At 61.1% G+C, this 57,671-nt stretch carries 46 protein-coding genes (1 of these 46 running past the window's edge); 41 read left to right on the forward strand and 5 right to left on the reverse strand.

What is annotated here, in order from left to right:
* Window positions 1–391: 391 nt before the first annotated feature.
* From DWV20_RS02415 to DWV20_RS02450, 8 genes are all read left to right on the forward strand, one after another.
* Window positions 392–826 (forward strand): hypothetical protein, encoded by a 435-nt coding sequence (locus DWV20_RS02415; protein ID WP_117646626.1) that lies wholly within the window; start codon window positions 392–394, stop codon window positions 824–826.
* 123 nt (window positions 827–949) lie between these two features.
* Window positions 950–2,305 (forward strand): DNA recombination protein RmuC, encoded by a 1,356-nt coding sequence (locus DWV20_RS02420; protein ID WP_118256298.1) that lies wholly within the window; start codon window positions 950–952, stop codon window positions 2,303–2,305.
* 127 nt (window positions 2,306–2,432) lie between these two features.
* The gene (locus tag DWV20_RS02425) at window positions 2,433–4,235 is read left to right on the forward strand and encodes an ABC transporter ATP-binding protein (protein ID WP_118256299.1); all 1,803 of its coding nucleotides are present in this window, start codon (window positions 2,433–2,435) and stop codon (window positions 4,233–4,235) included.
* Window positions 4,236–4,298: 63 nt separating this feature from the next.
* Window positions 4,299–4,964 carry an endonuclease III gene (gene nth / locus DWV20_RS02430; RefSeq protein ID WP_117646623.1) on the forward strand — a complete coding sequence of 222 codons (666 nt, stop codon included), beginning with the start codon at window positions 4,299–4,301 and terminating at the stop codon, window positions 4,962–4,964.
* A gap of 119 nt (window positions 4,965–5,083) precedes the next feature.
* Window positions 5,084–8,716 (forward strand): transcription-repair coupling factor, encoded by a 3,633-nt coding sequence (mfd, locus tag DWV20_RS02435; RefSeq protein ID WP_118256300.1) that lies wholly within the window; start codon window positions 5,084–5,086, stop codon window positions 8,714–8,716.
* 56 nt (window positions 8,717–8,772) lie between these two features.
* Window positions 8,773–9,636: a phosphatase PAP2 family protein gene (locus DWV20_RS02440; RefSeq protein WP_118256301.1), complete on the forward strand. Its 864-nt coding sequence runs from the start codon at window positions 8,773–8,775 to the stop codon at window positions 9,634–9,636.
* 45 nt (window positions 9,637–9,681) lie between these two features.
* The gene (locus DWV20_RS02445; RefSeq protein ID WP_118256302.1) at window positions 9,682–10,707 is read left to right on the forward strand and encodes a low specificity L-threonine aldolase; all 1,026 of its coding nucleotides are present in this window, start codon (window positions 9,682–9,684) and stop codon (window positions 10,705–10,707) included.
* 77 nt (window positions 10,708–10,784) lie between these two features.
* Window positions 10,785–11,387 (forward strand): GNAT family N-acetyltransferase, encoded by a 603-nt coding sequence (locus DWV20_RS02450; protein ID WP_118256303.1) that lies wholly within the window; start codon window positions 10,785–10,787, stop codon window positions 11,385–11,387.
* A 374-nt stretch (window positions 11,388–11,761) separates the two neighbouring features.
* Here DWV20_RS02450 and DWV20_RS02455 read toward each other — a convergent pair whose 3' ends face one another.
* A complete protein-coding gene (locus DWV20_RS02455) occupies window positions 11,762–12,484 on the reverse strand; it encodes a GntR family transcriptional regulator (protein WP_117757527.1) in 723 nt (240 codons plus the stop codon).
* Between the two features lie 205 nt (window positions 12,485–12,689).
* Here DWV20_RS02455 and DWV20_RS02460 point away from each other — a divergent pair, with 205 nt between their 5' ends.
* From DWV20_RS02460 to DWV20_RS02550, 19 genes are all read left to right on the forward strand, one after another.
* Entirely contained in the window at window positions 12,690–13,682 is a 993-nt protein-coding gene (locus DWV20_RS02460; RefSeq protein WP_117757528.1) for an SIS domain-containing protein, read from the forward strand.
* 259 nt (window positions 13,683–13,941) lie between these two features.
* Window positions 13,942–15,024, forward strand: coding sequence for a DMT family transporter (locus DWV20_RS02465; RefSeq protein WP_158566289.1), 1,083 nt, complete (start codon window positions 13,942–13,944; stop codon window positions 15,022–15,024).
* 183 nt (window positions 15,025–15,207) lie between these two features.
* A complete protein-coding gene (locus DWV20_RS02470) occupies window positions 15,208–16,131 on the forward strand; it encodes a PTS mannose/fructose/sorbose transporter subunit IIAB (RefSeq protein ID WP_117746781.1) in 924 nt (307 codons plus the stop codon).
* A 36-nt stretch (window positions 16,132–16,167) separates the two neighbouring features.
* A complete protein-coding gene (locus tag DWV20_RS02475; protein ID WP_022095161.1) occupies window positions 16,168–16,962 on the forward strand; it encodes a PTS sugar transporter subunit IIC in 795 nt (264 codons plus the stop codon).
* Window positions 16,963–16,975: 13 nt separating this feature from the next.
* Entirely contained in the window at window positions 16,976–17,809 is an 834-nt protein-coding gene (locus DWV20_RS02480) for a PTS system mannose/fructose/sorbose family transporter subunit IID (protein ID WP_055252122.1), read from the forward strand.
* 197 nt (window positions 17,810–18,006) lie between these two features.
* Window positions 18,007–18,990, forward strand: a complete 984-nt coding sequence (locus DWV20_RS02485) for an SIS domain-containing protein (RefSeq protein ID WP_233539757.1) — start codon at window positions 18,007–18,009, stop codon at window positions 18,988–18,990.
* Between the two features lie 160 nt (window positions 18,991–19,150).
* Window positions 19,151–19,780, forward strand: coding sequence for an HAD family phosphatase (locus tag DWV20_RS02490; protein WP_158566291.1), 630 nt, complete (start codon window positions 19,151–19,153; stop codon window positions 19,778–19,780).
* Between the two features lie 355 nt (window positions 19,781–20,135).
* The gene (locus tag DWV20_RS02495) at window positions 20,136–21,143 is read left to right on the forward strand and encodes a YitT family protein (protein WP_118256307.1); all 1,008 of its coding nucleotides are present in this window, start codon (window positions 20,136–20,138) and stop codon (window positions 21,141–21,143) included.
* Between the two features lie 220 nt (window positions 21,144–21,363).
* Window positions 21,364–22,083, forward strand: a complete 720-nt coding sequence (locus DWV20_RS02500; RefSeq protein WP_118256308.1) for a GntR family transcriptional regulator — start codon at window positions 21,364–21,366, stop codon at window positions 22,081–22,083.
* Between the two features lie 352 nt (window positions 22,084–22,435).
* Window positions 22,436–24,400 (forward strand): ATP-dependent DNA helicase RecQ, encoded by a 1,965-nt coding sequence (locus tag DWV20_RS02505; protein WP_118256309.1) that lies wholly within the window; start codon window positions 22,436–22,438, stop codon window positions 24,398–24,400.
* 2 nt (window positions 24,401–24,402) lie between these two features.
* Window positions 24,403–25,158, forward strand: a complete 756-nt coding sequence (locus tag DWV20_RS02510; protein WP_118256310.1) for a GntR family transcriptional regulator — start codon at window positions 24,403–24,405, stop codon at window positions 25,156–25,158.
* A 144-nt stretch (window positions 25,159–25,302) separates the two neighbouring features.
* Window positions 25,303–26,271, forward strand: a complete 969-nt coding sequence (locus DWV20_RS02515; protein ID WP_118256311.1) for an SIS domain-containing protein — start codon at window positions 25,303–25,305, stop codon at window positions 26,269–26,271.
* Between the two features lie 206 nt (window positions 26,272–26,477).
* The gene (gene tnpA / locus DWV20_RS02520) at window positions 26,478–26,936 is read left to right on the forward strand and encodes an IS200/IS605 family transposase (RefSeq protein WP_117630087.1); all 459 of its coding nucleotides are present in this window, start codon (window positions 26,478–26,480) and stop codon (window positions 26,934–26,936) included.
* 824 nt (window positions 26,937–27,760) lie between these two features.
* Entirely contained in the window at window positions 27,761–28,156 is a 396-nt protein-coding gene (locus tag DWV20_RS02525; RefSeq protein ID WP_117759800.1) for a helix-turn-helix domain-containing protein, read from the forward strand.
* A gap of 283 nt (window positions 28,157–28,439) precedes the next feature.
* On the forward strand, window positions 28,440–31,322 hold the full coding sequence (locus DWV20_RS02530; protein ID WP_118256312.1) for a proton-conducting transporter membrane subunit: 2,883 nt from the start codon (window positions 28,440–28,442) through the stop codon (window positions 31,320–31,322).
* A 12-nt stretch (window positions 31,323–31,334) separates the two neighbouring features.
* On the forward strand, window positions 31,335–31,916 hold the full coding sequence (locus DWV20_RS02535; protein WP_117655435.1) for an NADH-quinone oxidoreductase subunit B family protein: 582 nt from the start codon (window positions 31,335–31,337) through the stop codon (window positions 31,914–31,916).
* On the forward strand, window positions 31,916–32,617 hold the full coding sequence (locus tag DWV20_RS02540) for an NADH-quinone oxidoreductase subunit C (protein ID WP_118256313.1): 702 nt from the start codon (window positions 31,916–31,918) through the stop codon (window positions 32,615–32,617). The genes DWV20_RS02535 and DWV20_RS02540 overlap by 1 nt, the downstream gene beginning before the upstream one ends.
* 5 nt (window positions 32,618–32,622) lie before the next feature.
* Window positions 32,623–33,711, forward strand: a complete 1,089-nt coding sequence (locus DWV20_RS02545; RefSeq protein WP_117803504.1) for a nickel-dependent hydrogenase large subunit — start codon at window positions 32,623–32,625, stop codon at window positions 33,709–33,711.
* Between the two features lie 7 nt (window positions 33,712–33,718).
* Complete coding sequence (locus tag DWV20_RS02550; RefSeq protein WP_117648239.1) at window positions 33,719–34,060, forward strand: 4Fe-4S dicluster domain-containing protein; 342 nt, start codon at window positions 33,719–33,721, stop codon at window positions 34,058–34,060.
* Between the two features lie 787 nt (window positions 34,061–34,847).
* On the opposite strand, the gene DWV20_RS02555 is transcribed toward DWV20_RS02550, so the two are convergent.
* Window positions 34,848–35,477 (reverse strand): response regulator transcription factor, encoded by a 630-nt coding sequence (locus tag DWV20_RS02555; RefSeq protein WP_118256314.1) that lies wholly within the window; start codon window positions 35,475–35,477, stop codon window positions 34,848–34,850.
* A complete protein-coding gene (locus DWV20_RS02560; protein WP_147336401.1) occupies window positions 35,474–36,664 on the reverse strand; it encodes a sensor histidine kinase in 1,191 nt (396 codons plus the stop codon). The genes DWV20_RS02555 and DWV20_RS02560 overlap by 4 nt, the downstream gene beginning before the upstream one ends.
* Window positions 36,665–36,815: 151 nt before the next feature.
* On the opposite strand from DWV20_RS02560, the gene DWV20_RS02565 reads away from it, so the two are divergent.
* The 6 genes from DWV20_RS02565 to DWV20_RS02590 all read left to right on the forward strand — a co-directional run bounded on the left by DWV20_RS02565 (window position 36,816) and on the right by DWV20_RS02590 (window position 45,315).
* Window positions 36,816–37,754 carry an ABC transporter ATP-binding protein gene (locus DWV20_RS02565; RefSeq protein ID WP_117759802.1) on the forward strand — a complete coding sequence of 313 codons (939 nt, stop codon included), beginning with the start codon at window positions 36,816–36,818 and terminating at the stop codon, window positions 37,752–37,754.
* Between the two features lie 9 nt (window positions 37,755–37,763).
* The gene (locus DWV20_RS02570) at window positions 37,764–38,951 is read left to right on the forward strand and encodes an ABC transporter permease (RefSeq protein WP_117759786.1); all 1,188 of its coding nucleotides are present in this window, start codon (window positions 37,764–37,766) and stop codon (window positions 38,949–38,951) included.
* Window positions 38,938–40,143: an ABC transporter permease gene (locus tag DWV20_RS02575; protein WP_117759784.1), complete on the forward strand. Its 1,206-nt coding sequence runs from the start codon at window positions 38,938–38,940 to the stop codon at window positions 40,141–40,143. Before DWV20_RS02570 ends, DWV20_RS02575 begins: the two co-directional genes overlap by 14 nt.
* A 304-nt stretch (window positions 40,144–40,447) precedes the next feature.
* Window positions 40,448–41,161 carry an ABC transporter ATP-binding protein gene (locus DWV20_RS02580; RefSeq protein ID WP_118256340.1) on the forward strand — a complete coding sequence of 238 codons (714 nt, stop codon included), beginning with the start codon at window positions 40,448–40,450 and terminating at the stop codon, window positions 41,159–41,161.
* An 8-nt stretch (window positions 41,162–41,169) separates the two neighbouring features.
* On the forward strand, window positions 41,170–43,836 hold the full coding sequence (locus DWV20_RS02585; protein ID WP_118256315.1) for an ABC transporter permease: 2,667 nt from the start codon (window positions 41,170–41,172) through the stop codon (window positions 43,834–43,836).
* Between the two features lie 273 nt (window positions 43,837–44,109).
* Window positions 44,110–45,315, forward strand: coding sequence for a DUF362 domain-containing protein (locus tag DWV20_RS02590; protein ID WP_117758583.1), 1,206 nt, complete (start codon window positions 44,110–44,112; stop codon window positions 45,313–45,315).
* 250 nt (window positions 45,316–45,565) lie between these two features.
* On the opposite strand, the gene DWV20_RS02595 is transcribed toward DWV20_RS02590, so the two are convergent.
* Window positions 45,566–46,531, reverse strand: coding sequence for an alpha/beta hydrolase (locus DWV20_RS02595; RefSeq protein WP_118256316.1), 966 nt, complete (start codon window positions 46,529–46,531; stop codon window positions 45,566–45,568).
* A gap of 187 nt (window positions 46,532–46,718) precedes the next feature.
* On the opposite strand from DWV20_RS02595, the gene DWV20_RS02600 reads away from it, so the two are divergent.
* The 8 genes from DWV20_RS02600 (at window position 46,719) to DWV20_RS02635 (ending at window position 55,948) form a co-directional block, all read left to right on the forward strand.
* The gene (locus tag DWV20_RS02600) at window positions 46,719–47,402 is read left to right on the forward strand and encodes a hemolysin III family protein (RefSeq protein WP_199411441.1); all 684 of its coding nucleotides are present in this window, start codon (window positions 46,719–46,721) and stop codon (window positions 47,400–47,402) included.
* A 110-nt stretch (window positions 47,403–47,512) separates the two neighbouring features.
* Window positions 47,513–48,886: a hemolysin family protein gene (locus DWV20_RS02605; RefSeq protein WP_118256317.1), complete on the forward strand. Its 1,374-nt coding sequence runs from the start codon at window positions 47,513–47,515 to the stop codon at window positions 48,884–48,886.
* Between the two features lie 24 nt (window positions 48,887–48,910).
* A complete protein-coding gene (locus DWV20_RS10030) occupies window positions 48,911–49,744 on the forward strand; it encodes a hypothetical protein (protein WP_233539758.1) in 834 nt (277 codons plus the stop codon).
* 136 nt (window positions 49,745–49,880) lie between these two features.
* The gene (locus tag DWV20_RS02615) at window positions 49,881–50,270 is read left to right on the forward strand and encodes a YtxH domain-containing protein (RefSeq protein ID WP_099432470.1); all 390 of its coding nucleotides are present in this window, start codon (window positions 49,881–49,883) and stop codon (window positions 50,268–50,270) included.
* On the forward strand, window positions 50,270–51,025 hold the full coding sequence (locus DWV20_RS02620) for a PRC-barrel domain containing protein (RefSeq protein ID WP_117758586.1): 756 nt from the start codon (window positions 50,270–50,272) through the stop codon (window positions 51,023–51,025). The genes DWV20_RS02615 and DWV20_RS02620 overlap by 1 nt, the downstream gene beginning before the upstream one ends.
* A gap of 72 nt (window positions 51,026–51,097) precedes the next feature.
* Window positions 51,098–52,504, forward strand: coding sequence for a polysaccharide deacetylase family protein (locus DWV20_RS02625; protein ID WP_233539759.1), 1,407 nt, complete (start codon window positions 51,098–51,100; stop codon window positions 52,502–52,504).
* Window positions 52,505–52,832: 328 nt separating this feature from the next.
* Complete coding sequence (locus tag DWV20_RS02630; protein WP_118256318.1) at window positions 52,833–54,677, forward strand: magnesium transporter; 1,845 nt, start codon at window positions 52,833–52,835, stop codon at window positions 54,675–54,677.
* A 74-nt stretch (window positions 54,678–54,751) separates the two neighbouring features.
* Window positions 54,752–55,948, forward strand: a complete 1,197-nt coding sequence (locus DWV20_RS02635) for an Nramp family divalent metal transporter (RefSeq protein ID WP_117637211.1) — start codon at window positions 54,752–54,754, stop codon at window positions 55,946–55,948.
* A gap of 363 nt (window positions 55,949–56,311) precedes the next feature.
* Here DWV20_RS02635 and DWV20_RS02640 read toward each other — a convergent pair whose 3' ends face one another.
* Window positions 56,312–57,671: the 3' portion of an acyltransferase family protein gene (locus DWV20_RS02640; RefSeq protein ID WP_117758588.1), read on the reverse strand. 857 nt of this gene lie beyond the right edge of the window; the window shows 1,360 of its 2,217 coding nt (coding positions 858–2,217); its start codon lies off the right edge, out of view; it ends in the stop codon at window positions 56,312–56,314.

Here is a 57,671-nt window from a genome sequence, read left to right on the forward strand (position 1 = left end):
TCACGGCTCCGCAGGGTCGCGTTGAGGGAAGGCGATCCGGCCTCCCGCCCTGCGCTCCGGCTTCGGGTCGTCGCGTGCTCGTTACTGAAAAGCTGATTAGAAGTTTGTGTGCCGCCCCTTTTGGGGCGGCACGTTTTTGTGTGGGGTCCCTGTCCCCACAATTTTCGTCAAGCTTTTGGTTAGATTTTGGTCAGTTGGCGTAAGGGTGGAAGGCCAAAAGATTGTTGGCGAAAAAAGCTCAGAGAAAGTGCTGGTAGAGGAGTTGTTGAGCTTTTCGACAGCTTTTGAGCAAAAGAAACTTTGTGGCTATTGCCGGCGATTGCGTTGTCGCGGTCATGGCGGTGCGGGATGCTGGTCGTAAGCGTCGAATGCTCCGATTTTGGAGGCCAGCATGGATCTGTTTCTTGAGACTCCGCAGCAACAAGCTGAGCGCATGCTGCGTCAGCAGCAACGGCTCATGGAGATGCAAATGCAAGGGGCGGCAGCCCAGCCCTTTGCGCAAAATGTCGTGCCCGCTGCTGTACCTGCAGCTGTGCCCGGGTGTGAATCGGCGCCAGAGGCCTATTCCGTACAGCAGGATTCATATGCACAGGAGCTCGCGTTCGATAAACGTCGTGCGCGTCACCGTCGCTGGGCCCAGCGCCTGCGTACGCTGGCGATGATCGTGCTGATTCCGCTGGGGCTCGCGACAATCTTCTTGGCCTCATATGCCCTCACGTGCATCCTCAACGGCGCCTCGCCCAATGAGGTACTTCAGCACTTGGCAGCTCTTGGTCAGCGCTTGGGGGATGTCGCAGCAACCATCCGCGCCAGCTGGGAGAGCTAGCGGACCAGCACCCATAGCGCAAAGGTAACTTGTCTGCGCTCGATTGGACATGAGCTGCGTTTGACAGGGTAAGATTGATCGCGGTTTTGATTGGTGCTCGATTGGGTTTGTTGGGCGGAGTTTATGTCTGCTATTGATATTGTGCTTGTTGTGATCGCCTTGGTGGCGGTGGGGGTTGCTGTGGCTTGCGCCCTCCAGCTCAAGAGCCTGCGTGCCGAGTTGCGGGAGCGTGGCGACAGTAGCGCGGAAACGCTGGCAGCGCTCGAGCAGGCCAACAGCACGCTCGACACCCTGAACGTCGCGTTGGCCGAAACCCGCCGCACGGCCAATGCCATCGCGCAGCAGCAGACGACCGACGCCGCCGTAGAGCAGCAGCGCTACCTGACCATTGCGCGCGAGTTCTCGCAGGCGGGTGACCGTATGGATGACCTGCGCCGCGAGACGGCCCAACAGCTTGGCGCCAACCGCGAAGGCATCGAGCACCGCCTGGACAAGGTGCGCGAGACGGTCGATGCCCAGTTGGGCGCCATCCGCAAAGACAACAACGTGCAGCTCGATCAGATGCGTGCGACGGTGGACGAGAAGCTCTCCCGTACGCTCAACGATCGCCTGTCGGCATCGTTTAAGCAGGTGAGCGACCAGCTCGAGGCCGTGTATAAGGGCCTGGGCGATATGCAATCTATCGCCACCGGCGTGGGCGACCTTAAACGCGTGCTGGGCAATGTCAAGGCGCGTGGCATTTTGGGCGAGGTGCAGCTGGGCGCGATCCTGGCGGACATCCTTACGCCCGACCAGTATCTGGAAAACGTCGCCACCAAGCCCGGCGCCTCGGAGCGCGTTGAGTTTGCCGTCAAGCTGCCGGTAGACGAGGGAGACCCCGTGCTGCTGCCAATCGACTCCAAATTCCCGGGCGATGCGTATGAGCATCTGCTCGACGCTCAGGAGTCGGGCGACGCGGAGGCCGTCGCCGCCGCGCGCAAGACGCTCGACACCATGGTGAAGCGCGAGGCAAAGGACATCTGCGAAAAGTACCTGAGCGTGCCCGCGACCACCAACTTTGGCATTCTGTTCGTTCCGTTTGAGGGCCTGTACGCCGAGGTCGTCACGCGCCCTGGGCTTATCGAGACCCTGGGCCGCGACTATCACGTCAACGTTGCCGGCCCCAGCACCATGGCGGCCATCCTCAACAGCCTGCAGATGAGCTACCAGACGTTTAGGCTGCAAAAGCGCACCGACGACGTGCTACGCGTGCTTTCCGCCGTCAAGGCCGAACTACCGCGCTATCAGGCGGCGCTGCGCCGCGCCCAGCAGCAGATCGAGACCGCGGGCAAAACGGTCGAGGGCATCATCACCACGCGCACCAACGTCATGGAGCGCAAACTCAAGGACATCGACGCGCTGGAAGATGCCGACCAAGCCGATGAGATCTTGGGACTCACGCCCGCGGGCCTTCCCACAGATCAAGAAGACGAGGGCTAATTGCAACAAGACGGTGGGGCGCCGGCGTAAACGCGGGTGCCCCACCGCTTTTCGCATCGCGCTTGCCTGAAGTGCGCTTCAATGTGCAACAATGGCGTTTCGCCCTATCAGATGCGAAAGGAAGCCCATGTCTCAGAGAAGCACCAGTCCGCTCAGCCGCTCCACCGTGCGCCGCACGCTGCAGCGGTTTTGGGGTGTCACGCGCACACAGCCGCTGATTGTCTTTCTCTCGGTGCTCTCGTCGGCGGGCTACATCTTTTTGCTGACGTTTGCCAATACCTATGTGATGGCCCTCATTGTCGACCGCATTCAAGCCGGTCCCGTGGCGGGTGACCAGGTGTTTGAGGTCTTCGCCCCCTATATCCTGGCGCTCGTGCTCGTTAACCTGGTGGGTCAAATCCTCTCCAAGCTGCAGGACTACACCGTCTACAAGCTCGAGATTGCGGGCAACTATCACCTGGCGCGTCTGTGCTTCGACACGCTCTCCAACCAATCCATGACATTCCACACCAGCCGCTTTGGCGGATCGCTCGTGAGCCAGACGAGCCGTTTTATGAGCGGCTACACGGGTCTGGTCGACGTGACGGTGTATTCGCTCATTCCCACCATCACCTCGGTTGTCTGCACGGTGACGGCGCTCGCTCCGGTGGTGCCCACATTTACCGTGATCCTGGTGGGCATCATGGTCGTCTACATCGCGTTTGTCTGGCTTATGTACAAGCACATCATGCCGCTTTCGGCCGCGACGTCCGCCGCGCAAAACAAGCTCTCGGGCGTGCTGTCCGACGCGGTCACGAACATCCTGGCTGTCAAGACCTGCGGGCGCGAGGACTTTGAGCGCGACCTGTTCGATGCCGCCGACCGTGCCGCGCGCGATGCCGAAACGGTATCGATGCACGCCATGATGCAGCGCAACTTTACGACCTCGGGCCTTATCGTCATCACCATGGCCGTGGTGAGTGTGTTCGTGGCGGGCGGCAACGCGTGGTTTGGCATCTCGGCCGGCTCGCTCGTCATGATCTTTACCTACACGTATAACCTCACCATGCGTCTGAACTACGTGAGTTCCATGATGCAGCGCATTAACCGCGCGCTGGGTGACGCCGCCGAGATGACGCGCGTGCTGGACGAGCCGCGCCTGGTGGCGGACGACGAGCATGCTCCCGAGCTCAAAGTGACCGAGGGCGCGATCGATTTTGAGCACTTGAGCTTTGCATACCGTGACGCCGCGGCGGGCGATAGCGTGTTCGACGACCTGACGCTCCATGTGCCGGCGGGCCAGCGCGTGGGCCTGGTGGGTAAATCGGGCTCGGGCAAGACGACGCTCACCAAGCTGCTGCTGCGCCTGGACGATGTTCAGGGCGGCCGCGTACTCGTGGACGGTCAGGATGTCTCGCGCTGCACGCAGCAGAGCCTGCGCCGCCAGGTTGCCTACGTGCCGCAGGAGGCGCTGCTGTTCCACCGCTCCATTCGCGAGAATATCGCCTACGGCCGCCCCGACGCCACCGACGAGCAAATTCGCGAGGCGGCGCGCCTGGCCAATGCCCTGGAGTTTATCGACCGCCTACCCCATGGCTTTGACACCATGGTGGGCGAGCGCGGCGTCAAGCTTTCGGGCGGCCAGCGCCAGCGCGTGGCCATTGCCCGTGCCATCCTCACCGACGCGCCGATTCTGGTACTCGACGAGGCGACGTCTGCCCTCGATAGCGAGTCCGAGGCGTTGGTGCAGGAAGCTCTCGAGAACCTGATGCGCGGCCGCACCTCCATTGTGGTGGCGCATCGCCTGTCCACCGTGGCGGCGCTCGACCGCATCGTGGTACTGGCGGATGGCGAGATCGTCGAGGACGGCACGCATGTGCAGCTCGTCGAGGCGGGCGGCGAGTACGCGAGCCTGTGGAGCCGTCAGACCGGCGCATTCTTGGAGGCGTAAACGTCTCGGACGTGGGACAATTGTGCCCATAAGTTTATTGTGCCGTTGAGCCGAGGAGTCGTTATGCCACGCGAGACCAATGCCGCCAAGCGCGAGCGCGCCATCGAGGTGTGTGAGCGCCTCAACCGTCGCTATGGCCCGGTCGAGTGCTTTTTGGACCACGAGAATCCCTTCCGCCTGCTGATCGCGGTGCTGCTTTCGGCGCAAACGACCGATGCGCAGGTCAACAAGGTGACGCCGCGGCTGTTTGCCCAGTGGCCCACGCCCGAGGCCATGGCCGGGGCGAGCGTAGCTGACGTGGCAGACACCATCAAGTCGCTCGGCTTCTACAAGAGCAAAGCCAAGCATGCCGTCGAGGCCGCGCAGATGATCGTCGCCGACTATGACGGCGAGGTGCCGGCCGACATGAAGGAACTCGTGAAGCTGCCGGGCGTGGGACGCAAGACGGCGAACATCGTGCTCAACGTGGGGTATGGCATCGTGGAGGGTATTGCGGTGGACACGCACGTCAACCGCATTGCGCACCGCCTGATGCTGAGTCCCAAGACGCATGCCAAGGAACCGCTCAAGACCGAGCAGGATCTGCTCAAGATTTTGCCGCACGAGTATTGGGAGTCGGTCAACCATCAGTGGATCACCTTTGGCCGCGAGATCTGCGACGCCCGCAAACCCAAGTGTGACGAGTGTCCGCTGGCAGATTTGTGCCCCAGCGTGCGCGTTTTGGGGTAGCTGCCCGGTGCGCGCCGGCGCGTCCGCCCCATGCGTTACCATGACAAACAATAGTTTTGATGTACGACCCGCCGAGCCTGCCCCGGCGGGCTTTTGGCGTTGCGATGCCGGAGGACCACATGCTCATTCACCGTATAGCCGCGCAGCTCTACACTGCCGAGGCACTGCAGACCGTCGAGGCCGGACTCGATGCCGGCGAGGACGTGACGCTGGCCGTGTCGCAGTCGGGCCGCACGCTCATGGCGGCAGCTCAGTTTGCGCGCCGTCCGCGTCCCACGGTCTACATCGTGAGCGGCGAGGACGCGGCCGATCGCGCCGCGCGCAGCCTGGCCGCCTATGTGGGTCTGGCGCATGTGTGCCGCTTTCCCGAGCGCAAAGACTATCCATGGCGTGAGCAGGCGCCCGACGACGCCGTGGTGGCCCAACGCTGCGAGGCTTTAGGGCGCATCGTGCGCGGCGATAACTGCATCATGGTCGCCTCGGCCCGCGCGCTACTGCGTTGCGTGCCGCCGGTCGAGAGCCGCTATTGGGAGTCCACCACCTTTGCGGTGGGCGAGGAGATTCCCTTCGACGAGGTGCCGCAGCGCCTGGTGGGCATGGGCTACACCAATGCAGGTGCCGCCGACGCGCCCGGCCTGTTCCGTGTACACGGCGATACCGTCGAGGTGTTCCCCGCGCAGGAAAAAGCACCCGTGCGCATTGAGTTCTTTGGCGACGAGATCGACCGCATCCGCCGCATGGTGAGCTCTACGGGTCAAACCATCGGCAACGAGGACAGCATCGAGATCTTCCCGTGCCGCGAGCTGGCGCTCACCGACGAGGCCGTCCACAACATGCATGTGGCGCTCTATCGCGCCAGCCAGAGCGATAGCAAGCTGGCGGCGCTGCTCGAGATGGTGGACGCGCGCATCGTCACGCCCGAGCTCGACCGCTTTTTGCCGGTGATGTACGGCCAGACCGTGAGCCCGTTGGCGCACGTGAGCGGCAAGGCGCTTGTGGTCCTGTCCGAGCCGCGCTCGCTGTTCGATGACTGCCTGCGCGCCTACGAGGATATCGAGGCCCGTGCCGGCGAGGCGGGGATTGACCGTCTGGACGGCCTGTACGTGCGTGCCCAACAGCTCGACTTTGGTGCTCAGCAGCGCCTGAACTACGTGAGCCTGATTCGTGCCGGCGGTGCGGTTACAGCCGAGCTCAAGATTGAGCAGCCGGCCATTGCGGGCTCGGACAATCGCTTTATGACGCGCATTCAGGAGGTCGTGGGCAAGCGCTATGCCTGCGTGTTTGCCATTCCCGACCGCGGTGCGCGCGAGTCGATGGAGCTCACCTTTGGCGACGAGGGCATCACCTTTGAGGAGTCGCTGACGGCCGCCCCCGAAAACGCCGGCGTTATCGGCGACCGCGTACGCGTGGCGGCGGCAGATTCTGCCGATCGTGCTGCCCGCCAGGATGCTCATGCCTCGATTCGCGAGCGCAAGGCCGACGCGCTTAACGCCCGCTCGCTCGAGGCGGGTGCCGCCCAGGCTGCCGCCGGCGCCGCCGTGCCCACCATCTCGCGCGGACGCGTGACCTTTGTCGATGCCGCCCTGCCGCAGGGCGTGGTGGTGCCCGATGCCAACCTGGCCGTGTTCTCGATCGCCGACCTCAACGCCCGCATGGACGCCAACCGCGCGCGCAGCCGTCGCAAGGTGGACATTACGCAGATCACGTTCCCGTTTAAGCCGGGCGACTACGTGGTGCACGCTACCCACGGCATCGCACTCTTTAGCGAGATCGCGCGCCAGGAAGTGGGCGGCAAGGAGCGCGACTACTTTTTGCTGGAATATGCCGACGGCGACAAGCTCTACGTGCCGCTTGAGCAGGTCGACCGCATCACACGCTATGTTGGCCCCGACGGCGACAAGCCGCGCCTGACCAGGCTCAATACCGCCGACTGGACGCGTGCCACCAACAAGGCACGCAAGAACGCCAAAAAGCTGGCGTTTGACCTGGTCGACCTGTATACGCGCCGCTCGTCGATTACCGGTATCGCCTGTCCGCCCGATACGCCCGAGCAGATCGAGATGGAGGAGAGCTTCCCCTACGACGAGACGCGCGACCAGCTGGAAGCCATCGCCGATATTAAGGCCGACATGGAGGCGCCCAAGCCCATGGACCGCCTGCTGTGCGGCGACGTGGGTTTCGGCAAGACCGAGGTCGCCCTGCGCGCGGCGTTTAAGTGCGTGGACTCCGGCCGCCAAGTCATGGTGCTCTGCCCCACGACCATTCTGGCCCAGCAGCACTACGAGACGTTCTTTGAGCGCTTTGCCCCGTTTGGCCTCGAGGTCGAGGTGCTCAGCCGCTTCCGCACCCCGGCGCAGCAGAAGCGCGCGCTCAAGGCGTTTGCCGAGGGCACGATCGACGTGCTCATCGGCACGCATCGTCTGCTTTCGGCCGATGTGAACCCCAAGAACCTGGGCCTGGTGATCATCGACGAGGAACAGCGCTTTGGCGTGCAGCACAAGGAGCAGCTCAAGAACCTGCGCGAGCAAATCGACGTGCTCACGCTCTCGGCAACGCCTATTCCGCGAACCATGCAGATGGCCACGAGCGGCGTGCGCGACATGAGCCTGATCACCACACCGCCGACCGGGCGTCGTCCCGTGATCGTGCACGTGGGGGAGTACGACCCCGACGTGGTGAGCGCGGCGATTCGCCTGGAGGTGGGCCGCGGCGGTCAGGTGTATTACGTGTCCAACCGCGTCAAGACCATCGACGATGCCGTGGCGCGCGTGCACGAGGCCGCGCCCGAGGCGCGCGTGGGCGTGGCGCACGGCAAGATGAGCCCGCGCGAGGTCGAGGACGTGATGATTGAGTTCGCGACCAAAAAGATCGACGTGCTCATCGCCACGACCATCGTGGAGAGCGGCATCGACAACGCGACTGCCAACACGCTGATCATCGAGGATTCGCAGCGCCTTGGCCTGGCGCAGCTCTACCAGCTCAAGGGCCGCGTGGGTCGCTCTGCCACGCAGGCCTACGCGTACTTTATGTTCCCGGGCGAGCTGCCGCTCACCGAGGAGGCGACGGCGCGCCTGACCGCACTTGCCGAGTTCCAGGACCTGGGCAGCGGCATGCGCATCGCCATGCGCGACCTGGAGATTCGCGGCGCCGGCTCGCTTATGGGCGCCGAGCAGCACGGCAACCTGTCGAGCGTGGGCTTTGACCTGTTTACGCAGATGCTGGGCCAGGCCGTGGCCGAGGCGCGCGGCGATGACGATGCCGGCGTGGAGGCGGCGAGCGTGGGCATTAACCTGCCGGCCGACTACTTCTTGTCCGAGGAGTACCTGCCGGCGGTGGATCAGCGCGTGCTCGTGTACCGTAAGCTCGCAGCGGCCGAGGACCTGGAGAGCATCGATGAGGTGCAGGAAGAGACCGAGGCCGCGCATGGCGAGCTGCCGTTGGCGGGACTCAACCTGTTCAATCGCGCACGAATCCGCATTCGCGGCGAGCGCCTGGGGCTCGAGAGCGTCACGCTCAGCGGCGGTCGCATCACGTTTTTGGGCGTCGACGTGCCCAAGAAGGTGGCCTTTGAGCTTAAGACCCGCTATGGCGCGGTGAACTTCCCCAAGAGCCGCAAGCTGTCGGTGCCCTACAAGGCGGGCGCCGGCGCGGGCAGCGGCCTGGGTCGTGGCCTCGACGCCAACGACGGCACCGGCCCCGTGGCCGCGGCGCTCATGCTGCTGCAGCAGTTGGGTGCGAGCGACGACGACTAACGGGTCGACGCTGCAAACAGCCCATTTAGGCACTCTGGTTCCATCGAAAGGAAAGCATGTTCGGATACATCTATAAGAAAGATGTCGCCATGATCGCGGTTGTCCTGTGCCTTTGTCTGGGCGTAGGCAGTTTCTTCGATTATCAGATCTCGAGCGCGCTGTTCAACATCGGCAGCATGTACGGCCGCTTTATCGAGGCCGCCGGCGAGCTTCCGTTCGAGCTGACGGCAAGCGTCGCGGGCGTTATGCTCGTGCGCGCGGCGCGTCCTGACTCCAGGGGGAGCAAATGGCTCGCCGTGCTCGGCATCCTCGTCAACGTTGGCCTGGCCGGCTACGAGATCGTCTCGTCCCTGAAGGTTGGCGGCAAACTCATCGCTGTTCAGTTGGTGCTGACGTTTGTGCTGGTTATCGCCGCCAACCTTATCGTCTATCGCCTTACGCGCACGACCGAGTCCGACGAGCTCACGCGCTGGGCGTTGATGGTACTTGCCGTGTGGGTTGCTCAGGCCATTATCCTCAACGTGATCGTCAAGCCGCTGTGGTCGCGCCCGCGCATGCGCGTGATCGAGGTCACGCCGGGGCTCAATTTTCAGCCGTGGTGGGTGATCGGCAACCCCGACAAGTGGACTTATATCGCCGCCGGCGTGATCAAGGACGGCTTCAAGTCGTTTGCGAGCGGACATACGGCGCACGCGGCGACCGGCCTTATGCTCGCCGGGCTTCCCGCGGCGGCCTTTAAAGAAAAGCCCTCGCGCCGTCGCGTGGTCTTTTGGGCGGCGGCTGTGGTTGCGGCGCTCGTCGCCTTTGGTCGTATCGTGATCGGAGCGCACTTTTTGAGCGACGTGAGCTGCGGCTTTGCCCTGGTGCTGGCGCTTGAGTGCCTTGCCGCGCGCATTGTCTATCCCAACGGCGTACAATAGCCCCGTTTGAATCATCGGGCCCGTGCCCGGCTAGAGAGGATTGCCATGCTCGCGTTTAACAACGACTATTCCCACGGCGCACATCCGGCAGTGCTGCAGGCACTCGTCGACACCAACATGGAGCCGCAGCCCGGCTACGGTACCGATGCGCACACCGAGCGTGCCAAGCAGCTTATCCGCGAGGCCTGTCAGGCCCCCGATGCCGACGTGTTTTTTCTGGTGGGCGGCACGCAGGCCAACGCGACGGTGATTGACATGCTGCTTGCGCCCTACGAGGGCGTCGTTGCTGCCGAGACTGGCCACGTCGCCTGTCACGAGGCAGGCGCTATCGAGTTTGGCGGCCACAAGGTGCTCACCATCCCCGGCTACGAGGGCAAGATGCACGCCGAGGACCTCGAGAACTATATCCAGGTGTTCTACGAAAACGAGAGCTACGAGCACACGGTGTTCCCGGGCGCTGTGTACGTGAGCCTATCGACCGAGTACGGCACGCTGTACTCAAAGGCCGAGCTCGCGGCGATTCATGCGGTGTGCCAGAAGCGCGAGATTCCGCTGTTTGTGGATGGCGCCCGCCTGGCCTATGCGCTGGCGGCCGATGAGTGCGACATTACCCTGCCCGAGCTGGCGCAGCTGTGCGACGTGTTTTACATCGGTGGCACCAAGTGCGGCGCTCTGTGCGGCGAGGCCGTGGTGTTTTGCGGCATGCATGCTCCGGCGCATCCCATTCCGCGCATTAAGCAGCACGGCGCGCTGTTGGCCAAGGGCCGCCTGACGGGCGTCCAGTTTGAGGCGCTCTTTACCGATGGCCTATATTTTGAGATCGGCCGTCAGGCGATCGAGACCGCTCAGGCGCTGCGTCGCGTGCTGCACGAGCGCGGCTACCAGTTCTTCTTGGAGACGCCGACCAACCAGCAGTTCGTGATTCTGCCCAACGAGGACATGGCTCGCATTCGCGAGCATGCCTCGATCGAGTATTGGGAAAAGTGCGATGAGACCCACACAGTGGTGCGCTTTTGCACCAGCTGGGCCACGACGCAGGAGGACATCGACGCATTGGCGGCTGTCCTGTAGCTTGATGCAATGACGAGGGCCGCCTTGCGCTTGGGTTTGGCGCAGGGTGGCCTTTGCTTTTGTGGGAGAAGGGTTGTATGACCGAGATGTCCGAGCCGACGATTCGCCTGGCGACGCCCGATGATGCTCCGGCGTTGCTTGCCATCTATGAGCCATATGTGCGCCAGACGGCGATTACCTGCGAATACGAGGTGCCGAGCGTTGAGGAGTTCGCCGGGCGCATCGAGCGTACGCTCAAGCGCTATCCGTATTTGGTGATGGAGTTGGACGGGCGTCCGGTGGGCTATGCCTATGTGAGTCCGCTCAACAGCCGCGAGGCATACGACTGGTCGGTCGAGACATCGATCTACCTGGCGCGCGACGTGCGCCACGGCGGGCTGGGCCGCAAGTTGCACGATACGCTCAAGCAATGCCTGATCGCGATGGGCATCACCAACATGTGCGCGCTCATCGCCGTGCCGCACGACAAGGACGACGAGTATCTGACGCACAACAGTCAGGACTTCCATGCCCATATGGGCTACCGCCTAGTGGGCGCCTTTGACCGCTGTGCCCAAAAGTTCGGCCGCTGGTACGACATGTGCTGGATGGAGCTGGTCCTGGCCGAGCGCACACCCAACCAACCCAAACCAACCTGGTTCCCCGCACTTGTCGTCCAAGGTTTCAAACCTACCATATAGGGACAGGTTTTTGGCTGTCTTGCGGTATCAAATCGCCGCAAGAAGTGCAGCGTTCGTACGCTATTTTGACCTGAATCGTCCCTTCGGGACGCCTTGCGAGCTAAGTGAGTAGACTTTTTGGCGCAAAGCGAGCACAAAGCGTATCTGTTTTAGTAAAACCGCAGGTCACGGAGGCGGCTGTTTTGGGTGTGCTCGGCAGGTCGCGAAAAGTCTACTCACTTAGGTTTACGGTGCTGGATATTCTGAGCAGGAACAGTTGAGCTTGGACGGCGCGTATTGCCAGGCGATGCCGGCACTTGCGCCATGCTGGCTTGAGATTTAATAAAAACCGCAGGTAAAACGTTTATTAGGTACATTTTGCCTCGTTTGGTGCGCTAGCCGATGGGCTCGGTGTATTTGGCGCGGTCGGTGCGTTGGATACGCTTGGAGACATGGAGCGGGCGGCCGTCGGTGTCGTAGACGTAGTCGGTGATCAAGATCAACGCCTGCCCACGCTCAACGTTGAGCAAAAACGCCTCGTTTTGTGAGGCATAGCACACCTCAAAGGTCTTATGTCCCTGTGCCGGCGCGCGATGGAATTCTTGGCGCAGCGTGGCGTAGAGCGAACCGTTGATATCGCGATCGATGAGTGCCTCAAAGCTCGGCGGTAGATAGGTGGTTTCCAGGCACAGTGGCGCATCGTCCAGATAACGCAGGCGGACAAGTTTGACGAGCTTGCTGCCCACGGCGGCATCGAAGAACTTGGCCACGTTGCCCGTTGCCTTGGCAAAGCCCGAGTCCACCGTGCGCGTGGTGGGCTTCATGCCCTGGCCCTGGACCTGTGCCGTGTAGCTCGAAAACACCAGGTTGTTCTCGTGGAGCGCTGGCGTTTCGGCCACAAAGGCGCCGCGCCCGCGCTCGGTACGAATCAGGCCCTCGTCAACTAACACCTTAAGCGCGTGGCGCACGGTGCTGCGCGAAAGCCCCGATTCGTCCATGAGTTCCATCTCGGACGGCAGCTTGTCTCCGCGTGCGTAGATGCCGGCGGCGATGCGGTCACGCAGCGTACCCGCCAGACGCTCGTATTGGGCCAAGTTCTTTTTCGACGAAGTGCTCATGCGAACAATCTGTATCTAACCTGTATGCTTACTGAACCAAGCATGTATCCAACATGACAACAAAACCGCTGATAATGGATTGCCGAAAACTTTACCAGCAAAATATCTAAGACAAATATAGCATACAACTAGTCGACATAACCAAAACATGTATGTAACTTGTATGCCATCAAGAGCATCAAACGAGAAGAAAGGCTGATGCACGATGACTACTCAGGAACAGGTTAAGGACGTCGTCTCTCAGGTTTTGGCTGACAAGGCAGACAAGGGCGGCATCAAGCGCGTCGTGTGGATTGGCGCCGGCGGATCCAACGGCGGCAACTATCCTGCCCAGTACTTTATGGAGCACGAGGCCACGCAGGTCGTGAGCTCCAGCTACACCAGCAACGAGTTCGTGCACGCCACCCCGGCCTACGTCAACGAGAACACCCTGGCCGTCGTCGTGTCCATGCGCGGCACCAAGGAGACCATCGTCGCCGCCCAGGTCGCCAAGGACCACGGCGCCAGCACCATCGCCATCTATGTTGACGAGTCTGGCCTCACCGAAGTCTGCGACTACAAGATCCAGTACGACAGCCTTGCCATCGACGAGTCCTGCATGGGCCGCACCAACTCCGCCGTCGTGACCATGATCGCCATGGAGCTCACGCAGCAGATCGAGGGCTATGCCGAGTACGAGACCGCTATGGCCGCCTTCGACCTGGTCGATCCCATCTATCGCAAGGCCGTCGAGTACACCCGTCCGCTCGCAGCCAAGTGGGCCGAGCAGAACGCCGACAAGCCCTGCATCAACGTTATGGCTCAGGGCCCGCTCTTTGGTGCCGCCTACGTCTTTAGCATCTGCAACGTGCAGGAGATGCTGCAGATCGACTCCTGCACCATCAACACCTGCGACTTCTTCCACGGCCCCTTCGAGATCCTGGACAAGCGCACCTCGCTGTTCCAGCTCATCAGCGTCGGCCGCAGCCGCTGCAACGACGAGCGCGGCATCCGTTTCGTCAACCAGTACGGTGGCGATCGCGTCTATCAGCTCGACGCCAAGGAGCTTGGCCTCAACGACATCAAGGACAGCGTGAGCGAATACTTCAACCACCTGATCTTTGCCCCGATCCTCAACAACGTCTACATGCGTGCGCTCTCCGCCGTCACCCACAAGGATTACATGACGCGCCGTTACATGTGGAAGCTGGATTACTAAGGGATAGAGCGGCCTAACAGCCCAATACCCCTCATGAGTTGCGGTGGAATAGTTCCTGTTTGGGAGCGTGAAGCCTCTGTTTGAGAACTATTTCACCGCAACTGCTAGAGCGGCACTTGGGGACGTTCCCTTTCTGCCGGCACCTGCGACACTCCTTGTTTCAAGAGATTTCCCGTTCGCCGATTTGTGTCTTGAAAAATGTATATAACGACTATAACGTAGTATGAAACATATTGGAAACAATACCGAGGAGGCTGCGTTGAAGAGGAGCAATCTGGGCTATGTGCTGGTGCTGATCGCCGCGCTTATGTGGGGCAGCATCGGAATCTTTGTAAACGGCATCTCGGCCATGGGCGTTACGTCTCAGAGCATGGCGGCCTTTCGCCTGTTGTCGGGTGCCGTCTTAATGGCTCCGGTCTTGGCATTCATGGGTTGCCAGGGAGGTGCTCGTGAGGGAAAGGCATCGGGTCCCCTGGCACTGTTCAAGGCAAGTCCTAAAGAGCTTGTTCCTTGTGCGCTTCTTGGCATTATCGGCCTCGCCACCGCTAACACGCTTTATTACGAGTGCATGGGCGAGGTGGGCATGTCCACGGCCTCGGTGCTGCTCTACACCTCGCCGGTGTTTGGCGTCATGCTCGGCCGCGTACTTTATCGCGAGGATGTGACTCCCAACAAGCTCGTTGCCATCGCTTTTAACATCGGTGGCTGTGTACTTGCAGTGACCGATGGCGACCTTTCCGGTTTTCATTTTTCGGTTTGGGGCGTCACGTCGGGCGTGATTGCGGGCCTTTGTGGTGCGTCGCTCGCGGTGTTTAGCCGAATAGCAACCAAGACGGTCCACCCGTTGGCCGTCACGTTTTGGGGCTTTGTTTTTGGCGGTGCGGTTATGGCAGCTATCGCGGCTCCGTGGCCGGATGTCGCCGCGGCAATGTCGCCACAGCTGCTACTGCTGTTCCTTGGCTTTGGACTCATCCCCACAGCCGTGGCTTACATCTTATATATGCAGGGCCTGTCCATGGGGCTCGAGACGTCGAAAGTTCCCGTCGTAATGTCATTCGAGACAGTCGTCACCGTACTGCTGGGCATTGGTGTCTACGCCGAGCCCGCCGGTGCGATCAAAGTCCTGGGCATCGTGCTGGTGCTCGCGTCTATCCTGATTATGAACACCGACTTCTCCAAGCTGCGCAACAGTGTGTTTGTCGGTCATGTCGTTGAGAGCATGACCTTTAAGCCCAACGCGTGGTGGACGGAGAAATCGCAGGACATGGATCTGTTTAAGGAGCGCACGGGCATTGCGCTGGAGCCCACCGTGCAGGAAAGCTCCTGGTACTTCGTGCGATAAGGGATTGCGCGCGGCGTCCGACCTGGGGTTATACAGCCAGCGCCGGCCTACCCAGCCCCAACGTTTCAAGTACGTTAAACCCGTCAACGGTCGATTTTCACCCGCGAACGGTCTTTATACTAATTTGCAATATAAGCAACGTATAAGACGTTATAATGACCATAACGAAAAGGAGGAGGCAAGATGAATCAGATCATTCTCGCATCTCATGGCGGCCTGGCCGCAGGCGCCAAAGACACGCTCGAGATGGTTCTCGGCGACGTGTCGAACGTCCACGTCGTGTCGCTTGCTCGTGACGACAAGGAGCCCATCACCAATAAGGTTGAGGCTATGATCGCCACGTTCAACGCGGACGACACCGTCTATGTGCTGACCGATATGCTCGGCAGCTCGGTCAACAACAACATGGTCGAGCTTTCCAAGAACGGCACGAAGTTCACGGTTGTCAGCGGTTTCAACATCCCGCTGGCGCTCACGCTCGCTATGAGCCCCGTCCCCGTCAAGGGCGCCGAGCTCGCGGCCCTCATCAACGAGGCCCGCACCGGTCTGACCAACCCCAACGCACCGGTCGAGGCCGCCGCGGCTCCCGCCAAGAAGGCCAAGGCGTCCCGTCACAGCTCCGGTCCCGCCAAGATCGTCCTCGCACGTCTTGACTACCGTCTGCTGCACGGCCAGGTCGTCTTTACCTGGACCACCAAGGTTCAGGCCGAGCGCATCATCGTCGTCGACAACGCTGCCGCCAACGATGACATCAAGAAGGGCGCTCTTAAGCTGGCCAAGCCCCAGGGCGTGCGCCTGAACGTCTTCACCGTCGAGCGTGCCCTCGCCAAGATGGATAAACTCAACACCCTCGGCGAGCGCGTCATGTTCGTCTTTGGCAACACTGCCGAGATGCTGCAGTTCTGTCAGGGCTACAAGCTCGACGCCATCAACCTGGGCGCCACCGCCAACCACGACGGTGCCGATCAGGTCGGCGGCAAGGACAGCTCCGTCTTCCTCGACGCCACCCAGAAGGCCGACGTCAACCAGCTGCTCGACATGGGCATCAAGCTCTATGTCCAGCAGACCCCTACGTATCAGAGCGTCGACATCGACGCCAAGCTGTAATCAACCAGGCTTTTGCCTGACTGAAAGGAGAAGGGTATGAATACGTTCATCAGTGCGGTGCTCGTCGGCCTCGTCGGCGTGTTCTGCATGTGGGACTCCCGCCTGCTCGGTCGTCTTAACTTCGAGCAGCCCCTCGTTGGCGCTACGCTCGTCGGTCTGCTGCTGGGCGATGTGCCCACCGGCCTTGCCGTCGGTGCCGCCGTCGAGCTCGTGTCCATGGGCCTGGTGCAGGTCGGCGCCGCCGTTCCGCCCGATATGGTCCTGGGCGGCATCGTGGCCGCTGCCTTTGCGTGCCTGACCGATGCTTCCGCCGAGACCGCCATGACGATCGCCATCCCGGTCGCCGTCCTGGGTCAGCTCCTCGGCATCGTGTTCCGTTCCATCATCGCCGCCCTCACCCATGTGGCAGATAGCGCGATCGATAACGGAAAGTTCAAGACCGCCTACCGTATGCACATCTGCGCCGGCTCCGGTCTGTACGCCATCATGTACTTCCTGCCGATCTTCCTCGCCGTCTTTGTTGGCACCGACCTGGTTCAGGCCATCGTCAACATGGTTCCTGAGTGGCTGTCCACTGGTCTTAACGTTTCGACCAAGATCATGACCGCCTACGGCTTGGCCCTGCTGCTCACCATGATGATCAAGAAGGGTATGACTCCGTTCCTGTTCATCGGTTTCCTGCTCGCCGCTTACCTCAACCTGTCCGTCATCGCGGTCGCTCTGATCGGTGTGTGCCTGGCTGTCGTCTTCATGGGCTTCAAGTTCAACGGTTCCCATGCAGCCGCCGGTGTCGATTCCGACTACGATCCGCTCGAAGACGACGAAGACTAAGGAGGAACACACTATGGCAACCGCAACCAAGGACGTGTCCCTGAACAAGAAGGTCAGCCAGTTCTTCTGGCGCTCCTGGGCCATCCAGGCCTCTTGGAACTACGAGCGTCAGATGAACATGGGCTTCCTCTACGGCATGGTCCCCACGCTCGATCGCCTCTATCCGGACGAGTCCGACCCCAAGCAGCTCGCTGCTAAGAAAGAGGCTTACCACCGTCACATGGCGTTCTACAACTGCACCCCGCAGACGAGCGCTTTTGTCCTAGGCCTCGCCGCCTCCATGGAGGAGGAGTACGCCAAGGATCCCGAGAACTTCGATCCCGATTCGATTAACGCGGTCAAGACCTCCCTCATGGGCCCGCTTTCCGGCATCGGTGACTCTTTCTTCCAGGGCACCATCCGCGTTATCGCCTTTGGCCTGGGCGTTCAGCTGGCTCAGCAGGGCTCCATCATGGGTCCGATCCTGGCCATGCTCATCTCCATTGTGCCCTCCGTGCTGATCACGTGGTTCGCTGCCAAGATCGGCTACCAGGGTGGCCACGAGTACCTGAGCAAGCTCCAGGGCGGCGACCTCATGGAGAAGCTCATGTATGTCTGCGGCATCGTGGGTCTTATGTCCGTGGGCGGCATGATCGCTACGCTGATCGGCGCCACCACCCCGCTGCAGTTCGCTGAGGGCACCGTCGTTATCCAGGACATCCTGGACGGCATGATGCCTCAGATGATCTCCCTTGGCCTCACCGGCCTTATGTACTGGCTCATCAAGAAGAACGTCAACACCGGTTGGCTTCTCGTGATCGCCATCGTGGGCGGCATCGCCCTCTCCGCGGCCGGCATCCTGGCCTAGTCGCGACCAAGCGTCTAACCGCTTTCCCCCGGGGGCCTGCCTGGCATCCCATACCCCAGGCAGGCTTCCATCCCTATACGTGACAAAGGGCAGTCTCTTTGTCACATCCTCAACGGGCCGGCGACTCGGCCCAAACCACGGTAACCCTGCGAGCGCCCGGCAATGTGGCGCCGCAAAAATCGAAAGGAATGTGTCAGATGTACGAGATCGACCTTAACCTCCCTAAGCAGATCGTCGCTGACGTCCTGTCCAACCACGAGATCCACAGCGTCGCCTTCGTCGGCTGCGGTGCTTCCATGTCCGACCTGTACCCCGCCAAGTACTTCCTGGCCAACAACACGGACAAGCTGAACGTTCAGATCTTCACCGCTAACGAGTTCAACTATGACACGCCCTCCTGGGTCAACGAGCACACCTTCGTGATCACCTGCTCCCTCGGTGGCTCCACGCCCGAGACCGTCGAGGCCAACAAGACCGCCAAGAAGCACAACTGCCCGGTCGTCTCCCTCACCAACAAGGCTGGCTCCGCTCTGACCGTCGACGCCGACCACGTCATCGTCCACGGCTTCCACGCCAACTACGCTGCCAAGTGCGAGAAGCCTGGCTACGCCATCGCTCTTGCTCTCGAGATCCTTCAGCAGACCGAGGGCTATGACCACTACGAGGACATGATCACCGGCCTCACCAACGTCTTCGATCTCTGCGAGAACGCCGCTCAGCACTGCAAGAAGCTCGCCAAGAAGTTCGCCGAGGACTTCAAGGACGACGAGATGATCTACTTCATGGCCTCCGGTGCCTCCGAGAAGATGGCTTATTCTCACGCCGCCTTCCTGTTCACCGAGATGCAGTGGATCGACGCCGCCGCGTACAACACCGGCGAGTACTTCCACGGCCCGTTCGAGGTTTCCACCGAGGGTAAGCCCTACGTCTTCTTCATGTCCGACGGTGCCACCCGTCCGATGGACGCTCGCGCCCTCACCTTCCTTAAGCGCATGGGCGCCAAGGTCGCTCTGATCGACTCCAAGGACTACGGCCTGGCCGACGCCGTGCCGGCAAGCGTCGTCACCTACTTCAACCCGCTGCTGCACCTCGCCGTTATGCGCGAGTACGGCAACCAGATCGCCGAGGCCCGTCAGCACCCGCTGACCATGCGTCGCTACATGTGGAAGCTTTCCTACTAATCACAAGTAAGTAGACCTTACAGGTTGATTTAGAGGGGATGGGGTTTGCGCCCCGTCCCCTTTTTTGCTCTGGGGAGGGCGCGCCCGTCGCGCCGCAAAACCCCAGATAAAACCTACCAAAATAAACCTGTCCCTTTTTGGCAGGTGGGAGGAGATGCGTATGATCAAGGCAGTGCTGTTTGATATGGACGGCGTGCTGGTCGATACCGAGTGGTTCTATAACCGTCGCCGCGTGGCGTTTATGGAGGAGAAGGGGTTCCACTTTGACGAGATCCCCGATCTTTCGGGGTCTAACGAGCCTGCCATTTGGGAGGCGCTGGTGCCCGACGATATTGAGCTGCGCGAGCGTCTGCGCGTGGAGTACAAGCAGGTCTACAGCCCGGACCACCCCGTTCCGTATGCCGAGCTGCTCAACGAGCAGACGGAGCCGGTGATGCGCGAGCTGCACGAGCGCGGCGTGAAGTGTGCCATCGCGAGCTCGTCGTATCGTGAGTTGATTGACGAGCTGGTGGAGATTGCGGGTATCGCCGACGTACTGGACTACACCATCAGCGGTCACGAGTGCAGTGCGTTTAAGCCCGACCCCGAGATCTACCTGCGTGCCATGGAGGCGCTGGGTATGGAGCCTGCCGAGTGCCTGGTTATCGAGGACTCGCCTTTGGGTATCGAGGCCGGCAAGCGCTCCGGCGCCCGCGTCCTGGCACTGCGTCCGCACGAGGGCGTCAACCTGGACCAAACGGGAGCCGACGCCGTCATCGACAACCTCGCCGACATTCTGACCGCTTTGTAGCGTCAATTCGCCGCAAGAAGTGCGGATTCACACGTCTCTTGCGGTGGATTGGCTCATTTTGGCTTCAATTTAGATCCGTTTGGCTTCGACTCGGACTAAGTGAGTAGACTTTTTGGCACATGCCGAGCACAAAGCGTATCTGCCTTAGTAAAGCCGCAGGTCACAGAGGTGGCAGTTTTGGGTGTGCTCGGCAGATCGTAAAAAGTCTACTCACTTAGAATTTGGGCCTTTGGTCGTAGGGGTTGCTGGTCCCATTTTGGTTGTCGAGAGGGGGTGAATTGAAGCGCCCCCGCACGCTCCATGCTACAATCGCGGGCATGCCCCACAACTATATCTGCCTTCGAAGGGAGCCTACGTGGCGAACGCCATCGATCAGCTCACGGACCGCGTGCTCGTGCTCGGCCGCCTTGCCATCGTCCGCCGCGCCATTACTGCCGTGGCGGTCACGATTTCCGCCGTTCTCCAGACATTTCTGATCCAGGCGTTCATTCAGCCTGCCGATCTGCTTCCGAGCGGCCTCACCGGCGTCGCGGTCCTGCTCGATCGTGTTACCTCGCTGGGCGGCGTTCACATCGACATCTCGCTCGGCATGCTCGCGCTCAACATTCCCGTGGCGCTCCTATGCTGGAGCGGCATTAGCAAGCGCTTCGTCATCTTCTCGATGATGCAGGTCGTGCTCTCGTCGCTGTTCCTCAACGTCTTTCACTTCGCCCCGTTTTTGGGCGACAAGATCATGCTCATTATTTTTGGCGGCGTGGTCTCGGGCCTGGGCGCCGCCATCGCGCTTAAGTCCGGCGCATCCACCGGCGGCACCGACTTTATCGCGCTGTGGGTTTCCAACCACACCGGCAAGACCATCTGGGGCGTCATCTTTGGTTTCAACTGCTTTATCCTGGCGATCTTTGGTTCTATGTTTGGCTGGGACAACGCGGCGTACTCCATCGTGTTCCAATTTATTTCGACCAAGACCATCGACAGCTTCTATCATCGCTACGACCGCGTGACGCTGCAGATCACGACGCGCAAGGCAGACGAGGTCATGACCGCCTATGTTGACCATTTTCAGCACGGCATTAGTTGCGCCGAGGTCATCGGCGGATATAGCCGCGAAAAGATGTACCTGCTGCACGCCGTTGTCTCGACCTACGAGAGCCAGGACATTATCAAGCTGGTGTGCGACATTGATCCCGGTGCCGTGATCAACGTGTTCCACACGCTCAGCTTTGTGGGCGGCTGGTGGGGTGGTCATGTCGACGAGCCCATGCCCACGGCCGTTCCCGATCCCGACAAGCCCGCACGCATGGCCAGCAGGCAGGCGCGCCTCAGCGAGCAGGACAGTCTGCAACAGGACGACGGCAGGTAGAGTGTTGGTATTTTGCCGGCACGGCGCAATCCTGTCCGCTTGAGCCTCCCGAAAGCCTCGCTGCTTTCGGGAGGCCTTCGTTTGCCCAGATAAAACCTACCAAAATGAAGCTGTCGCTTTTTGGTAGGGAGGGTGTATCGTTTTATCATTATGAGGTAACATGAAACTAGACGTTATATACGTATTAGTTATTTCGATATTTCGATAAGAGTGATCAGATATGCCCGCACCCAAAAATGCACCGCTTTACCAGCAGATTTATGACGAGATCAAGGATGCAATCGAGAAAGGGGTTTATGCACCCAAGGAGCGCATTCCGTCCGAGCTTGAGCTTGCCGAACAGTACGAGGTGAGCCGTATTACGGTGCGCCGTGCCGTCGAGGAGTTGTGCTCCGATGGCTACCTGGTTAAGCAGCAGGGCCGCGGCACCTTTGTCTCCACGCCGCACATCAACCGCCAGTTCCACGCCTCGACGCTGCAGACGTTTACCGCGCTGTGTGCCGACAATGGCATGAAGGCGGGCGCACATGTGGTCGATCGCCAGATTGTGCCGGCACGTCAAAACGAGATGGAATTCTTTGGCCTGCAGAAGGACGCGCTGCTGCTGCATATCAAGCGCGTGCGTACAGCCGACGGTGAGCCCATCTTTGAGGAAAACGTCTTTGTGCCGTTTGACGCCTACCGTGAGCTGTTGACGGCCGATCTTGAGGACAAGTCGATTTTTGCCGAGGTCGAGCGTGTTGGCGGAACGCCGATTGTCTCGGTTGGCTACCGCACGGTCGAGGCCGTTCGCGCCAATGCCGAGCAGGCGGCTGAGCTGGGCATTGCTCCGCACGATCCGCTGCTCAACCTGCGTGCCGGCTTTATCGGCCCCAATGGCGAGCCGGTCCTGATGGGTAAGCAGTACTACGTGGGTAGCCGTTACGTCATGGTGATGTAAGTTACGCGGTTTTACCAAACCGCGTAACGGGCCGACGCTGCGCGCCGCCCAGGGCGACAATTTGTCATTCAAAAGGCGAGGCATGACCAGAAGGTCTATGCCTTGCCTTTTTCATGCCAACTTGTTCGCCCTGGACGTCGCTCGCTGTCCGTCCTCTACCTGCGGCGGAGTAGTCATTGCACTCATTGGGGACAGACTTAAATGAGTAGTCGTTAGGGATATTCTTGTTTGACTAGTCATTCAAGAACGCCCCCAATGACTACCCGCAGAATGAGCGTGGCCGGCAGCCGTGCGGCACTGGTCCGCGTGGCGGCGTATAATCGGCGGCAGATGACTTGGACGTTAGGAAACCATGACCGATAGCATGCAGCAGATGGCGCTCGACACGCTCGGCGCCTATTTTGGCTACACCTCGTTTCGCCCGGGGCAGGACCGCATGGTCGATGCGATCCTTGCCGGTCGCGATGCGCTGGGTGTTATGCCCACAGGCGCCGGCAAGTCCATTTGCTACCAGGTGCCCGCGCTCATGCTGCCCGGCATTACCTTTGTGGTGAGTCCGCTGCTGTCGCTTATGGAGGACCAGACCCGCGCGCTGCTCGCGGCGGGTGCGCGCCCCAGTTATCTCAACTCCAGCCTTACTCCGGCCCAGCAAAACACCGTGCTCAAGCGGGCGCGCGAGGGCCGCTACCAACTTATGTACGTGGCGCCCGAGCGCCTGCTCGAGCCGCGCTTTTTAGCCTTTGCGCAGGAGGCCGCGGCGGACGGCGGCATTGGCGTGCCGCTCGTGGCCATTGACGAGGCCCACTGCGTGAGCCAATGGGGCCAGGATTTCCGCCCCGCCTACCTGCAGATTCGTGAGTTCATCGATTCCCTGCCGCAGCGCCCCATCGTGGCGGCCTTTACCGCTACGGCGACTGAGCGTGTGCGCGCGGACATTCAGCAGATGCTCGGCCTGCAAAATCCCGCGACGGTGGTGACGGGCTTCGATCGCAAGAACCTCTACTTTGGCTGCGAGGAGATGGGCGACAAGGCCAAGGCAGCCTGGGTGCGCGACTATGTGATTGCGCATTCGGGCGAGAGCGGCATCGTGTATTGCTCGACCCGCAAGACGGTCGATGCGCTGGCAGGCGAGCTTGCCGAGGCGCTGGGCCCCAGCGGCATTCGCGTTGGCCGCTACCATGCCGGCATGGGCAACGACGCCCGCCGTCAAAGCCAGCGTGCCTTTATTGACGACGATCTTCAGGTGATGGTTGCCACCAACGCCTTTGGCATGGGCATCGACAAGCCTAACGTGCGCTACGTGATCCACAACAATGTGCCCGAGAGCATCGAGGCCTACTACCAGGAGGCGGGCCGCGCCGGCCGCGATGGCGACCCGGCCAGCTGCCATCTGCTGTGGAACGGTAACGATTTTCGCATGCGTCGCTTTTTGATCGACCGCGGCGATGCTGCCGACGAGGCGCTCGACGACGAGCAGCGCGCGTGGGCGCTCCAGAATCGATATCGTCTGCTCAGTCAAATGGAGGGCTACTGCAATACCACCGGCTGCTTGCGCGAATACATGCTGCGCTACTTTGGCGACGAGGCCGCGGCCGGTGCGGGCGCCACCGCCACGGACGACGCCGAGGGCTGCGGCAACTGCAGCAACTGCCTCACGCAGTTCGAGGTCGAGGACGTCACCGATATGGCCCGCGCCGCCGTGCGCTATGTGGCCACGCGTCCCATGCGCTTTGGCAAGTCGCTCATCGCCGACGTGCTTCATGGCGGCAACACCGAGCGCATTCGCCAGATGCATCTGGACGAGGACCGCGGCTACGGTGAGCTGTCGAGCGAATCGGTCGGGCGCATCAAGGACATCATCGGCCAGCTGTGCGGCCGCGGTTACCTGGCCACCTCGCAGGGGCAGTACCCGGTCGTGGGGCTGGGCCCGCGCGCCGGCGAGGTCGAGGACGAGGCGTTTGCCTTTACCGTTAAGCGTCGCGCGTCCAAGCGCAAGGCCTCGGCCCGCGCCCGCCGTGCGGTGGATCTGCTGCGCGAGGAGGCCGAGCTGGATCAGCGCCCGCGCGTGGGTGACGATGCCGAGCTGTTCGAACGCCTGCGCGCCCTACGCAAGGAGATCTCGACCGAGCTGGAGATGGCACCGTACATGGTCTTCTCCGACAAGGCCCTGCGTGGCCTGTGCCGTCTGCGCCCTCAGACGCGCGATGAGCTTATCCAGGTCAACGGCATCGGCGAGAAAAAGGCCGACGCCTTTGGCGAGCAGTTTATGGCGGCGATTGAAGAGTTTGAGTCCGAGCATGCGCGGGATGGAGCATAACGATGGCATCCGACGATAAAACCGAGCGCACTGAGGTGTCCGCTGTGCCGCTGTACCAGCAGGTTATGGATGACCTAAAAGGCGAGATCGCGCGTGCCGTGTACGCATCCGGCTCGCGCATTCCTTCCGAGATGGAGCTCGCGAAGTCCTACGGCGTGGGACGCATCACCGTGCGTCGCGCCATCGAGGAGCTGTCGCGCGCGGGGTATCTCAACCGCCAGCAGGGGAGGGGCACGTTTGTGTGTGCGCCCAAGCTCAAGCGCAAGATTGTCCAGAAGGGTGACGTTCAGAGCTTTTCCGAGGGTTGCGCCGCCAACGACATGGTGGCCGGAGCACGCCTGGTGTCGCGCACGGTGGTCGCGGCGACACGCGAGGACGCGGCGTTTTTTGGGGTGGAACCCGGCTGCGAGCTCATCGTTGTCGAGCGCGTGCGCACGGCAGACGGCGTGCCCGTCATGCTCGAGAACAATGCCTTTGTGCTGGCCGACCATCCCTATCTGCAGACGCTTGCCGACAAGGACCTCACGGACAATTCCATCTTTGCGCTCGTTGCCGAGCATTCGGGCCGCGCGCCGCTCAAGTCCGATCCTTGTACCGTGGAGATTGCGCTTGCCGATGCTCAGGTGGCCTCGCTGCTGGAGGTGCCGGTCGGCGAACCGCTCTTCTATATGGAGGCGTACTTTACCGATGAGGACGAGCGGCCCTTGCTGCTCGGACGCCAAAAGATCGTGGGCTCGCGCTACGTGTTCGACATCTAACGTCCACAGATAGAACAACATAGAACAAGTTTGGTGAAATGACTTCACGTGCGTCGTTGTGCGTGCTATAAATAGGACAACATAGAACGACCGCAGGTAAGAGCTGTCGTCGTTCAAAACCGCCACACAAGGAGGAGTATCACCATGAACGCACATGATCTGGTTCAGGAAATTATCGAGCGCAAGGGCAAGATTGAGAACGTCTTTTGGATCGCCTGCGGCGGTTCGATGATCGACCTGATGCCGGCCAACGAGCTGCTCAAGCGCGAGGCAACCACGTTTGCCTCGACGGTCTACACGGCACGCGAGTTTTGCCTGATGGCTCCCAAGAGCCTGGGGCCGAAGTCGCTCGTCGTCGCCTGCAGCCACAGCGGTAACACGCAGGAGGTCGTCGACGGTTGCGAGATGGCGCTGGCTGCCGGTGCCGAGGTCGTGACTATGACCGACTATGCGGGTTCCAAGATCGACAACGGCAAGTGGGCTACCTGGGTCTATCCGTGGGGCGAGGGCGTGTCGCAGGCCGAGGTGCCGCAGGGCATCGGCGCTCTGATCGCCGCCGAGTTGCTCGACCAGCAGGAGGGCTACGAGGCGCTCGCCGACATGTACGAAGGCCTTAGGCAGATGGACGCGCTGCTGCCCGCCGCGCGCGAGAAGGTCAACGCCGAGCTGGGTGCCCGTTTTGCCGAGCTCTGCCAGCAGCACGAGTTCTTCTACATCCTGGGTTCCGGCCCCAACTTTAGCCAGACCTACGCCATGGCGATCTGCTCGCTCATGGAGATGCAATGGCAGCACTGCTGCTACATCCACTCCGGCGAGTACTTCCACGGCCCCTTCGAGGCCACCGAGCCCGGCGTGTTCTACTTTGTGCAGCTCGGATCGGGCGAGTGCCGTCCCATGGAGGAGCGCGCGCTCGCATTCCTCAACACGCATACCGATACGGTCATGGTGCTCGATGCGCTCGAGTACGGCGTGGGCGAGGTGCCGGCCAGCGTGCGTTCGTTCCTGGAGCCGATCTTCTTCTACGCGATGAGCTGCGAGTTGCGCGCCGCCCGCGGCAAGGTGTTCGACCACAGCCCCGAGGTTCGTCGCTATATGGGTGTCGAGCAGTACTAAGTACCGGGAATTATCTTTTTTGACGGGGCCTGCGCCACGCGCGGGCCCCGTTTTGCGTTCAAGACTTTAGTCTGCTGGCCGCGCAGCGGCCAGCTTTAAACCACCCGCTACGCGGGTGGAGACAAACTGCTTTACAAAGCCACCCCTCCGACCGATATTGACGATTGTTCAGGCCGTCAAGAATTCGAGTCGAAGGGGTGGTCGCCATGGCCCAGAAGGCCTACAGCCTTTCCCACACGAAGTGGATGTGCAAGTACCACATCGTGTTCACGCCGAAGTATAGGCGCAAAGTGATCTACAACCAAATCAGGAGCGACATAGGGGAGATCCTCAGGAAGCTGTGCGAGTACAAGGGGATCGAGATAATCGAGGGGCACCTGATGCCCGACCACGTGCACGTGCTGCTGGCGATCCCGCCGAAGTACAGCGTCGCGAGCGTCATGGGCTACCTGAAGGGGAAGAGCTCGCTGATGATATTCGACAGGCACGCCAGCCTCAAGTACAAGTTCGGCAACAGGAAGTTCTGGGCGGAGGGCTACTACGTGTCCACCGTCGGCCTGAACGAGGCGACGATCGCCAAGTACATCAGGGAGCAGGAGTCCCACGACATCGCACTGGACAAGCTGAGCGTGAAGGAGTACGAGGACCCCTTCAAGAGGGGGTGATGCCGCCGGTTCGACCGGCGCGCCACGGGTCAAGATGCACTAGGCCTGGACGAAGTCCGGGCCCGCGCCTTTAGACGCGAGCCCGGGGCCCGTGGGTTATACCCTAAGAGCAAACCACCCTTTTTAAGGGTGGTTCTGATCTGCGCGATCCCAGTCTTGGACTCCGCTGGACAGTTAGTTCAGATACGTATAATTCCAGACCGCAGTAGGCGCATCCGGCGCTCGTTTTGGGGAAGAAAGGGGCTCAAAACTAGGGTTCGGTAGCCATCTGGGCTCGATTTGCGTGCAATGAGTCGCCAAAGAACCCTCTCCGGGGACCATAGCGCAGCTTTATCAGCATAGAAAAATACGTATCTGAACTAACTGTCCAGCCGTCGCTGGAGAAAGGCGTTTTAGCTTTTCCGACTTCCCATCATCTTTCCAACTTTCCACTTAACTTAACACCTAAGGTGGAAAGCTGGAAAGAAAGCTGGAAAGTTAGGTGGAAAGCTGGAAAGCTGGGTAGAAAGCTGGAAAGTTAAGTAGAAAGCTGGAAAGTAAGCGGAAGACTGACATGCTAGCTCAGAGGCTGAGGGGTTAATAATTATGAAAACCATACCAAGCGAAACAAAAAGATATCAATCTGGCTGGTAAAACACCATCAATGAGCTGCGGGCTAACTAGCTGCGTAAATTAAACGTAAAGAAATGTCGCAAATTAATAGCAAATGCCCAGATGACGCCGTTGCTATTTTCAATTAACTGCTACGCGCGAACAGCAAAATGCTACTATCTAACATGCACGTAAGAAGGCAGATTAACGGTTAAGGCTAAGAAGTGGCAGGTATGTCGGAAGCAACTAGGACTCGCACGCATGCGCCCGAGGTTAGGCAGCGCGCCGTCGAGATCCTCCAAGAGGGGGTCGGTCATCGCGCCCTCGCCGCGGAGCTTGGCATTCCCCAGGCCACGGCTCGTCAGTGGGCCCGCGCGTACGCCGTGGGCGGTGCCGACGCCGTTCTCAATGCCGGTTCGCATCATCACACCTATTCGTACGACGTAAAGCTCGCTGTGGTTAAGGACCGTCTGGAAAACGGCTTGACGGTTCGCGAGGCCATGATCAAGCACAAGATTCCCAGCGAGTCTTCGGTCAAGGCTTGGTGCCGTCAGTACCGCGAGAGCGGTGAGTCCGCACTGGTCGATAAGCCGCGCGGTCGCAAGCCGCGCGTTAAAAAGATGGAATAGCAAACGGGATGGTGCGCCCACGAGGCGCATTTTTCTTGCCGCGCCAACTTTTCGGACCGCCGCGAGCCTATTGGGACATCCTCCAAAGTGGCCAGTAAGCCGCACGCGGTGGCCCGCGCGCCCGTCGCTGTGGTAAGGAAACGTCGCCCTCTGCTCCAAAGCGGACGTGCCCTTACCCCGTACGCCTAAAACTCCCCAGTTGACCGAAAACCCGCCGCCGCTACTCCTCAATTGAGCTATAACGTTAAACAATTGCAGCGTTTTAGCATGGGGGAGTGATGGTATGACGCTACTGTATTTCCTTACCCTGTTTCCGCTGGTACCGGCGCTGGGCATGCTGCTCGCGCGCGGTGACCGCGCCCGCGATGCGGCGGGGCTCATAGGCTCCGGCATTATTATGGCGGTGACAGTTGTAGTCGCCGTCATGTTTTTTGGCACGGGTCCGCAGAGCTTTGAGGTTGCCCCCGGCACCTCGCATGTGCTCTCGATCATCAGTTCCGTTATCGACGTCATCCTGTGCGCTGTCATCCTGTACAACGCGTACAAATATAGGAACGCGCTCACCACGGTGCTCGGCATAGTCCAGCTGGTGGGCTCGCTCGCCTTTGCAGCCATGACGCTGCCCGCGGCCGAAGCCGTCACGGCAACGCCACTCTACCTGGACTACATGAGCGTGATCATGGTCCTCGCCGTCGGCATCGTTGGCAGTCTAATCTGCTTGTATGCCCTGGGCTACATGAAGGACTTCCAGGCCCATGACGAGCACGAGGCCGCGCTGCGCGGGCAGACCGCGCCCGACCGTCGCCCGCAGTTCCTGGCGCTCATGTTCCTGTTCCTCTCGGCCATGTTCGTCATCGTGACGAGCGACAACCTTGAGTGGCTGTTCTGCGGCTGGGAAATCACCACCGTGTGTTCGTTCCTTATGATTGGCTACACGCGTACGCCCGAGGCCATCAAGAACGCCTTTACCCAAATCATCCTCAACATGCTGGGCGGCATCGCGTTTTTGGCCGGACTTATGTATCTGCACGTTAACGGCATGCCGCTGACCATCTCGGGCATGATCGAGCTTTCCGGCACCGGAACCGCGCAGTCCGCGCTGCTGGTGATGCCGGTCATCCTGTTGTCGCTCGCCGCGCTCACCAAGGCCGCACAGATGCCGTTCCACACTTGGCTGTTGGGTGCCATGGTTGCACCCACTCCCACGAGCGCCCTGCTGCACTCGTCAACCATGGTCAAAGCCGGCGTGTTCCTGATGGTCAAGCTGAGCCCACTCTATGCCATCTACCCCGTGACCGGCTTTATGGTCACGAGTGTGGGTGCCATCACGTTTTTGCTCGCTGCACTCATGGCCATCTCGCAAAGCAACGCCAAACGCGTGCTCGCGTACTCCACCATTTCCAACTTGGGCCTCATCAGTGCCTGCTTGGGTGTCGGCGCGCCCGAGGCCGTATGGGCGGCCATCTTCCTGATCTTGTTCCACACGGTGGCCAAGTCGCTGCTGTTCCTGTGCGTGGGCACGGCCGAGCATCATATCGGCAGCCGCAATATCGAGGACATGGACGGCATGTTCAGCCGCATGCCGCACCTGACGCGTCTGATGATGCTGGGCATTATGGGCATGTTTGTGGCGCCGTTTGGCATGCTCGTGTCCAAGTGGGGCGCCCTGGTGGCGTTTGCGCAGACCGGCAACGTGCTCATGATCATGGTGCTTGCCTTTGGCTCGGCCGCGACGTTTTACTTCTGGGGCAAGTGGCTTGCCAAGCTTTCGGGCGTCGACCCCACGGCTCAAAACGTTGAGGTCAATGTCCATAAGACCGAATGGATGGCCCTCAACACCATCGCCGCGCTGCTGATTCTGTGCTGCGTGGCGTTTCCGGTTATCTCGAGCGGTCTGGTGTCGCCTTACTTGGCCATGGTGTTTGGCCGCGTGCCGTACGTTATTGGCAAGGACGCCATGTATCTGATGGTGGTTATCGTGGCTTTTATCGCCGTGGTGCTGCTGACGTCATTCCGCGTGAGCAACAAACCGCACGTCAACGTGTACCTTTCGGGCGTGGGAACCGACAAATATCGCCATTTCCGCGGCTCGATGGGACACGAGGTGAAGGCCGAAAAGCGCAATTGGTACTCGGAGGACGCCCTTGGCGAGAAGCGTATTGGCCCCGCGGGTAGCGTCGTATGCTGCAGCATTATCTTGTTTGCGCTGCTGTGTTGCGCATGGATTGGGCCCGAGCGGCTTGCCATGAGCGCGCCCTCGGTGCTGCGCGGCAAGTATTTCGAAGGTTCGGGCGTCGTGGGCATCTTTATTGGCACCGTGGCGTTTGCCTTGCTGGCGCCGCTTGCGGGCGGCTTGATCGACGGCATCGACCGCAAACTTTCGGCTCGCATGCAGGGCCGCGTGGGCCCGCGCCTGCTGCAGCCCTTCTACGACGTTGCCAAGCTGCTGCGCAAGGCCCCTGCCAGCGTAAACACCATGGACGATACCTATATGGCGTGCGCGCTCATCTTTACCGTCGTGGGCGGCGGCATCTTTGTGTCGGGCTCCAACACGCTGCTGTGCGCTTTTATGGTTACGCTCGCCGCGATCTTTGTGGTGCTGGCGTCCGCCTCGACGCAAAGCCCGTTTGCCCAGGTCGGTGCCGACCGCGAGTTGCTGCAGGTCATGAGCTACGAGCCCGCCGTTTTGCTGATGAGCGTGGGCCTGTACCTTGCCACCGATAGCTTTGATTCCATCGCCGTGACCGGACAGTCGGCGCCCATCATCGTGTACAGCGCGCCCATTTTCTTGGCGCTGCTTGCGGTGCTCACCATCAAGCTACGCAAGTCGCCGTTCGACCTTTCGTACTCGCATCACGCGCATCAGGAGATTGTCCAGGGCGTCGCCACCGAGATGAGCGGCGGCACGCTGGCCAAGATGACCCTTATGCACTGGTGTGAGACCGTGCTGTTTTTGATGTGGGTGGGCATGTTCTTTGTTTGGGACAACCCGGTGAGCTGGGTCGTAGCCCTGGTCGTGATGGCCGCGACGTATTTTGTCGAGGTGCTGATCGACAACACCTTCGCACGCAGCACCTGGCGCAGCTGCTTTAAGCTCGGCTGGGGCGTGGCGCTGGTGTTTGGCCTGCTCAACCTTATGCCCATCCTCGTCGACGTGTTTATTTAGGAGGCGGCATCCATGGATCATAAAATGTCGCGCTCGCCGTGGGTTATTCATTACGACGGCTCGAGCTGCAACGGATGCGATATCGAGGTGCTGGCCTCGCTCACGCCGCTGTTCGATGCGGAGCGCTTTGGCGTGGTCAACACCGGCAACCCCAAGCATGCGGATATCTTTTTGGTGACGGGGTCGGTCAATGCACAGAACCTGCCCGTCGTGCGTCAGATTTACAACCAGATGCTCGAGCCCAAGTGCGTGGTGGCCTGCGGTATCTGCGCATGCTCGGGCGGCGTATTCCGCGATGCCTATAACGTGATCGGTGGCGTGGACCGCGCGATTCCCGTGGACGTGTACGCGCCCGGATGCGCCATTCGCCCCGAGACCGTGATCGATGCCATCGTGGAGGCGTGCGGCATCCTGGACCAGAAGGAGGCCGTGATGCGTGCCGGCGGCGACCCGCTTACCGTAGGCGGCGCTGCTACCTGGGATGGTGGCGTTGAGCTGGGCGAGGACGGGTTTGTGGCTGCTGCGGGTGCCGGGGCCGGTGTCGACGCAGGCACGGCTGACGGTGCGCCCGCCGCTGCAAAGGAGGCCGAGTAATGCAAAAGGCTATCTATACCACCGTTGGGATCGACGAGCTCCTGTCGCATGTCCAGGCGCTCAAGGGCGTCGGCGCGCGCTTTGTGCAGATGCACGCCGAGCGCAACGTCGACGACGGCACGTATCGTCTGGTCTATACGTTTATCAACGTTCATGCTGCTCAGGAGCATATTGCGCAGGACGGCAGCTATGCGATTGAGAACCTGGTAGTCGAGGGAATCGACCGGTACCAGGAGATTCCGTCCATCAGCTCGTATTATCCGGCGGTATTCCCGTTTGAAAATGAGGTCCACGACCTATTCGGTCTTGCCATCACCGATATGCAGATCGACTTTAAGGGCTTTTTCTACCAGGTCTCGACCGCTGAACCCATGAGCGTTATCACGCCCGAGGTGAAGGCCGCGCGCGAGAAGGCCATGAAGGTCCGCGCGGCCGCCGAGGCCAAGGCGCGCAAGGCCGCGGCCGAAAAGGCCGCCGCTGCTGCGGCTGCTGCAGGGGAGGGTGCTGCGAGCGCTGCTGCCGCCCAGCCCGCAGCGGCTGCCGGCTCCGATGCTCAGCATGACGAGGCTGCCGCCAAGGCCGCGCTCAAGGCTGCCGAGATGGAGGCAAAGCTCGCCGCCATGGATCCCGAGAAAGCGGCCAAGGTCCGCGCGGCGCTTGCCGCCAAGGCCGTCCGCGACAAGCAGAAAAAGGAGGCGTAAGGTCCATGGCTCATCGCTCCGTAATTCCGTTTGGCCCGCAGCACCCGGTGCTGCCCGAGCCGCTTCATCTGGACCTGGTAATCGAGGACGACCGCGTCATCGAGGCAATTCCGCAGATCGGCTTTGTGCACCGCGGACTCGAGAAGCTCACCGAAAAGCGCGACATGCATCAGTTTGGCTACATCGCCGAGCGCATCTGCGGCATTTGCGCCGTGGGCCACAGCTGCGGCTATGCCAGCGCCTGCGAACGCATGCTTGACATCGAGGTGCCCGGCCGCGTGCAGTATATCCGCACCATTCTGCACGAGCTCTCGCGTATTCACTCGCATTTGCTGTGGCTGGGCCTGCTCGCCGATGCCTTTGGCTTTGAGGCGCTGTTCTATCGTTCGTGGACGCTGCGCGAGCAGATTCTCAAGATCTTTGAGAGCACGTGCGGCGGTCGCGTGATCCTGTCGATTAACGAGATCGGCGGCCTTAAGCACGATATCGAGGATTCCGAGCTGGCGGGCATTGTCCAGACGCTCGATGCCATGCGTCCTGACTACGATGCCCTGGTGCATACGTTTTTGGACGACGACAGCTGCGGCGAGCGCCTGCATGGCGTGGGCGTGATCAGCAAGAAGGACGCACTGGAGCTTTCGATGGTCGGCCCGTTCGGTCGCGCCTCGGGCGTGAACTACGACGTGCGCATGTTTGGCGACGGTGCCTATGCGGATTTGGCCGCGTTTGAGCCCATCGTGGCAACCGACGGCGACTGCTATGCCCGCTGCCAGGTGCGTTGCGCCGAGGTCACGCAGGCCATGGATATCATCAAGGAGCTTGTCGGTAAGATTCCACACGACGGCATCGGCGGGCGCACCAAGCTTACGCCGGCCGACGGCGCGCGCGGCGAAGTTGTGATTGAGCAGCCGCGCGGCGAGGCGTACTACTATGTACGCGGCAACGGCACCAAGAACCTGGACCGTTTTCGCGTGCGAACGCCGACGTCGCAAAACCTGGCGGGTCTGACACATGCGCTGCAGGGCGTGCTCCTTGCCAACGTGCCCATGATTATCCTGACCATCGACCCCTGCATTAGCTGCACGGAAAGGTAGGCGCGGCATGAGTTTGCTGACATTTGCCAAGACGGCCTTGGGTTCTATGGTCAAGCAGCCGGTCACGGTGTGCTATCCGCAGGAGAAACTGACGGCGCCCGAGCGCCTGCGCGGGCATATTGTCAATGACATGGACGTGTGCATCTGCTGCGGCATGTGCGCTCGGCGTTGTCCGGCGGGCGCACTCGCGGTCGATCGCAAAGGCGGCACCTGGTCGATTGACCCGTACGCCTGCGTGGTGTGCGGCGAGTGCATCGAAAGCTGCCCCAAACACTGCCTGACTATGGATACCGCCCGTACCCCAGTCGCAGCGGATAAGACTCCCACGGTAGAAACCAAGCCGGAATAGCGCGAAGACGGGGCCGGTGGGGCATAAATGCCCCACCGGCCCCGAGCTTAAACGCGCGAGCGAGCCGCCGCGAACAAAACTATGCCGGATTACGGGGTTGGATGGCGAACCTCCGACCATATAGAAAATCGCAAAAACAAAACCGCAGGTAGATAGCCTGCCGTTTTTCAAAAAATGAAGGTATGGATGAGGGCCCCGACTTTAGCTCCGTAATCCGGCATAGTTTTGAAATGGCACCATATCCGTAACAGCTCTTGATCTCCCATGGACGGAGGAAAGCGGATCATTTTTGCCTTGCGAAGGCTGCTGCGTGATCCGGCCGCCACGAAATCGGCCCATTTACTACGTTTAGGCGGCAGCCCTCGACCACGGCAAGCAATGCGAAATGAAAACCGCAGGTAGAACGCCTGCGGTTTTTCATGAAACGCGGCTATGGTCAGGGGTATCGGGTCAAACGTAGTAGATGGGCCGATTTCGTGGTGGGCGCTGTCAGCCGATCTCCGTGGGCGGAAGAAAACGGATCATTTTGGTCTCGCGAGGTTTGCGGAGGCACTCGTGCAGGGCCGTCGCGAATAAAACTATGTCGGTTTACTACGATGAATTCGGCATTCCCGACCATGACTGCATTTTTCTAAATATTGCAAGCGTTCTACCTGCGGTTTTGGAAGCGCGCAATTTGCCGTGGTCGAAGGTGGTCGATTCATCGTAGTAAACCGGCATAGTTTTGAAATGGCATTAAATCGGTAGCAGCCATTTTGCTATGCCGGGGCGATCGGTCTTCGGGTAATTACCCTCGCAGGTAGGCGATGGCGATCTGCGTGCGGTTGCGTAGGCCCATTTTGGCTAGGATTGAGCTGATGTGGTTGCGTACGGTGCCTTCGCCCATATAAGCTGTGGCGGCAATCTCCTTGTTGTCGAGACCGCGGGCGATGAGCTCGGCGACTTCGAATTCGCGGTCGGTCAGGCCGGCAAAGGCCGCGGGCCGGCGGAGCGTGCCCGACTCGACGCCCGTTCCGTCAAAATCGATGTCCTCGATTGCCTTGCCCTCGAGTACGCGCTTACCGTCCATAACCTGCGCCAACGCCGGTGGAATGGCAGCGACATCGGTTTTAATCAGGTAGCCGCGGGCGCCCAGTTTGAGTGCCGACACAATGTACTCGTCATCCGAAAACGTTGTCAGAAACACCACGCGTGCTGCAGGATCGCGCTCGAGGATCTCGCGCGCCGCCGATAGGCCGTCGCGCCCCGGCATCTGAATGTCGAGCAGCGCGATATCGGGTGCGAGTTCGGCGTAGAGTGCCACCGCGTCGTTGCCGTCGGCTCCGGTGCCCACCACCTCGATCTGCGGCTGGGCGCCCAGGATAATCTTGAGCGAATCGACCACTAGGCGGTCGTCGTCGACAACGATGAGCCTCATCGGCCATCATCTCCTTGCTGTTTGGGAACGGTGGCAAACACGCGCCAGCCGCCGGCGCCGGCACGCGGGCCGGCGGTGAAGGTGCCGCCAAGCGCCTCGATGCGCTCGCGCATAGAGGCAAGCCCCATGCCCTCCGCGGCGCCGTGGCCGCTTGCTTGAACCCCGCCCGCGCCATCGTCGGTAACGATGAGCTGGTAAAACGACGGATGCTCCATGCAACGTACAGTGACAGCATGGGCGCAAGCGTGGCGCATGGTGTTGGAGAGCGCCTCGCGCAGGACCGCCGCAAAGCAGTTCGCGACGTTTGCGGGCGCATGTTCGGTCATAACTTCAAGCTCAATCCGCGGACCGCCGTCCGAGCGCGCGCCTTCAACGATGCGTTCGAGCTGCACGGAAAGGTCGACGGCGTTGTCGTTGAGCGCGTGGACGCTGGCGCGCACGAGCTGGAGCGCCTCGTCAACGGTGTATTTGACGTCGGCGAAATCGGCGGCAACGCCGGGCTCGTTGGCATGGACCACGCGCAGGGCTTCGGTTTGAAGCGAAGCGCGCGTGAGCTGGTGGCCCACGTTATCGTGGATCTCGCGCGCGATGCGGGCGCGTTCGGCGAGCGTCGCGAGCTCGACTTCGTAGTCCTGGCGGTCGGCGAGGTCGCGGTTGCGTGCCTCGAGTGCCAGGGCGCGTTCTTGCAGCTTGTCGCGGGTGCGACGCATGCGTTCCTGTTCGCGCTCCAGCTGCGCGGTGCGCAGCGACAGCAACGTGGCGGCGACCGAAAGGATGGCGGTTAGCAACAGCGTTCGGGTGGTGAGCGCGCCGCAGCGAAGGTCCGTGGCAAGTGCGCAGGCAAACACGGAGCCAATTGCCAGCGCGGGCCAGATGCGTTCACGGCGCACGCGTCGCGCGATGTCATAGAGGGCGAGAGGTGCGAACGGCACAAACGGCGGCACGAAGACAGCCGCGATGACGTAGGCGTAGCTGCCGGCCTCGCTGGCGCGACGGGCGCGTTCTCCCTGCGCGACCTCGGCCAGCGCGGCGATGACAACGCCAAGGCAAAACGCCGCGACCAGGCGAGCATCCACAGCAAGGCCCGTGGCGGCTGCGATGCAGCACGCCAGCACGATCGATTTGTCGAATAGCCTGTTCATACGGGTATTGTACGCGATGCCGCGCACGGGGGAGGCGCCACTCAAAGCAACCGTGACATTCCTCCCACGCGGCGGGGCGGTCGCGTCAGCAGGCTACGCGACCGCCCCGCACTCGTGACAAAGCTCACTGGTGCGCGCCGTCAGCTCCTGCGATGATGCAATCGTACCGGGCCGCAAGCAACAGAAGGGCCGCCTCATGACAGACATCGTCCACGTCGAAAACCTCGTTAAGCGCTACGACGACCTTATTGCGCTCGACCACTTTAACCTGAGTATCGCCCCCGGCGAGATCTTTGGCCTGCTGGGCCCCAACGGCTCGGGCAAGACCACGTCCATCAACTGCATCCTGCAGCTGCTCGCCTACGACAAAGGCACCATCGAGCTGTTCGGCGAGCGCATGACGCCCGCCCGCTACGACCTCAAGCGCCGCATCGGTGTGGTGCCGCAGCAGGTGGCGGTGTTCGACGAGCTCACCGTGCGCGAGAACATCGACTATTTCTGCAGTCTCTACGTCAACGACCGCAAGCGCCGCCGCGCGCTGGTGGACGAGGCGATCGACTTTGTCGGCCTGGGCGACTTTACCAAGTTCCGCCCCGGTAAGCTCTCGGGCGGCCTGGCGCGCCGGCTCAACATTGCCTGCGGCATCGCGCACAAGCCCGAGCTCATCTTCTTCGACGAGCCCACGGTGGCGGTCGACCCCCAGAGCCGCAACGCCATCCTGGAGGGCATTTGCCGCCTGCGCGACGAGGGTGCCACGGTGGTGTATACCAGCCATTACATGGAGGAAATCGAGCAAATCTGCAGCCGCATCATGATCATGGACGGTGGGCGCGTGCTGGCGCAGGGCACTAACGACGAGCTCAAGCGCATGATTCAGATGGGCGAGAAGATTGTAATCGAGGTCGGCGAGGTTCCGAGTGCGGCGCTCGGTGCCGTCGCAAGCCTGCCGCACGTTCTGGACCTTTCGGCAACGGCGGGACAGCTCACGTTTTCGTGCGAAGCGAGCCCGCACAACCTGACGGACATTCTCGATGCGCTGCGCTCGCATGACGTGCCGCTCGGCCGCATCTATTCCGAACCGCCGACCCTCAACGACGTGTTCCTCGAGATCACCGGCCGCGAGCTGCGCGACTAGGGGGCGGCCATGTTCAACACCATCATCACCACGGTCAAGACGCTGCTGCGCCGGCCGAGCACGTGGGTCTGGGGCGCTCTCTTTCCTATCGCGCTTTCCACGATGTTCATGTTTATGTTTGCGAACCTCAGCTCCGACGGCACGGTCGACCCGGTGCCGGTTGCCGTCGTGGCGGACGAGGCCTGGGATGCCTCGACCTTTAAGGATGTGGCGGCTTCGCTTGCCAAGGCAGGCGACGACCAGCTGCTCGATGTGAGCGAGTACGAAGACTTGGCTGCCGCGAACCGTGCGCTCAAGGCCGGCGAAGTCGCGGGCGTCTACACGGTCGATGCCGCGGGCGCGCCCAAGCTTACGTTGCTTTCGAGCTACGATAGCTCGCGCGCCAGTACGGCGCTCACCGACCGCAGCATCCTGGAGACGGTGGCGAGCTCGTATACGCAAAATGCCGAGCTCATGCGCCAGATTGCCCAAGACAACCCGGCGGCGCTCGCCGACCCGGAGGCGGTTGCGCGCGCCCTGTCGCTCGAGGGCGGAACCCGCCGCGTGAGCCTGACGCGCACCACGCCCGACGGCACGACCATTTACTACTACGCGCTCTTTGGTCTGGTCGCGATGATGTCTGCCGAGTTTGCCGCTTTGAGCGTCGTCGATTTGCAGCCCAATCTGTCGGGCCTTGGTGCGCGCCGCTGCGTGGGCGGCCTTTCCAAGACAGCGTCGCTGGCCGGCATCTTTGTCGGCTCGTGGCTGGTCTCATTTGCCTCGATGGCGGTCGCGATTGGCTACGTGCGCCTAGTCGTTGGCGTCGACTTTGGCGGGCGCGAGGGGCTGTGTCTGGTGGGCGGTGCTGCATCCGCGCTTGCCGCCACGGGCCTGGGGCTCTTTGTGGGCACGCTTCCCGTTAAGGGCGGCAAGGCGTCCAAGTCCGGTATCCTCACGGGCTTCGCTACCACGTGCGCCCTGTTCGCCGGACTCTACGGCGAGCCGGCGATGGCGCTTGCCGACGATGTCGCCCGCGCCTGCCCGGCCGAGTGCTGGCTCAACCCCGTCAAGCTCATCTGCGACATGTTCAACCGCCTGTATTTCTTTGAGGATCTGGGGCCCTTCGCCGTCCGCGCCGGCGCGCTCGTCCTGATGACCCTGGTGTTTGTCGTCGCCGCTACGCTGATCTTTGGAAGGAGCCGCTATGAGCACCTTTAAGACCGCGCTTCGCATGGCGCTCGCGCACCCGTTATACCTGCTCATCTATACGGTGTTCATCTCGCTCATGGGCGTATTCATCGCGGCCTCGGTGAGCTGGAACTCGTCGCAGCTTACCGAGTACAAGCCCTACGACACCAATGTGATCGTGGTCGACCGCGACAATAGCGACCTTTCGCGGGCGCTTACCAAGCACCTAGGCTCACGCTTTGACCTGGTCACGGGCGTTGGTGACGACATGTACGACCTTGCGGATGCGCTCGCCAAGAGTAACAGCGCCAAGGGCAGCGCCGATTGCGTGTTCTTTATCCCGGAGGGGTTTGAGGACGATCTTGTTGCAGCCGCGCGTGCGGGGGAAGACCTGCCCAAGCTCGATGTGACGTACGGCTCCGGCACCATGGCGGCAGCGCTTTCGTCTGCCGAGGCCTCGCGGTGGGTCTCGCTCGCGGGTACTGCGGCGGCACTTGAGCCAGCTGCTTCCGACGGCGATGTCGCCAAGGCCGCCGAGCATGCTGCCGCAAAGCGTGCGGAGGTCCAGATCGAGCAGGTCAAGGTTGACTCGACTGCCGCCGCTACACTCGAGTCGTACTTCAACTTTGGCGCGTATGCGATCATCTCGTCGGTCATCGTGTCGGTGGGGCTGGTGTTCTCGGGCATGAACGAGCCCGAGCGCGTGCGCCGCATGGAGGCCGGTCCGCTCTCCGAGCGCCAGCGTTCGCTTGCCGTGTTCGCGGCCGCCGCCGTGCTCACTGTCTGTATCTGGTTTGTGTCGAGCATGATGGGCGTCGTGGGCTTTGCCGGCGCGGTCGCCGAGGTCGGCGTGGGCCGTGTGTGCCTGGCGCTGGCGGCAACGTTTGCCCTGGCGTGCACGCCGCTGGCCGTTGGCTTTGCCCTTTCGAGCCTGGGCGCGCGCGAAGAGCTGCTCAACGGTGTGGGCAACCTGCTTGGCTTGCTCATGACGTTTTTGGGCGGCGCCTGGATGCCGCTTTCGATGATGGGCTCGGCCGTGCAGACGGTGGCGCACTTTGTGCCGACGTTTTGGGTGAACGACGCGATCGGCAAGGCGCTTGCCTCTGATTTGACGTCTACCGTGCTGGGCGACATCGCCTGCGACCTGGGCGTCACCGTGCTCTTCGCCGCCGCCATCGCCGCCGTAGGCCTAGCCCTCGCGCACAACAAATCCCACGCCTAGCCACCTAGTCATTGGGGACGTTCTTAAACGACTGGTCGCTGGGGACAGTCTTTGCCGATTCGCCGGCTCGCCGGCCGGGCTGGCAAGGACTGTCCCAATATGTCGGCACTTGGGGACGTTCCTTTCCTGCCGGCACTCATTGGGGACAGACTTAAATGAGCGATTTCACTCATTTAAGTCTGTCCCCAATGAGTAAGTACCCAATGACTGGTTTGGAAAAAATTGCGCCTGCCGCTTAAAAATAGTTCGCCGAGGTTTACTATTACCCTAGAAAAGTAGTAGAAGGCTAACAATGGGGGATGACATGGCAGCGCAGAAAGCCTACGTCCAGGTCAACGGACTCAAGAAACACTACGGCGACGGCGATGCGCGCCTGATGGTGCTCGACGGTATCGATACGTCCATCAACCGCGGCGAAATCTGCGTCATGCTGGGGCCCTCGGGCTCGGGCAAATCGACGTTCCTCAATCTCATCGGCGGCCTAGAGGATGCCGACGGCGGCTCCATCATGGTGGACGGCTGCGACCTCACGGTGCTCAAACCTACCGATCTGGGCGAATACCGACGCCGCGAGCTGGGCTTTGTCTTTCAGTTCTACAACCTGGTGCCCGATCTCACCATCAAGGAGAACATCGAGGTCACGGCGCACCTGTCCAAAAACCCGCTCAACATCGACGACCTGCTGCGTTCGCTGGGCCTCTACGAGCACCGCAACAAGTTCCCGCGCCAGGTCTCGGGCGGCCAACAGCAGCGTTGCGCCATCGGCCGCGCGCTCGTCAAAAACCCGGGCCTGCTGCTGTGCGACGAGCCCACGGGCGCGCTTGACTACAAGACGTCCAAGGAAATCTTGCAGCTCATGGAGGATGTCAACCGCACCTACGGCTGCACCATCATCATTGTCACCCACAATGCCGCCATCGCGCGCATGGCAAATCGCGTGATGCGCCTGCGCGACGGCCGTATCGTCGAGGACGAGCTCAACGAATCGCCCATCGCGGCCGCCGATCTCGATTGGTAGGCGACGCCATGACACCTCTCGCAAAGCGACTCCCGCGCGAGCTGCGCCGCAATGTCGGTAAGTACCTGGGCATCTTTTTGCTTATGTGCGGAAGCATCGCCCTCACGTCGGGCTTTTTGCTCGCGGCGCATTCCATCGGCTGCCTCATTGACGACATGCGCGATGAGTACACGATCGAGGACGGCCGCGTGACTACCTCCTTCGAGGCCACCGACGAGCAGCTCAAGGCTGCCGAAGACGCGGCTGAGGACGTCGGCGGCGTCACGCTCTACAAGAATTTCTCCATCGACGCCATCATCAAAAAGACCGCCGGCGACGACGGCACCAAGCGCACCCTGCGCACCTACGCGCATCGCACCAAGGTTGACATTGCGTCCTACTGCGAAGGCAGGCAGCCCAAGACGGACGATGAGGTGGCAATCGACCGTGTCTTCGCCACCAACAACGACCTTGTCGTGGGCGATAAGGTTGAGCTTGAGGGCCGCACCTACACCATCTGCGGCATCATGACCCAGCCCGATAGCCAGGCACTGTTCCTCAACAATTCGGACTTTACGGTGAACACCATCACCTATGGTGTGGCCGAGGTCACCGACGCCGGCTTTGCCGCGCTCGAGGATGCCGGTGGTGCACCTGCCTACACCTACTCCTTCACCTTTGCCGATCGCGACCTCCCCACCGCGGACCGCATCGATGCCGAGCAGGATATGGTCGAGGCGCTGACCGATGCCAATGCGCGCGTGGACGATCTGATCGATGCCGATTCCAACCAGGGCATTGGCTATGCGCGCGACGACGTGGACGGCGACTCCATGATGTGGATGACGTTGCTCGACATCATCATCGTGATCATGGCGTTCGTCTTTGTGGTGCTCACCGACGCCACCATCGAGGAGGAGGGCGCCATCATCGGCACGCTGCTCGCCAGCGGCTATCGCCGCCGCGAGATCGTGCTGCACTACCTGGCACTTCCCGCCATCGTGGGCGTGCTCGCGGCGCTTTTGGGCACCGCGTTCGGCGTTGCGTTCTTTACCGAGCCCATGCGCGGTCTCTACTACGGCTCGTACAGCCTGCCGCCCTTCCAGGTGTACTGGAGCTGGGAGATCTTCGTGAAGTGTGCCGTGGTTCCCGCCGCCGCGCTCATCCTCATCACGCTGGTGGGTCTGCTTCGCAAGATGGGCAAGACGCCGTTGCAGTTCCTTCGTCACGAGGCGAGCGGCAAATCGGGCACCAAGCGCGGCCTGCAGCTGCCGGAGCGCATGGGTTTTGTTTCCCGCTTCCGCCTGCGTATCTTCCTGCGCAATCTGGGCAACTTCGCCACGCTCTTCGTGGGCATCGCGTTTGCCTCGCTGCTACTGCTCTTTGGCCTGGCGATTCTGCCCACGATGACGCACTATGCGGACAATCTCGAGACGAGCCTGGTCGCCGAGCACCAGTACACGCTCAAGGCTCCGCTGGAGCTCGAGGGCACTGTCGAGGAACGCGAGCAGTGGTCGGCGCTCGAGCGCTTGCAGTCGATTGACGGCGCGCTGCTTTCTGCCGCCCAGGATGCCGATGACGAGCTTGACGACGCGGCCGATGCGGCGCAGACGGCAGCCGATGCCGTAGCCAGCTCTCCGTCTGCCGAGAGCCTGGCCGCGGCGCAGGACGCGCTCGCAAGCGTTCAGGACAAGAAGGATGCGCTCTATGCGCGCCTCGACGACCTGGCCGATGCCCTCGGCTGCGACCGCGATGAGGCTATCGACCTGATCGACAAGGCCTCTAAGATCGACACTGACAACGACGATATCCATCCGGTCAATACGACCGACAACGGCGCGGGCGCAATCGCGCAGGCCGAGAAATACGCCGTTTACCAGCTGCAATACGACCGTGGCGATGGTAATGGTGAGGAGACGATTTCCGTCTACGGCATTTCATCCGATTCGCGTTATTGGAAAGACCTCGACGTCGGCGACGGCCGCGTTGTCTTTGGCGGCGGCCTGCTCGACAAGTTTGGCTGGAGCGAGGGCCAGAAGGTCACACTCAGCGATAAGTACGAGGGCGAGCATTATTCCCTTGAGTACGCGGGCAAGGACTATGCCTGGGGCTCCAAGTCGGACATGAATATCTATATGAGTATCGATGACTTTAACGAGCTGTTCGACAACGATGCCGCCTACTTTAACGGCTATGTGAGCGACGAGAAGCTCGACCTCGACGCGCGCTACTTTGCCGGCGACACCACGCCCGACGACATGCGCGCCGTGGGTGACCAGTTCATCGGCATGATGAGCGACATGATCGGCATGATGGTCGGGCTCGCGGTGTTTATCTTCCTGCTGTTTATGTACCTGCTAACCAAGGCCGTTATCGACCATAGCGCCCGCTCGATCAGCTATATGAAGGTCTTTGGCTATCGCGATGGCGAGATCTCGCATCTGTACATCCGCTCGATCACGCTGTGCGTGGCGGCATCGCTCGTGCTGAGCCTGCCGTTGATTATCTGCTCGCTTACGGCTATTTTCCGCTCCATGTTGCTCGCCTATAACGGCAATATCGAGATTTATGTGCCAAGCTGGTCCATGGCGGCGTGCGCAGGGATCGGCTTTGCAACGTACCTGGTCGTGGCGCTGCTGCACATGCGCTCGATCAAGCGCGTCAGCCTGGCCGAAGCCCTCAAAGTTCAAGAGTAGTCATTGGGGACGTTCCTAAACGACTAGTCATCGGGGACAGTCTTTGCCGATCTGCCCGCTCGCCGGCCGGGCCGGCAAGGACTGTCCCTAGCTGCCGGCAGGAAAGGAACGTCCCCAACTGCCGGGTGCCGGATGGCGAAAGGATGTCCCTGGCGGCCGGTCATTTAAGTCTGTCCCCAATGAGTGGCCAGGCGCTGCGCTTGACTTTGACCCTGCTTCAACGGGTACCATCTCCTATGTCTGTAACGCCATATAGACCGAGGGGATATATCTATGACCGCAACTGCACCCGCAGCACCCGCCAAGGTGTACTTCACCAACCTGCGCACGCATGCTCGCGAGAGCCAGCTCGACAAGCTCAAGCGCCTCATTCGCCGCGCCGGTATCGAGCAGATCGACTTTGAGAACAAGTTTGTCGCCATCAAGATTCACTTTGGCGAGCTGGGCAACCTGAGCTTTTTGCGCCCCAACTACGCCCGCGCCGTCGCGGACGTGGTGAAGGAGCTGGGCGGCAAGCCCTTCCTCACTGACTGCAATACGCTCTATGTCGGTAGCCGCAAAAACGCGCTCGAGCACATCGACACCGCCTACCAGAACGGCTTTACCCCGTATGCCACAGGCTGCCAGATCATCATCGCCGACGGCCTCAAGGGTACCGACGAGGCGCTCGTCCCGGTCGAGGGCGGTGAGTACGTGCGCGAGGCAAAGATCGGTCAGGCGCTCATGGATGCCGATATCGTGATCAGCCTCACCCACTTTAAGGGCCATGAGCAGGCCGGTTTTGGCGGCGCCATGAAGAACCTGGGCATGGGAGGCGGCAGCCGTGCCGGCAAGATGGAGCAGCATGCCGCCGGCAAGCCGAACGTCGCGACTGAGCACTGCGTTGGCTGCCGTGCCTGCGAAAAGATCTGTGCGCACAACGCCATCTCGTTTGACGATACCCGCGAGCGCGAGCTTGCCAACGGCAACGCCCGCACGGTGCACGTGGCCGCCATCGACCACGATCGCTGCGTGGGCTGCGGACGCTGCATTGCGGCGTGCAACCAGGACTGCATCAAGCCCGACTATGATGCCGCGGCCGACGTACTCAACTACAAGATCGCTGAGTACACGAAGGCCATTGTTCAGGACCGTCCGAGCTTCCACATCTCGCTCGCCATGGACATCAGTCCCAACTGCGACTGCCACCCCGAAAACGACACGCCTATCGTTAACGATATCGGCATGTTCGCGAGCTTCGACCCGGTCGCTATCGATCAGGCCTGCGCCGATGCCGTCATGGCATCCGAGCCGCTGCCCAACACCGAACTCACCGATAGCGCGGCCAAGATGGAGCATAACCACGAGCATCTGGAGGGCGAGCAGGCCAAGGACCCCTTCTGCATCACGCATCCCGACACCGACTGGCGCGCGTGCATCGCGCATGCCGAAAAGATCGGCCTGGGCACGAGCAAGTATGAGCTCATCGAGGTCAAGTAGCACCTGTCTATTGGACATATCAAGCGCTTTTGTAGCGCAACGTTAGCAAAAGCCGCCCGTGAGCACAGCGCTTGCGGGCGGCTTTCCGGAAGTATGCGGCAAATTTCGAGACCGCCGAGCACACGACATTTTTTGGCAACAAAACCCCTGATAAATTGTTGGTAAAACTGCGGTCTGGTCGGCAGTTCCAGATTTTGCAGTATACTTCCAAAATAGGGGGTTAGATAAATCCCCAGACGCCGCTTTTTCCCTAAAAATTCCTATCGAGGAAGTCGTCGACCGTATTCCAGTAGAGCTCGGGGTCAACTTGCGCGCTCTTGGCGTGGGTGGCGCCGTGGATAGTGAGCTTCTGTTTAACCTTGCTGACGCACGCCTCGTAGTTTTGGTCGAGCATACTGTACGGCACAAAGGTGTCCTGGTCGCCGTGGATAAACAGCATGGGAACCGTCGCGTGTTTGAGTTGCTCCACACTGCTCGCCTTATGAAAGTCGTAGCCCGCGCGCACGTTGCACACCAAGTTTGCTACATCGAGCAAAGGAAAGCTGGGCAGGCCGAACACGTCCTTGAGCTGCAGAGAAAACTCGTCCCAAACACTCGTATAACCGCAGTCCTCGATAATGCATTTCACGTTTGCGGGCAGAGATTCCCCCGCGACGTTCATGGCGGTTGCTGCACCCATCGACTCGCCAAAGACCAGGATGCGCGCCTCGGGGTCAGCCTGAACGATCCGCCCAATCCATGCAACGACATCGAGCCGCTCGGGCCAGCCCATGCCGATATAGTCGCCGCCGGAGCGTTCGTGGGCGCGGGCGGCGGGTGCGAGTACGTTCATGCCGCGGTCGTGGAATCGCTTGACGTATCGGGCCATACCGATGGGCTCGTCGGTATATCCGTGCAGGCAGACGGCGTAGTCGTGTGTGCTCTCCGGGGCGGCAAAATACCAGGCGGCGAGCTCGGTTCCGTCATCTGCGGTGAGGCTGCTGCTCTTGCGGTTCTCTTTAAACCATGCCCGCGCCTCGGTATCCTCGGCATCCGGATGCTCACCTTCTTTGTCGTTCTTGCTATCCTGCATCATCTTCATGGTGTACGGCGCTTGGGGGTTCAGGGCAAAGTCAAACAAAAAGTTGCCGGCAAATCCGAGCAACGTGACAACGAGCGCCAGCGCAACAACGCCGGCTATCTTGAGCCTTCGATGGGGGTGTGCGCTTTGAGTCATAATGTCTTCTCCTCTGGGATGTTAATACGTCAACAATCAAACGAAGCGCATTATGGATGTTCGCCGTTGATGCGTCAACAGACAAAGAATGGGTAAACAAAGGGTCACGTATGGTGCAAATTTCGCACGTACCCAGACGCTTTGATATAGTGTTGAGAACTCTTTTATGTTGGAGGATGTAACCGGCATGTCCGATTCGAGCGACAGTTCCAAGCCGCGGCCCAAGACCGCGGCCATTCCGCACTACACGGTGGGCGAGGAGATCATGAACTCCGTCACCCATGGTGTCGGCTGCCTGCTGGGCATTGCGGGTCTGGTGCTCCTGATCGTATTCGCTGCCCTGCGCGGCGGCGGCCCGGCCCACATGGCCGCGGCAATTGTCTATGGCGTCAGCATTATCCTCGAATACCTAGCCTCTACGCTCTACCACGCGATTCAGCCCGCGCGCGCCAAGCGCGTGTTTCGCATCATCGACCACAGCTGCATCTACCTGCTCATAGCCGGCAGCTATACGCCGTTTTGCCTCATCACGCTCGCAAACGACGGCGGCCCCGCGCTGTTCTTTGCCGTGTGGGCCATCGCCATTATCGGCATCGCCCTCGAGTGCTTTCTGCGCGAGCGTCAACCGCATTGGGTATGCGGCCTGGTCTATCTGCTGATGGGCTGGCTCGTCGTCTTTAAGCTGCCCGAACTTGTGGCGCTGCTCAACCCCGTGGCACTTGCCCTGCTCGCCGTCGGCGGCGTGTGCTACACCGCGGGCGTGCCGTTCTATATCGCCAAAAACGTGCGCTACCTGCACAGTGTGTTTCACTTGTGGGTGCTCGCCGGCAGTATCTTCCAGTTCATGGCGGTGATCCTCTTCGTAATCTAGCGACCACGCCTGCGCGCCCGCATCCTTGTTTGGGCGCCGGTGCAATTGCCGTATCCGCCACCAACGTTTTACCCTAACGTCCCGAATCTTGGAGGTTCGAGAAACTCCCGATGGACATAACCATCTCCCTTATCACTACCCTCGTTTTGACCCTCATCAACGGTTACTTCTCTATGTCCGAGATGGCGCTCACCACGGCAAAGCGCGCTGTGCTGGAGCACGAGGCCGAGGAAGGCGACAAACGCGCCGAGCGCGCCATTAAGCTGGCCGCCGATTCCGACCAGCTGCTCGCTACCATCCAGGTCGCCATCACGCTCGTGGGCTTTGCCTCGTCCGCTGTTGCCTCGACGAGTCTGTCCGACCCGCTCGCCACGTGGCTCATGAGCTTTGGCATCGCGCCGCTCTCCGCCATCGCGCGCGGCCTGGCGCCGGTTATCATTACCGTCGCGGTCGCCTTCGTATCCATCGTGATCGGCGAGCTCGTCCCCAAGCGCATCGGCCTGGCCAATGCCGAGGGCGTGTCCAAGCAGGTCGTGGGCCCGCTTTCCGTGTTCCAGAAGATCGCCCGTCCGCTCGTGTGGCTGACCGGCGCTTGCTCCGATGGCCTGGCCCGCATCCTGCGCATCAAGAGCGCCGACGACCGCCAGAACGTCTCGGAGGAAGAGATCAAGTACATGGTCTCGGAGCAGGACGACCTGCTCGACGAGGAAAAGCGCATGATCCACGAGATCTTTGACCTGGGCGACACCGTTGCCCGCGAGGTCATGGTGCCGCGCGTGGACACCACCATGTGCGAGGACGATGAGACGGTCGCCGACGTGCTGTCCACCATGCGCCAGACCGGCTTTAGCCGCATCCCCGTCTATCACGAGGATCCCGACAACGTCGCCGGCATTGCGCACATCAAGGACCTGATTCAGCCTGCGCTTGACGGCAAGGGCGACCAGCCCATCGCCGGTTTTTTGCGCGACGCCACCTTTGTGCCCGACACCAAGGACATCCTGCCGCTGCTGTCCGAGATGCAGACCTCTCACGACCAGATCGTGGTGGTCGTGGACGAGTACGGCGGTACGGCCGGCATCATCACCATCGAGGACATCGTCGAGGAGATCGTCGGCGAGATCGAGGACGAGTTCGACCCCGACAACAAGTATCTCACGCGCCTTTCGCGCCGCGAGTGGCTCGTTGATGGGCGTTTTTCGTGCGATGACGCGATTGAGCTTGGTTGGCCGCTCGAGGAAAGCGATGATTATGAGACCATCGCCGGCTGGATCTTGGAGCTTTGTGACTCGGTGCCCGACATCGGAGAGGTGTTTGAGGTCGCGGGGTACAAGTTCAAGGTGCAGTCGATGCGTGGCCAGCGCATCTCGCTCATTCGCGTGATTGCTCCGGCCGAAACCGATAAGAAGGATTCCGAGTCCTCGGCAGAGAAGCCGGCGGCGTCGGGTGCGGGCTCTGCGGATCCGCACGATGGCGACGAGTAGGGCAAGGACGAGTAGGGGAGAGTTATGGCAGGCCTGTTCAACATCCTTAAGGTCACCGTCAGCGAGGACAAGATCTGCGCGCATGTGCTGGTGAACCCCGGCATGCCGCTCATGACCTCGGAGGACATCGAGGCCACGGCGCGCGTGTACTACCTGGTGCCTGCGATTGCCAAGCACCTGTGCCTGGGCGATTCCGGTCGCGAATTTCAGGACTGCATGGGCCAGACTGAGCTTTGCCACCTGCTAGAGCACGTGACGGTCGAGCTCATGAACGAGACCGGTCTTGCCGGCAGCATCTCGTGCGGTCGCACGCGCGTGAGCGAGCACGACGAGCGCGTCTTTGAGGTTGAGCTTTCGTGTCCCGATGACGCGTTGGCCATTGGTGCGCTGTCGTCGGCGACCTTTATGATGGATTGGGCGTACCTGCACGCCGACCAGCCGGCTCCCGATGTGGACGGTACGGTCGCGGGCCTGCGCAACCTGGTGCTGGGCATGCGCGCCGAGGCCGAGGGCAAGGATCCTCACGAGGCCGTCGCCGCTGCGAACGGCGAAGATGCTGCCGAGGACGAGGGCGCTGACGAGGGCGATGTGCCGGTCGACGCCGAGCCCGTTGCCGATGCGACCGCCGAGCCCGTTCCCACCGAGCCCCAGGGCGTCCCCAACTTTGACGACGAGCCCCAGGTGGCGATTGATACCGAGGGCGCGGTTGCCGAGAGCCACGAGGCCTCCGCTGCCGTCTTTGGCGGTGCGGCGACGGTTCCGGCAGGACCTGCGCATGAGGGCGGCCTGCCGCTCGTGGACGGCGCCGGCGAGGACCCGGGTGCCACGGTGGCCATGCCGGCTATGCCTCAGGAGTAGGCCTACGCGTTTATCACCATCACGTACCTGCACCTTTGCCGTACGCAGATGAGCGGAGCGGCAAGTGATGCGCTGCGGGTATAATGGACAGCATTCAAACGGTGGGCGCCGACGTGCCCGCAGGAGAGGAATGATCATGGGTAAGACTTTCAGCTTTGTCTCCGGCGCACTTTTTGGTGCTGCTGCCGGCGCTATTATCGGTGTTGCTCTGGCTCCGCGCTCGGGCGCCGAGACCCGCGCCATGGCTGCCGATATCGCCAACGACGCCTGGGACAATATGCGCGACACCTACGAGCACAGCGCCGAGGAGGCCCGTGCTGCGGTGAATGACTTTGGCCCGATGGTCGACGCCAAGACCGACGACCTGCGCGCCAAGGTCGACCTGGCCCGCGAGCGCATGGACCAGCTGCGTGAGCAGCTCAACGACGCCATTTCGGGTGGCAACGTGACGCCTGCCGCCGACGTCGTGGTCGAGAACGCCGTCGAGGCTGATACCGAGGCTGCGGAGCCCTCGACCGAGGCATAATGCGCGCCGGGGATTTTGTCGGCGCCAAGATTTATCGCAAGCCTACCGAGGACAAGCGCACCAAAAAGGACGGCACGCCGCGCAGCCCTAAAAAGCTCGGAAAGATTCACTTTCCGGTCTTTACCCCGGGCGGTACGCGCGTGGTCGGCTTTATGGTCCGCCAGTCCGATATCGCGGGCATGATCGAGCGCCCCGACCGATTCGTAGCGCTCGACGCCATTGGTGTCTACGAGGGTGCCATTGCGGTCGATGACGTCAAGGACACGTACGATGCTGCCGCCGCCAAGCGCCTCGACATCAACCTGGACGATTGCATCATCTGGGTTGGCATGGACGTGCGCACGGAATCGGGCGATGTCGTGGGCTACTGCTCGGACGTTGAGTTCAAGCCACGCTCGGGTGTCGTGCAGGCATTCTATGTGACCGCCGGTGCCGCTTCGAGCGTGCTGGTGGGCGACACGCAGGTGCCACCGACGATGCTGCGCGGCTACGAGAACGGCGCGATGGTCGTCTCGGACGAGGTCAAGTCGCTCGGGTATTCGGGCGGTGCGGCTGCCAAGGCCGCCGAGGCCAGCGTCGTGGTGGGCGATAAGGTCAAAAAGGGCGCCAAGGTACTCGACGATAAGGGATCGGTTGCCGTGGACAAGGGCAGCCGCGCACTGGGCAAGCAGCTCGGCAAGACGCGCGGCATGTTCAAGGCCTTTAAGGACGAATACCAAAAGGCGAGCGGAGGCTCGTCAAAAGCTACAAAATAGCGACGTACCAAATGATGGGAGGCAAGCCGGAGACCTGTTGCTCCGGCTTGCTGTGTTTATGGGGGAGGGCATATGCGCCAAAACGGATCCAACTTAAACGGGCGTTCGGGTACGCGTCCGACGGCGCGCCGCGATCTGGGGCAGCTGCCCAGCGGTCAGCGCAAGCGTCACCGTAAGCCCGGCGCGATGTACCTCAACCATAGCCGCGGCTTTAGCGATCGCAGCGCGCGCATCGGCAACAGCCGTACGCCCCGTCGTTCGTCTCGCCTGCCCTATGCGCTCATCGCCGTGGGTTGCGCACTCGTGCTGTTTATCGCTGCCGTCGTGGGCTACGTCAACCGCAGCGTGGACGTGGAACTCAACGGCCAGAAGACCGCGGTGCGCGTGGGCTCTACGCTGCAGAATCTCATAGACGACCAGGAGTTGACTGACACCTACGACGTAGGCGACCTACTGGCCGTCGATGACAGCGTGCTCAAGCGCCATGGGGGCGAAAAGCTGTCGGTGAAGGTCGACGGCAAGCGCGTGAAGCAGGGCAAATGGGATAGCCGCGAACTTGAGGGCGGCGAGAAGGTGACGGTCAAGGATGGCCGTAACACCTACGAGAAGCACGAGATTCAGGCTACGGTTATCGAGCCCAAGCTCAAGGTCGAGGGCACGGGCGCCATAGAGTATGTGCAGACGTGGGGTGTCCAGGGCCGCTCCGAGGTGTGGGTTGGTGAGCAGTCGGGCAAGACGCAGGACCGCGGCGAGGTTGTGCCCGCCACCGATTGCGTCGTTGCGTGCGCCAGCGTGGCGCCCAAGGGCAACAAAAAGTACGTGGCGCTGACGTTTGACGAGGGTCCGAGCGGCGCGACCAAGCAGATTTTGCAGGTACTCAAGGAAAAGGGCGTCACCGCGACGTTCTTCCTGTCGGGCGATGCGGCCGAGGCCTCGCCTGCTACGGCCAAGGCGATTGTCGACGCCGGGTGCGAAATCGGATCCAACGGCTACAGCGACGATTCGCTCAAGGGTCAGGACCGTGAGGCGGTACGCGAGCAGATCACGAAAGGCACCGATGCGATTAAGTCGGCGACCGGCGTGAAGACGATGCTGCTGCGTGCTCCCTACGCTGCCTTTGACGAGCAAAACTGGATTGATGCGATGGACCTGGTCTCCGCCGTGGTCTCGTGGAATATCGACTCGGGCGACTGGCTGCTCAACGGTGCCGACGAGCAGGTCTCAACGGTGCTCGATTCGGTGACGCCGGGCAATATCGTGCTGTTCACCGATAGAGACGAATGCGCCGAGCAGACGCTCGAGGCGCTGCCGCAGATTATCGACGGCCTCATTGCCGACGGCTACAAGATCGTGACGCTCAGCGACCTGGTTAAGACGGACACGTCGCTGAGCAAAAAGCTCACCTCGCTGACGAAGGTCACCATGCCCAAGGACGCCGTGTTCCCCCAACTTGCCGAGGACGATGACACCACAGAGTAGTCATTGGGTAGTCGTTTAAGAACGTCCCCAATGGCTATGTCACGGATGCGTCAGCGTTTGGTATGCCTGCAATGTGCAGCGCATAAATTCGATGCCGCAGGGCGATGCTGATGCTATAGTTACTGCGGTTAATGAGGGTCAAGAGAAAGGTTACAGGTGAAATCCAAACCTCGACCATACAGTCGATGACCCCATGCAGGTGCTTTTTGCGCATGCACGGGGTGTAAGCGTCGAGCGGCGTGCCGCCCGCGCATGCGTATACATATCCAGAAGCCCCCGGACGCCGCGCGCGCGGCCGCGTCCGGGGGAATAATGATGGGGAGCACCATTGAATTATCTGAGTGAGATGCTCAAATTGCCGGTCTTGGACGTCGACGGCGAAAAGCTCGGCGTGGTCAACGATTTTGGTATTGCTACCGGCGAAGTTTTTCCGCACGTGACGTCGCTCGCGTTCCGCGGTCCCGGCAAGACGCCGTTTATGATCAGCTGGCGCAAATGGGTCGACCGTATCGACGAGACGGGTGTACACCTTAAGACGTCGGCCACCGAAATCCGTTTTTCGTACCTGCAGCCGACCGAACTCCTGCTTGCCCGCGACGTGCTCAACAAGCAGATTGTCGACACGCAGGGCATGAAGGTCGTGCGCGTCAACGACATCAAGTTTTCCATGTCGGGCGAAAACCAGCTGCGCCTGCTGGGCGCCGAGGTCGGTGCTCGCGGTCTGCTACGCGCCATCAGCCCCGCGCTCGAGCATATCGTCGAAGGCTTTATGAAGCACCTGGGCAAGCCGCTCAGTGAGGACATCATCGCTTGGTCCTACATGGACCTGCTCGACCGCTCGACCAAGAACATTCAACTCTCGGTGTCGCACAAGACGCTCGGCGAGCTGCACCCTGCCGACATCGCCGACATTATCGAGCAGCTCGACCCGCGTCTGCGTGCGCAGGTGTTTGCGCAGCTCGATACCGCCCAGGCAGCCGAAGCTATCTCGGAGTTCGATGACGACGAGCTTATGACCGAGATGCTCGAGGGCCTGTCCGACACGGACGCATCGTCGATGCTGGCCATGATGGACCCGGACGACGCTGCCGACCTGATCGACGAGCTTGATTACGAGAAGGCCGAGAAGCTCCTGCGCCTGATGGGCGTCAAGGAGGAGAAGGCGATTCGTAACCTGCTGGGGTATGAGGACAACACCGCCGGCCGCATCATGACCTCGGAGTTTGTCTCCCTGCCTGCCACGGCAACGGTCGGTGACGCCATCGAGGCGATTCGCGAGCTCGACGAGGACTTCGAGAGCGTCTACTACGTCTATACCGAGGATCCGAGCGGCATGCTGACCGGTGTGCTTTCGCTGCGAACGCTGATCGTAGCCGACCGCGACGCCACGCTGGGTCAGCTGGCCTATCGCGACCTGGTCTATGTGTCGCCCGACGAGGACCAGGAAGACGTAACGGACGAGATGACCAAGTACGACCTGGTTGCCATCCCTGTCTGCGACGAGAACCGTCATATCCTGGGTATCGTAACCTTCGACGACGCCATGGACGTTATTGCCGAGGAGCATCAGGAGGACCTGCAGATCGCCGGTGTCGGCTCGGGCGATAGCGCGTCGGACGACTCGACGAACGTGCTCAGCTGGTTCGTGCATCGCCAGTACTGGGTTGTTGTATGGGGCATCGCGTCGTGCATCATGGCGACCGTGCTGGGAACGGCGCTCGGCTCCGCGCATCTGGTGGTGTTCCCCATGTGCGCCATGCCGCTCGTGCTGCTGGCGGCCTCGCGCATGGTGTCGTTCGTCAAGAACTACTTCCTGGAGTATGACGGTCACGACGATGAGCCCAAGCCGTATCTGGGGTTCTTCTTCCAGAGCACGGGCATGGGCCTGATTCTGTCACTCGTGACCTACCTGTGCGCCCAGCTGGTGCGCACCGCTGCGTTCCCCGATGCGTCCATGTTTGAGGAGCAACTCTTTACCGGGTGCTTTAACATCGCGGCCATCGTCTGTCTGATTGGCAACATGAGCGCCGTGATTTACCTGATGGTGCTGTTCTGGCGTGACGAGCATGACCTCAACACGTCGGGCACCGCCATGAACGTTATTGCCGTCATGATCTCGTGCGTAGCGTACTGCGTCGCTGCGGTGCTGCTCACCATGTCGGTCATGGGTTAGGTGGTCGCGTGCAAGATACCAAGCAAAAGTCGGGCACCAAGCAAAAGTTGACCATCGCGGCCATCTTTGGCGCTATGGGTCCCGGTCTGCTGGCGGCGCTTTCGGGCAATGACGCCGGCGGCATTGCAACGTATTCCAGCGCGGGCGCCAGCTATGGCTATAAGATGCTCTGGATGCTTCCCGTCATGACTGTGCTGCTCATCGTGACGCAGGAGACCGCGGCGCGCTGCGGCTGCGTCACGGGTAAGGGCCTGGCATCGCTCATTCGCGAGCGCTTTGGCGTGCGCAAGAGTGTACTTGCTATGGCGGCGCTGTTGATCGCCAACACGGCTGTGACCATTTCGGAGTTTGCGGGCATCGCCAGCGGTCTTGCTCTCTTTGGCGTGCCGGCGAGCATCTCGGTGCCGTTGGTGGCGCTGCTGGTATGGATGCTTACCATGTCGGGTAGTTTCCAGCGCATCGAGAAGATTCTACTGCTGGTGAGCTGCGTGTTCGTGACCTATATCGTCGCCGCGTTTATGGCTGGCCCCAACTGGGGTGAGGTCGCGGTCGACCTGGTCGTGCCTAACATTCAAAATGACCCCAGCTACGTGTCGCTCGTGGTCGCAACGATCGGTACCACCATCGCGCCGTGGATGATTTTCTTGGCGCAGAACAACGTGGTCGATAAGAACGCGGGCGAGGACGATATCGTGCTGCAGCGCATCGATACCGTGAGCGGCTCGCTTGCCGCTGATGTCATTGCCGGCTTTATTATCATTACGACCGGTACGGTGCTGTTCCCGGCGGGTATTCAGATTAGCGATGCTGCCGATGCTGCCCGCGCGCTGGAGCCTATTGCGGGTCAGTGGTCTACGGTACTGTTTGCCTCGGGCCTGGTCGCGGCGAGTTTCTTGGCTGCCTGCGTGCTGCCGGGCGTTACGTCGAGCGCTATCTGCGAGGCATTTGGCTGGGAGCGCGGTGCCGATCGCAGCTGGGACGAGGCCCCGGTCTATCGCGGCATCATTACGGCCATCATCGGCATCTCTGCCGTGCTGGTGCTTATGCCCGGCGTCGATCTGTTCCAGATTATGATGACCTCGCAGGTCATCAATGGCGTGCTGCTGCCCGTGGTTCTGGTGTTCCAGGTGGTTATTGCCGCTGACCGTCACATTATGGGCACTAACCGCAACGGCCGCGTGTGGAATGTGCTCACTTGGGCGACTATCGGTGTGATTACGGTGCTCACGGTCGTTATGTTTGTTCTGCAGGCGATGGGTTACAGCGCTTAGCGCCTCCTTTGGACTCCAAACAGGCCGCTGCCATGGGTTGCGGACTGTATTTTGCCTGTTATAGGGGGTTAGTAATATGCGTGTGGACAAAAAATGCCAAATATGAGTACTGTTGCCTGGATGATAGTATTTACGACCAAGAAAATAATGAACATATCTAAAAATCTGTTCATTAAAAGCGAAGCTCCAAGTCTTAAGCCGGCCATTCTGGTCAACTGGAAGGGTCGCGCGCTACCGCTTGGGCGCCATTTTGGGTGGTTTTGCCTGCTACTAAAATGGTAACAGTACTCATATTTGCCCCTTTTTGTCCACGACCTCTTGGAGCCGGCTCGAAAAGAGTGATTTTGGGTTGTTTGCTGCAGGCTACTTGTCGGTGCCCAGTTTGTGCGGCTTGAGAGCGAGCGCATTGACGAGTGCGTCGGTGGCAGACTTGACGGCTGCCGGTTGCGGATCGTTGACGTGATCCTCGGGATGCACGGGCAGGTCCTTCTTGACTGCATCGTGGATCAAGTTGAGGTACTCAGTTACGCCAGTGGTCGATAGATGCGTGCCATCGCCATCGAACAGGTCGTTGCGGTTGGCGCTGTATCCGTACCAGTCGATAACGCGCACGTTCTTGTAGCGCGTAGCGGCGTTGGCGATGGCCTGGTTGGTAGAGCCAACCCACGGCTGCGGGCTGCGCGTGTTCACAAACACCACAATACGCTTATCTCCCGCATCGGCCATGATGGCGTCGATCTGGTCGTCGGTTACCAAGCCGTTGGTGCCCAGTGCAAAGACCACGATCTTGCCGGCAAGGTTCTGTTGGAGATAGCCCTCAAATGCCGCGCGGCCCGCATCGAACTGGCGGCCCTTTTCGGCATCGATGTGACTGTGGGGGAACACGCCGTCGAAGGAATCGACGGCGCGCAGCGACACGGAGTCACCGATCATCAGCAGGTCGTAGGATCCGTCGGGGAAGCCGTCGTTGTCCTTGTCGGTGTCGTCGGCCGCCTGCTGGTCGGTGGGCGCGGTGTTTTTGGCTTCCTTGTTGAGGACTTCGGCGCCCTCACCGCTCAGTGCGGAGGTCTCCGGCACAAAGATCAGGCCGCCCAGTGCAACGACCAACACGACAGCGCAGGCTGCGCAGACAGGGACGTGCGCGCGTACCCAGTTGGCGGGCGTGGTGGCGCCGTCGCGAAACTCGGATACGGTGCGCCCAAAGGCGCCCTTTCTAAACGGCGTCTCGATAAAGCGATATGAACATTCGGCTGCGGCGACCACCAACAACACCTGCAAAATGTACTGCCACCACGGCGTATCGTTGATGTTGGCGACCGGGTTCATGAGCAACAGTAGCGGATAGTGCCACAGGTAGATGCTGTACGAGCGCTTGCCAACCCACACGAGCGGCTCGGCGGACAGTGCGCGGGCAACCATTCCCTGGGGCTGCACGCAGGCCGCGATGACCATGAGCGTGAGGATGGAGCATAGCAGCGTGCCGCCGCGATACTGGAACGCGGTGTAGCCGTTGGTGAGCGCGACCATGGCGGCAAGGCCAACCAGACCCACGACGCCCAACACATCGATGGATGCGGGCGAGGACCAAAAGCGCACGAGGGCGCTCGGCTGTGCCGGGACGGTCTCGGCTGCGTTGTCGGCCTTCTCGCCAGGCTTGCCCTCGGCGTTCTTGCCGTGCTTGGCGGCGCCAGCCAGGCGATTGAGCCCCAAACGATGAGCGAGA

This window comes from Collinsella sp. AF02-46-1 (assembly GCF_003465825.1).
In the GTDB taxonomy this organism is placed as follows: Bacteria; Actinomycetota; Coriobacteriia; order Coriobacteriales; family Coriobacteriaceae; genus Collinsella.

What these genes read in the sequence shown, in the direction of transcription:
- DWV20_RS02415 (WP_117646626.1), top strand. Translation starts at nt 392, where the DNA reads ATGGATCTGTTTCTTGAGACTCCGCAGCAACAAGCTGAGCGCATGCTG.
- DWV20_RS02420 (WP_118256298.1), top strand. Translation starts at nt 950, where the DNA reads ATGTCTGCTATTGATATTGTGCTTGTTGTGATCGCCTTGGTGGCGGTG.
- DWV20_RS02425 (WP_118256299.1), top strand. Translation starts at nt 2,433, where the DNA reads ATGTCTCAGAGAAGCACCAGTCCGCTCAGCCGCTCCACCGTGCGCCGC.
- nth (WP_117646623.1), top strand. Translation starts at nt 4,299, where the DNA reads ATGCCACGCGAGACCAATGCCGCCAAGCGCGAGCGCGCCATCGAGGTG.
- mfd (WP_118256300.1), top strand. Translation starts at nt 5,084, where the DNA reads ATGCTCATTCACCGTATAGCCGCGCAGCTCTACACTGCCGAGGCACTG.
- DWV20_RS02440 (WP_118256301.1), top strand. Translation starts at nt 8,773, where the DNA reads ATGTTCGGATACATCTATAAGAAAGATGTCGCCATGATCGCGGTTGTC.
- DWV20_RS02445 (WP_118256302.1), top strand. Translation starts at nt 9,682, where the DNA reads ATGCTCGCGTTTAACAACGACTATTCCCACGGCGCACATCCGGCAGTG.
- DWV20_RS02450 (WP_118256303.1), top strand. Translation starts at nt 10,785, where the DNA reads ATGACCGAGATGTCCGAGCCGACGATTCGCCTGGCGACGCCCGATGAT.
- DWV20_RS02455 (WP_117757527.1), bottom strand. Translation starts at nt 12,484, where the DNA reads ATGAGCACTTCGTCGAAAAAGAACTTGGCCCAATACGAGCGTCTGGCG.
- DWV20_RS02460 (WP_117757528.1), top strand. Translation starts at nt 12,690, where the DNA reads ATGACTACTCAGGAACAGGTTAAGGACGTCGTCTCTCAGGTTTTGGCT.
- DWV20_RS02470 (WP_117746781.1), top strand. Translation starts at nt 15,208, where the DNA reads ATGAATCAGATCATTCTCGCATCTCATGGCGGCCTGGCCGCAGGCGCC.
- DWV20_RS02475 (WP_022095161.1), top strand. Translation starts at nt 16,168, where the DNA reads ATGAATACGTTCATCAGTGCGGTGCTCGTCGGCCTCGTCGGCGTGTTC.
- DWV20_RS02480 (WP_055252122.1), top strand. Translation starts at nt 16,976, where the DNA reads ATGGCAACCGCAACCAAGGACGTGTCCCTGAACAAGAAGGTCAGCCAG.
- DWV20_RS02485 (WP_233539757.1), top strand. Translation starts at nt 18,007, where the DNA reads ATGTACGAGATCGACCTTAACCTCCCTAAGCAGATCGTCGCTGACGTC.
- DWV20_RS02490 (WP_158566291.1), top strand. Translation starts at nt 19,151, where the DNA reads ATGATCAAGGCAGTGCTGTTTGATATGGACGGCGTGCTGGTCGATACC.
- DWV20_RS02500 (WP_118256308.1), top strand. Translation starts at nt 21,364, where the DNA reads ATGCCCGCACCCAAAAATGCACCGCTTTACCAGCAGATTTATGACGAG.
- DWV20_RS02505 (WP_118256309.1), top strand. Translation starts at nt 22,436, where the DNA reads ATGACCGATAGCATGCAGCAGATGGCGCTCGACACGCTCGGCGCCTAT.
- DWV20_RS02510 (WP_118256310.1), top strand. Translation starts at nt 24,403, where the DNA reads ATGGCATCCGACGATAAAACCGAGCGCACTGAGGTGTCCGCTGTGCCG.
- DWV20_RS02515 (WP_118256311.1), top strand. Translation starts at nt 25,303, where the DNA reads ATGAACGCACATGATCTGGTTCAGGAAATTATCGAGCGCAAGGGCAAG.
- tnpA (WP_117630087.1), top strand. Translation starts at nt 26,478, where the DNA reads ATGGCCCAGAAGGCCTACAGCCTTTCCCACACGAAGTGGATGTGCAAG.
- DWV20_RS02525 (WP_117759800.1), top strand. Translation starts at nt 27,761, where the DNA reads ATGTCGGAAGCAACTAGGACTCGCACGCATGCGCCCGAGGTTAGGCAG.
- DWV20_RS02530 (WP_118256312.1), top strand. Translation starts at nt 28,440, where the DNA reads ATGACGCTACTGTATTTCCTTACCCTGTTTCCGCTGGTACCGGCGCTG.
- DWV20_RS02535 (WP_117655435.1), top strand. Translation starts at nt 31,335, where the DNA reads ATGGATCATAAAATGTCGCGCTCGCCGTGGGTTATTCATTACGACGGC.
- DWV20_RS02540 (WP_118256313.1), top strand. Translation starts at nt 31,916, where the DNA reads ATGCAAAAGGCTATCTATACCACCGTTGGGATCGACGAGCTCCTGTCG.
- DWV20_RS02545 (WP_117803504.1), top strand. Translation starts at nt 32,623, where the DNA reads ATGGCTCATCGCTCCGTAATTCCGTTTGGCCCGCAGCACCCGGTGCTG.
- DWV20_RS02550 (WP_117648239.1), top strand. Translation starts at nt 33,719, where the DNA reads ATGAGTTTGCTGACATTTGCCAAGACGGCCTTGGGTTCTATGGTCAAG.
- DWV20_RS02555 (WP_118256314.1), bottom strand. Translation starts at nt 35,477, where the DNA reads ATGAGGCTCATCGTTGTCGACGACGACCGCCTAGTGGTCGATTCGCTC.
- DWV20_RS02565 (WP_117759802.1), top strand. Translation starts at nt 36,816, where the DNA reads ATGACAGACATCGTCCACGTCGAAAACCTCGTTAAGCGCTACGACGAC.
- DWV20_RS02570 (WP_117759786.1), top strand. Translation starts at nt 37,764, where the DNA reads ATGTTCAACACCATCATCACCACGGTCAAGACGCTGCTGCGCCGGCCG.
- DWV20_RS02575 (WP_117759784.1), top strand. Translation starts at nt 38,938, where the DNA reads ATGAGCACCTTTAAGACCGCGCTTCGCATGGCGCTCGCGCACCCGTTA.
- DWV20_RS02580 (WP_118256340.1), top strand. Translation starts at nt 40,448, where the DNA reads ATGGCAGCGCAGAAAGCCTACGTCCAGGTCAACGGACTCAAGAAACAC.
- DWV20_RS02585 (WP_118256315.1), top strand. Translation starts at nt 41,170, where the DNA reads ATGACACCTCTCGCAAAGCGACTCCCGCGCGAGCTGCGCCGCAATGTC.
- DWV20_RS02590 (WP_117758583.1), top strand. Translation starts at nt 44,110, where the DNA reads ATGACCGCAACTGCACCCGCAGCACCCGCCAAGGTGTACTTCACCAAC.
- DWV20_RS02595 (WP_118256316.1), bottom strand. Translation starts at nt 46,531, where the DNA reads ATGACTCAAAGCGCACACCCCCATCGAAGGCTCAAGATAGCCGGCGTT.
- DWV20_RS02600 (WP_199411441.1), top strand. Translation starts at nt 46,719, where the DNA reads ATGTCCGATTCGAGCGACAGTTCCAAGCCGCGGCCCAAGACCGCGGCC.
- DWV20_RS02605 (WP_118256317.1), top strand. Translation starts at nt 47,513, where the DNA reads ATGGACATAACCATCTCCCTTATCACTACCCTCGTTTTGACCCTCATC.
- DWV20_RS10030 (WP_233539758.1), top strand. Translation starts at nt 48,911, where the DNA reads ATGGCAGGCCTGTTCAACATCCTTAAGGTCACCGTCAGCGAGGACAAG.
- DWV20_RS02615 (WP_099432470.1), top strand. Translation starts at nt 49,881, where the DNA reads ATGGGTAAGACTTTCAGCTTTGTCTCCGGCGCACTTTTTGGTGCTGCT.
- DWV20_RS02620 (WP_117758586.1), top strand. Translation starts at nt 50,270, where the DNA reads ATGCGCGCCGGGGATTTTGTCGGCGCCAAGATTTATCGCAAGCCTACC.
- DWV20_RS02625 (WP_233539759.1), top strand. Translation starts at nt 51,098, where the DNA reads ATGCGCCAAAACGGATCCAACTTAAACGGGCGTTCGGGTACGCGTCCG.
- DWV20_RS02635 (WP_117637211.1), top strand. Translation starts at nt 54,752, where the DNA reads ATGGGTCCCGGTCTGCTGGCGGCGCTTTCGGGCAATGACGCCGGCGGC.